This window comes from Streptomyces sp. NPDC052043 (assembly GCF_044548235.1).
Classification (GTDB): domain Bacteria; phylum Actinomycetota; class Actinomycetes; order Streptomycetales; family Streptomycetaceae; genus Streptomyces.
Map to the genome: position 1 here is coordinate 230686 of NZ_JBIUBT010000007.1, position 57671 is coordinate 288356.

The 57671-nt window shown below is 71.8% G+C and carries 45 protein-coding genes and 1 pseudogene (2 of these 46 only partly in view); 26 read left to right on the forward strand and 20 right to left on the reverse strand.

The genetic code is table 11. The features are described 5' to 3' along the window. A protein-coding gene (locus ACIHCX_RS19695; RefSeq protein WP_400031050.1) for an AAA family ATPase crosses the window boundary here: on the forward strand, positions 1 to 70 show its final stretch. The gene continues 1496 nt to the left of window position 1, outside the view; the window shows 70 of its 1566 coding nt (coding positions 1497-1566); its start codon lies beyond the left edge, outside the window; its stop codon occupies positions 68 to 70. Between the two features lie 125 nt (positions 71 to 195). Here the strand turns inward: ACIHCX_RS19695 and ACIHCX_RS19700 are convergent, their stop codons facing one another. The 6 genes from ACIHCX_RS19700 to ACIHCX_RS19725 all read right to left on the reverse strand — a co-directional run bounded on the left by ACIHCX_RS19700 (position 196) and on the right by ACIHCX_RS19725 (position 9543). Next, positions 196 to 1212, reverse strand: a complete 1017-nt coding sequence (locus tag ACIHCX_RS19700) for a LacI family DNA-binding transcriptional regulator (RefSeq protein WP_400031052.1) — start codon at positions 1210 to 1212, stop codon at positions 196 to 198. 64 nt (positions 1213 to 1276) lie between these two features. Further along, complete coding sequence (locus ACIHCX_RS19705; RefSeq protein ID WP_400031054.1) at positions 1277 to 2299, reverse strand: ABC transporter permease; 1023 nt, start codon at positions 2297 to 2299, stop codon at positions 1277 to 1279. Next, the gene (locus tag ACIHCX_RS19710; RefSeq protein WP_400031056.1) at positions 2296 to 3264 is read right to left on the reverse strand and encodes an ABC transporter permease; all 969 of its coding nucleotides are present in this window, start codon (positions 3262 to 3264) and stop codon (positions 2296 to 2298) included. The genes ACIHCX_RS19705 and ACIHCX_RS19710 overlap by 4 nt, the downstream gene beginning before the upstream one ends. Further along, complete coding sequence (locus tag ACIHCX_RS19715) at positions 3261 to 4895, reverse strand: sugar ABC transporter ATP-binding protein (RefSeq protein ID WP_400031058.1); 1635 nt, start codon at positions 4893 to 4895, stop codon at positions 3261 to 3263. The genes ACIHCX_RS19710 and ACIHCX_RS19715 overlap by 4 nt, the downstream gene beginning before the upstream one ends. A gap of 78 nt (positions 4896 to 4973) precedes the next feature. After that, positions 4974 to 6059, reverse strand: a complete 1086-nt coding sequence (locus ACIHCX_RS19720) for an ABC transporter substrate-binding protein (protein WP_400031060.1) — start codon at positions 6057 to 6059, stop codon at positions 4974 to 4976. Positions 6060 to 6234: 175 nt separating this feature from the next. Continuing rightward, positions 6235 to 9543 carry a LamG-like jellyroll fold domain-containing protein gene (locus tag ACIHCX_RS19725; protein ID WP_400031062.1) on the reverse strand — a complete coding sequence of 1103 codons (3309 nt, stop codon included), beginning with the start codon at positions 9541 to 9543 and terminating at the stop codon, positions 6235 to 6237. 726 nt (positions 9544 to 10269) lie between these two features. On the opposite strand from ACIHCX_RS19725, the gene ACIHCX_RS19730 reads away from it, so the two are divergent. The 13 genes from ACIHCX_RS19730 to ACIHCX_RS19790 all read left to right on the forward strand — a co-directional run bounded on the left by ACIHCX_RS19730 (position 10270) and on the right by ACIHCX_RS19790 (position 22118). Continuing rightward, the gene (locus ACIHCX_RS19730) at positions 10270 to 11229 is read left to right on the forward strand and encodes an urea transporter (protein WP_400031064.1); all 960 of its coding nucleotides are present in this window, start codon (positions 10270 to 10272) and stop codon (positions 11227 to 11229) included. Between the two features lie 4 nt (positions 11230 to 11233). After that, positions 11234 to 11539, forward strand: coding sequence for an urease subunit gamma (locus ACIHCX_RS19735; RefSeq protein WP_400031066.1), 306 nt, complete (start codon positions 11234 to 11236; stop codon positions 11537 to 11539). A 31-nt stretch (positions 11540 to 11570) separates the two neighbouring features. Next, positions 11571 to 11981 carry an urease subunit beta gene (locus tag ACIHCX_RS19740; protein ID WP_400031068.1) on the forward strand — a complete coding sequence of 137 codons (411 nt, stop codon included), beginning with the start codon at positions 11571 to 11573 and terminating at the stop codon, positions 11979 to 11981. Continuing rightward, entirely contained in the window at positions 11981 to 13705 is a 1725-nt protein-coding gene (gene ureC / locus ACIHCX_RS19745) for an urease subunit alpha (RefSeq protein WP_400031070.1), read from the forward strand. Before ACIHCX_RS19740 ends, ureC begins: the two co-directional genes overlap by 1 nt. Before the next feature lie 96 nt (positions 13706 to 13801). Beyond that, positions 13802 to 14500: an urease accessory protein UreF gene (locus ACIHCX_RS19750; protein ID WP_400031072.1), complete on the forward strand. Its 699-nt coding sequence runs from the start codon at positions 13802 to 13804 to the stop codon at positions 14498 to 14500. A 39-nt stretch (positions 14501 to 14539) separates the two neighbouring features. Further along, positions 14540 to 15250 (forward strand): urease accessory protein UreG, encoded by a 711-nt coding sequence (ureG, locus tag ACIHCX_RS19755; protein WP_400031074.1) that lies wholly within the window; start codon positions 14540 to 14542, stop codon positions 15248 to 15250. Further along, a complete protein-coding gene (locus ACIHCX_RS19760; RefSeq protein WP_400031076.1) occupies positions 15247 to 16188 on the forward strand; it encodes an urease accessory protein UreD in 942 nt (313 codons plus the stop codon). Before ureG ends, ACIHCX_RS19760 begins: the two co-directional genes overlap by 4 nt. A gap of 158 nt (positions 16189 to 16346) precedes the next feature. Next, positions 16347 to 17633: a flavin-containing monooxygenase gene (locus tag ACIHCX_RS19765; RefSeq protein WP_400031078.1), complete on the forward strand. Its 1287-nt coding sequence runs from the start codon at positions 16347 to 16349 to the stop codon at positions 17631 to 17633. 10 nt (positions 17634 to 17643) lie between these two features. After that, positions 17644 to 18114: a RidA family protein gene (locus tag ACIHCX_RS19770; RefSeq protein WP_400031080.1), complete on the forward strand. Its 471-nt coding sequence runs from the start codon at positions 17644 to 17646 to the stop codon at positions 18112 to 18114. Next, positions 18111 to 18785 (forward strand): DUF1028 domain-containing protein, encoded by a 675-nt coding sequence (locus tag ACIHCX_RS19775; protein ID WP_400031082.1) that lies wholly within the window; start codon positions 18111 to 18113, stop codon positions 18783 to 18785. Before ACIHCX_RS19770 ends, ACIHCX_RS19775 begins: the two co-directional genes overlap by 4 nt. Then, on the forward strand, positions 18782 to 19930 hold the full coding sequence (locus ACIHCX_RS19780; RefSeq protein ID WP_400031084.1) for a M20 family metallopeptidase: 1149 nt from the start codon (positions 18782 to 18784) through the stop codon (positions 19928 to 19930). The genes ACIHCX_RS19775 and ACIHCX_RS19780 overlap by 4 nt, the downstream gene beginning before the upstream one ends. Positions 19931 to 20044: 114 nt before the next feature. Further along, positions 20045 to 20968 (forward strand): LysR family transcriptional regulator, encoded by a 924-nt coding sequence (locus ACIHCX_RS19785; protein WP_400031086.1) that lies wholly within the window; start codon positions 20045 to 20047, stop codon positions 20966 to 20968. A gap of 208 nt (positions 20969 to 21176) precedes the next feature. Continuing rightward, positions 21177 to 22118, forward strand: coding sequence for an NAD(P)H-binding protein (locus ACIHCX_RS19790; protein ID WP_400031088.1), 942 nt, complete (start codon positions 21177 to 21179; stop codon positions 22116 to 22118). Here the strand turns inward: ACIHCX_RS19790 and ACIHCX_RS19795 are convergent. Continuing rightward, positions 22115 to 22732 carry a TetR/AcrR family transcriptional regulator gene (locus ACIHCX_RS19795; protein WP_400031090.1) on the reverse strand — a complete coding sequence of 206 codons (618 nt, stop codon included), beginning with the start codon at positions 22730 to 22732 and terminating at the stop codon, positions 22115 to 22117. The two genes, ACIHCX_RS19790 and ACIHCX_RS19795, sit on opposite strands and share 4 nt — an antisense overlap. A 243-nt stretch (positions 22733 to 22975) precedes the next feature. Here ACIHCX_RS19795 and ACIHCX_RS19800 point away from each other — a divergent pair, with 243 nt between their 5' ends. The 3 genes from ACIHCX_RS19800 to ACIHCX_RS19810 all read left to right on the forward strand — a co-directional run bounded on the left by ACIHCX_RS19800 (position 22976) and on the right by ACIHCX_RS19810 (position 27556). Beyond that, positions 22976 to 24448, forward strand: a complete 1473-nt coding sequence (locus tag ACIHCX_RS19800; protein WP_400031092.1) for an aldehyde dehydrogenase — start codon at positions 22976 to 22978, stop codon at positions 24446 to 24448. Between the two features lie 109 nt (positions 24449 to 24557). Then, positions 24558 to 25925: an aspartate aminotransferase family protein gene (locus ACIHCX_RS19805; protein WP_400031094.1), complete on the forward strand. Its 1368-nt coding sequence runs from the start codon at positions 24558 to 24560 to the stop codon at positions 25923 to 25925. A gap of 134 nt (positions 25926 to 26059) precedes the next feature. Continuing rightward, positions 26060 to 27556: an APC family permease gene (locus ACIHCX_RS19810; RefSeq protein ID WP_400031096.1), complete on the forward strand. Its 1497-nt coding sequence runs from the start codon at positions 26060 to 26062 to the stop codon at positions 27554 to 27556. Between the two features lie 137 nt (positions 27557 to 27693). Here the strand turns inward: ACIHCX_RS19810 and ACIHCX_RS19815 are convergent, their stop codons facing one another. Then, complete coding sequence (locus tag ACIHCX_RS19815) at positions 27694 to 29910, reverse strand: discoidin domain-containing protein (RefSeq protein ID WP_400031098.1); 2217 nt, start codon at positions 29908 to 29910, stop codon at positions 27694 to 27696. Between the two features lie 397 nt (positions 29911 to 30307). Between ACIHCX_RS19815 and ACIHCX_RS19820 the strand changes: the two genes are divergently transcribed. Next, positions 30308 to 30697: a hypothetical protein gene (locus tag ACIHCX_RS19820; RefSeq protein WP_400031382.1), complete on the forward strand. Its 390-nt coding sequence runs from the start codon at positions 30308 to 30310 to the stop codon at positions 30695 to 30697. On the opposite strand, the gene ACIHCX_RS19825 is transcribed toward ACIHCX_RS19820, so the two are convergent. Beyond that, complete coding sequence (locus tag ACIHCX_RS19825; protein WP_400031100.1) at positions 30612 to 30821, reverse strand: toxin-antitoxin system HicB family antitoxin; 210 nt, start codon at positions 30819 to 30821, stop codon at positions 30612 to 30614. The two genes, ACIHCX_RS19820 and ACIHCX_RS19825, sit on opposite strands and share 86 nt — an antisense overlap. Positions 30822 to 30849: 28 nt before the next feature. Between ACIHCX_RS19825 and ACIHCX_RS19830 the strand changes: the two genes are divergently transcribed. The 3 genes from ACIHCX_RS19830 to ACIHCX_RS19840 all read left to right on the forward strand — a co-directional run bounded on the left by ACIHCX_RS19830 (position 30850) and on the right by ACIHCX_RS19840 (position 34458). Further along, the gene (locus tag ACIHCX_RS19830; protein ID WP_400031102.1) at positions 30850 to 32166 is read left to right on the forward strand and encodes an RNA-guided endonuclease InsQ/TnpB family protein; all 1317 of its coding nucleotides are present in this window, start codon (positions 30850 to 30852) and stop codon (positions 32164 to 32166) included. A 372-nt stretch (positions 32167 to 32538) separates the two neighbouring features. Then, positions 32539 to 33144, forward strand: coding sequence for a class I SAM-dependent methyltransferase (locus tag ACIHCX_RS19835; protein WP_400031104.1), 606 nt, complete (start codon positions 32539 to 32541; stop codon positions 33142 to 33144). An 84-nt stretch (positions 33145 to 33228) separates the two neighbouring features. Then, the gene (locus ACIHCX_RS19840) at positions 33229 to 34458 is read left to right on the forward strand and encodes a permease (protein WP_400031106.1); all 1230 of its coding nucleotides are present in this window, start codon (positions 33229 to 33231) and stop codon (positions 34456 to 34458) included. A gap of 17 nt (positions 34459 to 34475) precedes the next feature. Here ACIHCX_RS19840 and ACIHCX_RS19845 read toward each other — a convergent pair whose 3' ends face one another. From ACIHCX_RS19845 to ACIHCX_RS19860, 4 genes are all read right to left on the reverse strand, one after another. Continuing rightward, positions 34476 to 35864 (reverse strand): NAD(P)/FAD-dependent oxidoreductase, encoded by a 1389-nt coding sequence (locus ACIHCX_RS19845; protein ID WP_400031108.1) that lies wholly within the window; start codon positions 35862 to 35864, stop codon positions 34476 to 34478. 52 nt (positions 35865 to 35916) lie between these two features. Next, positions 35917 to 37263 (reverse strand): MFS transporter, encoded by a 1347-nt coding sequence (locus ACIHCX_RS19850; protein ID WP_400031110.1) that lies wholly within the window; start codon positions 37261 to 37263, stop codon positions 35917 to 35919. 86 nt (positions 37264 to 37349) lie between these two features. Continuing rightward, on the reverse strand, positions 37350 to 38960 hold the full coding sequence (locus ACIHCX_RS19855) for a hydantoinase B/oxoprolinase family protein (protein ID WP_400031112.1): 1611 nt from the start codon (positions 38958 to 38960) through the stop codon (positions 37350 to 37352). A gap of 3 nt (positions 38961 to 38963) precedes the next feature. Beyond that, positions 38964 to 40973 (reverse strand): hydantoinase/oxoprolinase family protein, encoded by a 2010-nt coding sequence (locus ACIHCX_RS19860; RefSeq protein ID WP_400031114.1) that lies wholly within the window; start codon positions 40971 to 40973, stop codon positions 38964 to 38966. 181 nt (positions 40974 to 41154) lie between these two features. On the opposite strand from ACIHCX_RS19860, the gene ACIHCX_RS19865 reads away from it, so the two are divergent. After that, on the forward strand, positions 41155 to 42981 hold the full coding sequence (locus tag ACIHCX_RS19865; RefSeq protein WP_400031116.1) for an ABC transporter substrate-binding protein: 1827 nt from the start codon (positions 41155 to 41157) through the stop codon (positions 42979 to 42981). A gap of 99 nt (positions 42982 to 43080) precedes the next feature. On the opposite strand, the gene ACIHCX_RS19870 is transcribed toward ACIHCX_RS19865, so the two are convergent. From ACIHCX_RS19870 to ACIHCX_RS19880, 3 genes and pseudogenes are all read right to left on the reverse strand, one after another. Next, entirely contained in the window at positions 43081 to 43863 is a 783-nt protein-coding gene (locus tag ACIHCX_RS19870; protein ID WP_400031118.1) for a D-Ala-D-Ala carboxypeptidase family metallohydrolase, read from the reverse strand. 77 nt (positions 43864 to 43940) lie between these two features. Continuing rightward, complete coding sequence (locus tag ACIHCX_RS19875) at positions 43941 to 44324, reverse strand: peptidoglycan-binding protein (protein WP_400031358.1); 384 nt, start codon at positions 44322 to 44324, stop codon at positions 43941 to 43943. A 45-nt stretch (positions 44325 to 44369) separates the two neighbouring features. Beyond that, a pseudogene (locus ACIHCX_RS19880) lies at positions 44370 to 45251 on the reverse strand (lysozyme); the annotation flags it as partial. 423 nt (positions 45252 to 45674) lie between these two features. Here ACIHCX_RS19880 and ACIHCX_RS19885 point away from each other — a divergent pair. Beyond that, on the forward strand, positions 45675 to 46751 hold the full coding sequence (locus tag ACIHCX_RS19885) for a ParB-like protein (protein ID WP_400031120.1): 1077 nt from the start codon (positions 45675 to 45677) through the stop codon (positions 46749 to 46751). A 92-nt stretch (positions 46752 to 46843) separates the two neighbouring features. On the opposite strand, the gene ACIHCX_RS19890 is transcribed toward ACIHCX_RS19885, so the two are convergent. Continuing rightward, positions 46844 to 48475 carry a CehA/McbA family metallohydrolase gene (locus tag ACIHCX_RS19890; protein ID WP_400031122.1) on the reverse strand — a complete coding sequence of 544 codons (1632 nt, stop codon included), beginning with the start codon at positions 48473 to 48475 and terminating at the stop codon, positions 46844 to 46846. Between the two features lie 249 nt (positions 48476 to 48724). Further along, on the reverse strand, positions 48725 to 50617 hold the full coding sequence (locus tag ACIHCX_RS19895; RefSeq protein WP_400031124.1) for a CocE/NonD family hydrolase: 1893 nt from the start codon (positions 50615 to 50617) through the stop codon (positions 48725 to 48727). Positions 50618 to 51391: 774 nt separating this feature from the next. Here ACIHCX_RS19895 and ACIHCX_RS19900 point away from each other — a divergent pair. The 3 genes from ACIHCX_RS19900 (at position 51392) to ACIHCX_RS19910 (ending at position 56035) form a co-directional block, all read left to right on the forward strand. Beyond that, positions 51392 to 52615: an RNA-guided endonuclease InsQ/TnpB family protein gene (locus tag ACIHCX_RS19900; protein ID WP_400031360.1), complete on the forward strand. Its 1224-nt coding sequence runs from the start codon at positions 51392 to 51394 to the stop codon at positions 52613 to 52615. A gap of 315 nt (positions 52616 to 52930) precedes the next feature. After that, on the forward strand, positions 52931 to 53158 hold the full coding sequence (locus ACIHCX_RS19905; protein WP_400031126.1) for a hypothetical protein: 228 nt from the start codon (positions 52931 to 52933) through the stop codon (positions 53156 to 53158). A gap of 162 nt (positions 53159 to 53320) precedes the next feature. After that, positions 53321 to 56035: an ATP-binding protein gene (locus ACIHCX_RS19910; RefSeq protein WP_400031128.1), complete on the forward strand. Its 2715-nt coding sequence runs from the start codon at positions 53321 to 53323 to the stop codon at positions 56033 to 56035. A gap of 25 nt (positions 56036 to 56060) precedes the next feature. Here ACIHCX_RS19910 and ACIHCX_RS19915 read toward each other — a convergent pair whose 3' ends face one another. Together ACIHCX_RS19915 and ACIHCX_RS19920 are read right to left on the reverse strand one after the other, a co-directional pair. Further along, a complete protein-coding gene (locus ACIHCX_RS19915) occupies positions 56061 to 56699 on the reverse strand; it encodes a response regulator (protein WP_400031130.1) in 639 nt (212 codons plus the stop codon). Next, positions 56696 to 57671 carry the final stretch of a sensor histidine kinase gene (locus tag ACIHCX_RS19920; RefSeq protein ID WP_400031132.1) on the reverse strand. The gene runs 1067 nt beyond the window's last position, so only the last 976 of its 2043 coding nucleotides appear in the window; its start codon lies beyond the right edge, outside the window; the stop codon is at positions 56696 to 56698. Before ACIHCX_RS19920 ends, ACIHCX_RS19915 begins: the two co-directional genes overlap by 4 nt.

The following is a 57671-nucleotide window of genomic DNA, read 5'->3' on the forward strand; positions in this document are numbered from 1 at the left end:
CCGCACCGCGACGGCCACCGCCCCGGGCGGCGCCACGCCGTCGCGGCGGATCGTCTTCATGGACGAGTGATCTCCGCCCGGTCGCCGGCGCCCACCTGGAGGCCCGGTCCGGTGGTCCGGGGAAGCCCAGGTCGCCGTCGGGGCCGCGCGGAGCGGGTTGCTGCAGGGAGGTCCTCGGGAAGGGGGCGGGCCGGTTCAGCGGTGGCTGCCCAGGGTGGACTCGCGCACCACCAGGTCGTGGCCCGGCCGCAGCCGGCGCGGCTCGGCGTCGGACGTGCCGGTCAGCCGGGAGATGACGCAGCCGACGGCCTGGCGGGCGATGGCCTGCTTGTCGGGGGAGACGGTGGTCAGGGTGATCGCCCCGAAGCGGCCCTCCTCGATGTCGTCGAACCCGACCACCGCGACGTCCTGCGGGATGCGCAGCCCGCGCTCGCCGAGCACCCGCATGGCGCCGATCGCCTGGAGGTCGTTGTAGGCGAACACCGCGTCGGGCCGCACTCCGCGGTCCAGCAGGGTGGCCATGGCCTGGGCACCGTCCGCCCGGCCGTAGCCGTCGGTGGGGGCCACCAGCGAGTCGTCGTGCGGCAGCCCGGACGCGGCCAGTTCCTCCCGCCAGCCCCGGAGGCGCAGGTGGGCGGGCTGGCGGGCGCTCTCCGCCCGCGCGCCGAGAAAGGCGATCCGCTGCCGCCCCATCCCGACCAGATGGCGGACCGCGCTGCGCGCCGCGGCCACGTTGTCGATGGCGATGTGGTCGTAGGGGGCGTCGTACTCCCGTTCGCCGAGCAGCACGAGCGGCGACGTCTCGGTGCGGCCGCGCAGGTCCTGGTTCTCCAGTTCGATGGGGGAGAGGATCAGACCGTCGATCACATGGGTCCGGAAACCCTGGCAGACGAGCATCTCCTTCTCCCGCATGCCGGCGGTGTGGTCGAGCAGCACGGTGTAGTGGTGGCGGGCCGCGGCGTCGATGACCGCGCTGGCCAGTTCGGCGAAGTACGGGTTGCCCAGTTCGGGGACGGCCAGCGCGATGATCCCGGTGCGGCCCTTGCGCAGGTGGCGCGCGGTGAGATTGGGGCGGTAACCGAGCTCGTCGATCGCCTGTTGCACCCGGGCCCGCATGGCGGGGGTGACGTGCGGATAGTCGTTGACGACGTTCGAGACGGTCTTGATGGACACTCCCGCTCGCAGCGCGACGTCTTTGAGGCTGACGCCCACGGCGTTCCCTCCTTGTCGGGCCGAGCGCAGGACTGCGACGGGTCCTGCGGCACGGCGTCTGTCATCAGGTGCGGCGTGCCCGCGCCAGGTACCGCTGGGCCACGACCACCACGATGAGGAAGCCGCCGCTGACCACGGACTGGTAGGACGAATTGAGCGAGCCTATCTGGTTGATCAGGTTCTGGATGACGGCGAGCAGCAGCACCCCCCACAGGGTGCCGCTCACCGAGCCCGCGCCGCCGATGAGCAGGGTGCCGCCGATGACCACCGCGGCGATGGCGTCCAGTTCCATGCCCACGCCGACGATCGTCACGCCGGAGGAGAGCCGGGCGGCGTTCAGCGCGCCGGCGAACCCGGCGAGCAGCCCGCTGAGCATGTAGACGAGTACCCGGGTGCGGGCCACCGGCAGCCCCATCAGGGTCGCGGCGTCCGCGCTGCCGCCCACCGCGAACAGCGACTGGCCGAACGAGGTGCGCTGCAACACCACCCCGCCCGCGGCGAACAGCGCCAGCGCGACGAGCACCGGGTAGCCGAAGCCGCCCACCGTCCCCTGGCCGAGTCCGGCGAAGGCCGAGCCCCGCGGCACCAGGTAGGTGGTGGCGCCCTCGTCGGTGAGGGCGAGCAGCAGGCCGCGGGCCCCCAGCAGGGTGGCCAGGGTGACGATGAAGGGGGCCATGCCGGCCCGTGCGATCAGCAGTCCGTTCAGGGTGCCGATCGCCCCGCAGACGGCCAGCGGCAGCAGCAGCGCGGCCCACAGGCCGTACTGCGAGGCCCAGGCGGCCAGCACGCCGCCGAGCGCGAACACCGACCCGACCGAGAGGTCGATGCCGCCGGTGATGATCACCAGCGTCATGCCCAGGGCGACGACGGCGGTGAAGGACGCCTGCACGGCGACGTTCTGGGCGTTGTCGAGCGTGCCGAAGGACGGGAAGACGAACGAGGAGACCAGGACGACCGCCGCGAGGACGGCGAGGGCGCCGTGCCGTTGCAGGAGCGAGGCGATCCGCTCCCGGCCGGCGGCCGGGGAGGGGGACGCCGCCGTACGGGGCGCGGCCGGCGGATGCCGGGGGGTGGTGAGTGAGTTCATCGGGACCGACGCTCCCGGGCGACGTAGACGGCGACGAGGATGATGACGGCCTGGGCGATCTGCGCGGTGGAGTCCGGCAGGTCGTGCTTGACCAGGGTGGCCCGCAGCAGCTGCATCAGCAGCGCGCCGGTGACGGTGCCCAGCACCCGTACCGAGCCGCCGGACAGCGGCGTGCCGCCGACCACCACCGCGGTGATCGCGGACAGCTCCATGAGGTTGCCGAGCGCGGAGGGGTCGCTGGCGGTCAGCCGGGCGGTGGCCAGCACGCCGGCGAGCGCCGCCAGCACCCCGCACAGGACGTAGACGCCGATCAGGACCCGCTTGACCGGCAGCCCGGCGAGCCCCGCGGCGGACCGGTTGCCGCCCACCGCGACCAGTTGCCGGCCGAACGTGGTGCGGTGCACGAGGCCGGCCACCGCGAGCGCCAGGACGCCCGCGGTCAGCACCACCACGGGGACGCCCAGCACCTCCCCGCTGCCCAGCGCCAGCAGGTCCGGGTTGACGATCTGCTTGAGCTGACCGTCCGCCATCACCAGGGCCAGGCCCCGGCCGCCGACGAACAGGGCCAGGGTGGCCACGATGGGTTGCAGGCCCACCACCGCGACCAGGGTGCCGTTGACCGCGCCCACGACGACCCCGGCCAGCAGCGCCACGAGCAGCGCCGGGATCAGTCCGTAGCCGAGGTAGAGCGGCAGCAGCGCGGCGGCCAGCGCCATTGTGGACCCCACCGACAGGTCCACGCCCTCGGTGCCGATCACCAGCGCCATGCCGAGCGCCACGATGACGACCGGGGCGACCTGCACCAGCTGGGTGCGCAGATTGGCGGCGGTCAGGAAGTGGTCGGTGAACGCGGCGTTGAAGGCGAGCAGCACCAGCACCGCCGTGTAGACGCCGTACTTCTGGAACCAGGCGGGCGCGGCGAGCCGGACCCTGGTCCGTCCCAGGGCCGGCGACAGCTGGGTCATTCCTGCTCCTCGTCCGTGTGCGGCACCGTGTCCGGCGCTGTGCGCGGCGCCCGGGCGGCGGGCTCGGGGGTGTGTGCGGCCAGCGCGTCCAGCAGGTCGGCCTCGCTGACCAGGTCGCCGGCCAGCTCGCCCGCCACCGCGCCGCCGCGCAGCACCACCAGCCGGTCCGCGCCCTCCACCAGTTCCTCGACGTCGGAGGAGATCAGCAGCACCGCCAGCCCCTCCTGCGCCAGTTCGTCGATGAGGGCCTGCACCTCGGCCTTGGCGCCGACGTCGATCCCGCGGGTGGGCTCGTCCAGCAGCAGCACTTTCGGCTCCAGGCAGAGCCAGCGGGCCAGCAGCACCTTCTGCTGGTTGCCGCCGGAGAGCTCCTCGACCTTCTGCTCGGGTCCTGCCGCCTTGATCCGCAGCCGCTTCATGAAGATCTCGACGACGCGGTCCTGCCGCCTGCGGGAGACGACACCGGCCCGGGACAGCCGGGGCATGGCGGCCAGGACGATGTTCTCCCGCACCGACAGACCGGGCACGATGCCCTCGGCCTTGCGGTCCTCGGAGAGCAGGCTGACACCGGCCCGGATCGCCGCGGCGGGGGAGAGGCGGCGCAGTGGCCTGCCCGCCACCGAGACCGTGCCGGAGTCCAGCGGCAGCGCACCGACCAGGGCCTTGGCGGTCTCGGTGCGCCCGGAACCCAGCAGGCCGCCCAGGCCGAGCACCTCCCCGGGACGCAACTCCAGGGACACCTCGTCGAGCAGGTGACGGCGGCTCAGCTTCTCGGCGGTGAGCACCGGTTCACGGGCGGCGTCATGCTCCGCGCCGAAGCCGGTGACGCCGTGCCGGCGGACCTCGGCGACCTCCCGGCCGAGCATCAGCGAGACCAACCGCATCCGGTCCACGTCCGCGAGGTCGCCGGTGTGCACCAGACGCCCGTCGCGAAGGACGGTGACCCGGTCGCAGATGCGGTACAGCTCGTCCATCCGGTGGCTGACGTAGAGGACGGCGATGTCCCGGCTGTGCAGGTCCTCGATGACCCGGAAGAGTGTCTCCACCTCGCGCGGCTCCAGCGCGGAGGTCGGCTCGTCCATCACCACCACACTGGCCCGCACCGAGACCGCGCGGGCCAGGGCCACCATCTGCTGGGTGCCCACGCCCAGGGTGTTCAGGGGGCGGCGCACATCCGCCGTGACGCCGAAGCCGGCCAGCAGTTCGGCCGCCTCCCGGTGCATCCGGGGGAAGTCGATCAGGCGCAGGCGGTTCTTGGGCTCGCGGCCCAGGAAGATGTTCCGCGCCACGCTCATCATCGGGACGAGGTTGACCTCTTGGTAGATGGTCGACACACCGGCCTGCTGCGCCTCGTGCGGCCGGGCGAAGGACACCGGCCGTCCACCCAGGCGCAGCTCCCCGGTGTCGGGGCGGTGCACGCCGGTGAGCACCTTGATCAGGGTGGACTTGCCGGCGCCGTTCTCGCCGACCAGGGCGTGGATCTCACCGCGGCGCAGCGTCAGGGAGACGTCGTCGAGCGCCACCACTCCGGCGAAGCGCTTGCCGACGCCGACGGCCTCCAGCACCGCCGGCGGCGCGGCGCCGTCCGCGTCCGGGTGCGGTGCGGCGACTGCCGCTTCGGGTGGTGCCATGGGGTCAGGCCTTCCGTCGGTCGATCAGCGGGGAGCGGGCCGCCCGGTCCGGGGCGGCCCGGGCGGCCCGAGGGCGTCTCAGTAGGCTCCGGACAGGGAGTCCTTGGCGTTGGACGCGTCGTAGGCGCGGTCGGAGATGATCACGTTCTCCGGGATGGACTCACCGGCGAAGAACTTCTGCGCGGTGGAGAACGCCAGCGGTCCGAACCGCGGGTTGGACTCGATCACCCCGTTGTACTGGCCGTCGGCCAGGGCCTGCACGGCGTTGCGGGTGCCGTCCACAGAGATGATCTTGACGTCCTTGCCCGGCTTCTTGCCGGCCCCCTTGAGGGCGGTGACCGCGCCCAGTCCCATCTCGTCGTTCTCCGCGTACACGGCGGTGATGTCCGGCTTGGACTGGATCAGCTGCTCCATCACCTGCTGGCCCTTGTCCCGGGCGAACTCGCCGGTCTGCTGCGCCACGATCTCCAGGCCCGGGGCCTTCGCCTTGACCTGGTCGACGAAGCCCTTGGTGCGGTCGGTGGTGACGTTGTTCCCGGACGAGCCCAGCAGGATCGCGACCTTCCCCTTGCCGCCGGTCGCCTCGATCATCGCGTCCGCCGCCCGCCTGCCCTGCTCGACGAAGTCCGAGCCGAGGAAGGCCACATAGTCCTTGCAGGCGGTGGCGTTGAGCTTGCGGTCGACGGTGATCACGGGCACATGCTTGGCCGCGGCGGCCTGCAACGCCGGCTCCAGGCCGTCGGAGTTCAGCGGCGCCACGATGAGCAGCTGCGCGCCCTGGGCCAGCATGTCCTTGATGTCGCTGATCTGCTTGGACAGTTGGGACTGGGCGTTGGTGGTGAGCAGCTTCTTGACGCCCAGCCTGGCGGCCTCGTCCTTGATGGACCGGGTCTCGGCGATCCGGAACGGGTTGGCCTCCTTCTCGGACTGCGAGAAGCCGACGACCGCGTTCTTCAGGTCGATCCTGGTGGCGCCGTAGGCATCCAGGGTGCAGCCCGATCCCGAGGAGTCGGCGGACGGCGACTGCACCACCTGGGCGCCCTGGCTGGTGTCGGAGGAGGCCGCGCCGGTGCCCTCCTCCTTGGAGCAGCCCGCGGCGGTGAGGGTCGCGGCGGCGGCGAGGCAGACGGCGGCCACGAGACGGGATCGGCGAGGGGTGGTCATGGTCGGTGCACTCCTTGCGTGGTGGGGCGACTGCTCTGGCACGGCGAGGGCCGGCGACGTCGGCGAGGTCGGCGACGTCGACCGGCCGCCGAAGGGCCGCAGGGTGGGAATGCGGCGTGGTGCGTGGGGGAGGGGCGGGAGGCTCCCGGGGTGGACCGGGAGCCTCCCGCCGTCGTCACCGCTTGGCGGGTGCGGTGGGTTCGTGCGCTGCCAGCGAGGCCACCTCGGCCCCGCTCAGGGCGCGGTCGTAGGCGTGCACGTCGGCGATCGCGCCGGTCCAGTGGTCGACCGGGCCGCCGTTGTACTTGCCGCGGCCGATCACCAGGTTCCCGGAGGGCACCTCCCCGTTGCAGGCGCGGGTCGAGCCCGCCTCGGTGCCGTCCACATAGATCCGCAGCGCCTCGTCCCGGTGGCTGTAACTGCCGACCAGGTGGTACCACTTGCCGGCCTGCGGCTCACCGATGCTGTCCGCCAGCGCCCGGGCGCCGGAGAAGCTGAACGCGAACCGCTTGTCGGCCTGCGCGTACTGGAGGTAGAAGACGCTGCTGCTGTCCCCGTCGACGGACACCGCGGTGCTGAAGTGCCCCTTGTCGTCGAGGCGGACCCAGGCGGCCACCGAGTAGTCGCCCTTCTCGGTGTCCAGGACGGGCGCGCCGGCGTCGACGTAACCGGTTGTGCCGTCCAGTTGCACCGCGCCGCCGTTCGGCCCGGAGGTCCAGGTCGCGCCGCCCTTGAGGGTGCCGTCGTGTCCGCCGGCGACGTCCGTGGCGACCGTGCCGGACTGCTGGTGCAGCGGCCACCAGGACACTCCGGTCAGTCCCGGGGTGCCCGGCGGGGCGTTCACCCCGCCCGCGGCCGAGCCCGCCGCGATGACCTGCTGGTTGATCTCCCGCACCGGGCCCGGCAGCACCTTGACCACCTTGCGGTCGTAGGTGAGCAGGCCGTTGAGCTCGCCCTCCACGTCCGTGACCTGGGTGTAGACGGAGCCGGAGAGCCCGCAGGAGGCGCGCTGGATCAGCTTCCTGGTGTTCTCCACATAGGCCTTGGTCAGCTCCTCGGTGCTGGTGGCGGCGTCACCGTAGTCCTGACCGCCGGCGGTCCCCAGGATGTGGCCGGGAACGACATACGAGTAGCCGCCGTGCTCCCCGTCGACGGACGCCCGGGTCGCGTCCGGGGCGGGGTTCGCCGGGCCGTGGTAGTCGTGGAAGTCGATGATGTCACCGCGACCCGAATCACCCTTGGAGGCACAGCAGTTGACGCCGGAGTGGGCATCCACCAGACGGGACGGGTCCTGCTTCTTGACCGCGTCCGCGAGCTCACCGGTGGCGGCCTTGCTCCACTCGCCCCAACCCTCGTTCATCATCGTCCACATGACGATCGACGGGCTGCTGATGTGCTGGTCGACGATGGTGTGCACCTGGTCGATGAAGGTCTGCGTCTCCGGTGTGTCCGCCGCCGCCGTCATACGGCTCGGCATGTCCTGCCACACCATCAGACCGAGCCGGTCGGCCCAGTAGTACCAGCGGGCGGGCTCCACCTTGATGTGCTTGCGCACCGCGTTGAAGCCGAGCTGCTTGTGCTCCACCAGGTCGTACTTCAGGGCCTCGTCGGTCGGCGCGGTGTACAGGCCGTCCGGCCAGAACCCCTGGTCCAGGGTGGCCATCACGAAGGTGGGCTTCCCGTTGAGCAGGATCTTGTTGACGCCGCCGACCGGGGCGACCTCGATCGACCGCATGCCGAAGTAGGAGCCGACCTGGTCCTTTCCGGCACGCCCGCCGTCCAGGGTCACCTTGAGGTCGTAGAGGTACGGGTCGTCCGGGCTCCACAGGTGCGGCTTGCTGATCGGGAGGCGCAGCGCGGTACCGGCCCGTCCGGTGACCGAGCCCACGGCCTTGTTGCCGGCGTAGGCGGTGGCGGTGACCTTCGCCGACGATGCGGTCCCGGCGGTGGGGCGCACGGTGACGGAGAGCGAGTTGTCCGCCAGGTCCGGGGTGAGCAAGAGGGAGTCGACGCTCGCCTCGGGCACCGGCTCCATCCACACGGTCTGCCAGATGCCGGAGGTCGGCGTGTACCAGATGCCGCTCGGGTCGGTGGACTGCTTGCCGAGCGCGTACCGGTCGTCCGTGGTGTCCTTGACCTTCACCAGCAGGGTCTGCGTACCGCGCTGGGTGAGCGCGTCGGTGACGTCGGCGCCGAACTCCTCGTAGCCGCCGGTGTGGTGGGCGACCTGCCTGCCGTTGACATAGACCCAGGCCTCGTAGTCCACCGCGCCGAAGTTCAGCCGCAGCCGGTTGCCCGAACCCACCTTCCAGCCGTTCGGCACGGTGAAGGTGCGCTGGTACAGCGACCAGTCGTGGTGCTTGGCGACGCCGGACAGGGCCGACTCCATCGGATACGGCACCAGGATCTGCCCGGAGAGCTTCCCGGTGGGCAGCGCGGCGTCCTGCGCGGTGGCCTCGAACTGCCAGGTGCCGTTGAGGTTCTGCCAGTCCTTGCGGGTCAGCTGCGGCCTCGGGTACTCGGGCAGCGCGTTCTTGGCGGAGACGTCCTTGGCCCACTTGGTGGCGAAGTACCAGGTGGAGTTGTTCTGCGCCACCACGGAGAAGGGACCGAGCTCGGCGCCGCCGGCGGTGGTGATGCCGCCCTTCCCGTCGTAGCTGATCCGCACGTCGGCGTTGAGGGAGACGGGGGTGTCGTCCTTGCCGGCGGTGACCAGGAGCCGGGAGGCGTTCTTGGGATCCCTGGCCACCGCGGGAGACCAGAGCGTGCCCCCGGAGAGCACCGCGAGGTGCTTGGCCGCGTCCGCCGGGACGGCCTTCACGGTGGAGGGCAGCTCGATCGTGGCGGTCCGGCCGGTCGCGGCGACGGCGCCCTGGGCGTCGGCGGGGGCGAAGCCGGACGGCAGGTGCAGCGCCGAGTCGGGGACCGGCTGGCGGGCGAAGCCCGGACCCGACCACTCGGTGTGCAGATAGGCACCGCCGTTGCCCTGGTTGTAGTCGACGGCCAGGTCGTGCAGACCGGCCTTCAGAGTGATCGGCTCGGAGGTGGTCTGGACGTCCCAGTCGGTGGTCCAGTGGTCGATCACACCGGCCCCGTCGAGGGACATCCGGAAACCGTTGTCGCCCTTGATGTAGAAGGTGTAGACGCCGTCCGCGGGCACCTCGAGCCGGCCCGTCCAGCGCACCGCGACGTTGTCCGTGGTCCCGGCGTAGGCGCGCAGCGTGGGCAGCAGGTCGTCGACGTGGAGGGAGCTGTCGATCCGGGTGCCGGTGTACGACGCGAAGTCCAGCGCCGTGCCGCTGGACATCCGGTAGTAGTCACCCCGCAGGCCGAGGTCGGCGGCCTCGGCGGAGGGACGGGGCGCCGCGGCCGGGGCGGCGCTCACCTGGGCCGGCACCAGCAACGCGGCTCCCAGCAGCAGCGGCAGCAGCGCGACGAGTCGGCCGAGGCCGAGGAAGGGTATTCGGAGTCTGCCTGGGCTCATGCTCACCCTTTCCGTAACGGAAGTTGTCCACGCCTGAACCTGGGTGCGCCGAACGGAAGCGTTCTTGTATAACGTTGGAAAAGTCGGCGCGGCAGCATGAAAGCAGGGCCCCACGGCCCTGTCCAGACCCCTGACCCCGACCGACGTGAACGGAACCGGTCTCGCCTGGCAGTCCTCAAGTCGGAGACGGAGCACGGGAATTCAGGGTCTGGACACGGCAGCCCGCGCGTGCTGTCATTCCTGTCGGCGGCAGGCTCTTCAACGTTATAAGGGTGGTAGGGCGCGCCGGGTGTCGTGTACGCGCCGCGCCGGTGTCGTGCCCGAGTGGGACGGCTGGGAGGAACAGCGGTGGCCGCCCCCGTGGGCGAGGCCCCGGCCCCTGAGGTGACACCCCTGCGGTGGCACCCGTGAGAGGGCAACGGCGCCACCAGGATGCCCGCCCGACCGCTCTCGTCACCCGGGACGGCCGGTTTGTTCTTCGCCTGGATCGTTCCAAGAGATGCCCAACAACTCTCTCGCTCGCGGTCAAGGCGCGATGCCCGCGGCCGATGGCACACCCTCCCTACCAGTGGTTATTCCTCTGCGTGCCCGAGTGGTCACCAGCGGTTCAGGGTTTCGGTGACAGGCCCCGGGCGTAGTGTCAACGAAGTGTTGAAGGGTGCCATCTCCCCCCTGTCGACGGGGCGTTGGTGAATCCGACGTGTTCCTTACACAGGGAGAAAACGCATGCCCACAGGGGGACAGGCGGTGCTGCGGCCCGCGAGCTGGAGACCGGTCGCCGTCGGGCGGGTGCAGTTGCGCGGCATCGCGCAGGTCGCGCTCAGCGCGAGCCCGTGGACAGGGCTGCTGTTCGTCGCCGCGCTGTTCGCCGACAGCTGGTGGATCGGCGTGTTCGGTCTGCTCGGCACGGCGGCGTCCACGGGGACGGCGGCGGTCCTGGGCGCCGACCGGGACAGCCGGCTGCGCCCGGGGCTCGAGGGCTACTGCGGCTGCCTCACCGGCATCGCCCTCCTCCTCCGGTTCGGCGCTTCGTGGCGGACCGCGCTGCTCACCGTGCTCGCCGCGGCGGTCTGCTCGGTGCTGGGAGCGGCGTCCGTCCGCCTCCTGGGCCGCGTCGGGCTGCCCATGCTGACGGCTCCGTACTGTCTGGTCACCGGTGTCCTGGTGACCGCACTGCCCACGGCCTCGGCCGCGGCGGCGTCACCGGCCCCGGTCGCCGGGATCACCGGCCTGTCGGCCGCGGACATCGGCAACGCCTTCTGCGACAACATCGGTCAGGTCTTCTTCCTCGACAAGTGGTACGCGGGCCTGATCCTGCTGGCCGGACTGCTGGTCACCTCCTGGCGGGCGGCCCTCGCCGCCGCCTGCGGCAGCGCCGTCGCGATCCTGACCGCGTATGTCATGGGCCTGCCAGCCGACCACATCGGCGCGGGGCTCTACGGCTACAACGCGGTGCTCGTCGCCATCGCCCTGGGGACGACCTTCCTGACCCTCACTCCCTGGAGCGCCGGCTACGCCGTGCTCGCCGCGGTGGCCTCGGTTCCCTTCACGACCGCCTGGACGGCCTTTGTCCAGCCGTCCGGCGGATCACCTTTCACCTGGCCGTTCGTCGTGACGACCTGGCTCTTCCTGGCGGCCGTTCCCGTGTTGGACCGGCCCGGCATCTCGTTGGAGAAAGCGAAGTGACGCCATGAACCTCGCACCGCGCGAAATCGACAAACTGCACGTCTACGTGGTGGCGGACCTGGCCCGGCGCCGCAGGGCCCGAGGGACCAAGCTCAACTACAGCGAAGCCGCCGCGCTGATCACCGAGGCCGTACTCGAAGCCGCCCGCGACGGCCGCACCGTCGCCGAGTGCATGGAGCTGGGCCGCAAGGTCGTCTCCGTCGACGACGTCATGCCCGGGGTGCGCGAGATGCTCACCGTCCTCCAGGTCGAGACGGCCTTCGTGGACGGGACGAAGCTGGTCACCTGCCACGACCCGATCAGCGCCTGAACCACCGCCTGAACCACCGAGGAGATCAACGATGTCGGGTGGAGCCCACTACCTCTACGGGGACGACCCCGTGGAGATCAACTCCGGCAGGGCCAAGGTCCGCCTCACCGTCGCCAACACCGGCGACCGCGCCGTCCAGATCGGCTCGCACTACCACTTCTTCGAGGTCAACCGCGCGCTGCGGTTCGACCGCGAGGCCGCGTACGGCATGCATCTGGACATCCCGTCCGGCACCGCCGTCCGCTTCGAGCCCGGCGACACCCGCGAGGTCGAGCTGTGCGCCTTCGGCGGCACCCGGCGGCTCGTCGGCTTCGCCGGTCTCGTCAACGGCGGCCTGAACGCCGCCGACACCCGGCAGGCCGCGCTGCGCCGCGCCGAGCGACGGGGATTCGCCACCGCGGGCGGCAGCGCCCCGACCGAGAACGAGGGAGCCGACAACTGATGGCGATCATCCCGCGCAAGCAGTACACCGACCTGTTCGGACCCACCGTGGGCGACCGGTTCCACCTCGCCGACACCAACCTGGTGGTCGAGGTCGAGCACGACCACAACGCCGGCTCCTACGGGGACGAGGCCGTCTACGGCGGCGGCAAGGCCATCCGCGACGGCATGGCCCAGGACCCCGCCGCGCTGAACCGCGAGGGCGCCCTGGACCTGGTGATCACCAACGTCGTGGTCCTCGACCCGGTCGTGGGCGTCGTCAAGGGCGACATCGGGGTACGCGACGGCCTGATCGTCGGCATCGGCAAGGCCGGCAACCCCCGCCTGCAGAACGGCGTGGACCCCAAGCTGGTCATCGGGCCCGGCACCGAGGTGATCTCCGGCGAGCACCTGATCGCCACCGCGGGCGGCATCGACACCCACATCCACTTCATCGCGCCGCAGCAGGCCCAGGAGGGCCTGTCCAACGGCATCACCACCTTCTTCGGCGGCGGCACCGGTCCGACCGACGGCAGCAACGGCACCACCTGCACCCCCGGACCGTGGAACATCCACCGGATGCTGGAGGCCGCTGAGGACCTGCCGGTCAACGTCGGCCTGCTCGGCAAGGGGAACGGCAGCCTGCCCGAGGCGCTGCGCGAACAGGTCGAAGCGGGCGTGGCCGGCCTCAAGGTGCACGAGGACTGGGGCGCCACCCCCGCCTCCATCGACAACGCGCTGAGCGTGGCCGACGAGCACGACGTGCAGCTCGCCGTCCACACCGACACCCTCAACGAGGGCGGCTTCTTCGAGGACACCCTGTCCGCGATCGACGGCCGGACCATCCACACCTTCCACACCGAGGGCGCGGGCGGCGGTCACGCACCCGACATCATGCGGGTCTCCGGCGAGCCCAACGTCCTGCCGGCCTCCACCAACCCCACCCTGCCCTACACCGTCAACTCGGTGGACGAGCTGCTGGACATGGTGATGGTCTGCCACCACCTGTCCCGCAACATCCCCGAGGACGTGTCCTTCGCCGACAGCCGGGTGCGCGCCGAGACCATCGCGGCCGAGACGGTGCTGCACGACCTCGGCGTGATCAGCATCTTCTCCTCCGACTCCCAGGCCATGGGCCGGGTCGGCGAGTCCTTCGCCCGCGCCTTCCAGACCGCGCACCACTGCAAGGAACTGCGCGGTACGCTCGCCGAGGACAGCTCCCGCAACGACAACGCGCGCGTCCTGCGGTACCTGGCGAAGCTCACCATCAACCCGGCGATCGCGGTGGGCGCCGCCGACGTGATCGGCTCGCTGGAGCCCGGAAAGCTCGCCGACATCGTGCTCTGGCCGATCAACTCGTTCGCCGCCAAGCCCAAGATGGTCATCAAGGGCGGCATGGTGAACTGGGCGCTGATGGGCGACCCCAACGCCTCCCTGCCGACCCCGCAGCCGGTCTACTACCGGCCGATGTTCGGCACCCACGGCCGCGCCAGGCAGCGCACCTCGGTCACCTTCATGTCCCAGGCGTCCATCGCCGCCGGCGTCCCCGGCGAGCTGGACCTGCGGCGCCGGATCGAGCCGGTGCAGCGCTGCCGGACGGTCGGCAAGCAGCACATGGTCCGCAACGACGCGCTGCCGCGCATCGAGGTGGACCCCGAGACCTACAAGGTCACCGTGGACGGCGAGCCCGCCACGATCGAGCCGGCCGAACGCCTTCCGCTCAACCAGCTCTTCTACATCGTCTGACACCCCGGACGGTCCGCTGAGCGCCGCACGCGCTCCGCGGGCCGTCCCACGGCCGGCCCGCGGCGGACGGCCGTCCGGCAGGAACGGAGACCCGGCGTGAACGACCCGATGCCGATCCAGGCGCTGCTGACCGGGCTCCAGCTCACGGACTCGGCCTTCCCCAGCGGCTACTACACCCTCTCCCACGGGCTCGAGGGCTTCCAGCAGGCCCGTGAGGTCACCCCGCGCAGCCTGCCCGCCCTCCTCCACGACCTGCTCCGGCACAGCACGGGGCCGGCCGACGCGACCGCCCTCGCCCTCACCCACCGCGCGGTCGACGCGGACGACTGGGACCAGGTGGTGGCCGTGGAGCGGCGGTTGTACGCCACCAAACTGGGCCGCGAGGCCCGGCAGGCCGCCGTCCGCACCGGACGGCAACTGCTCGACCTGGCCGACGAGGTCTACGGCACGCCGCCGATCGCGCACTACCGGACCCTGTACCGCGAGGGCACGGTGCGCGGCTGCCAGCCGGTCGTCGCCGGCGTCGTCCACGCGGCGAACGGCCTGACCACGCGGCAGGCCGTCACCTGTGAGCTGTTCGCCTTCGCGGCCAGCCTCGTGGGAGCCGCCCTGCGACTGCGGCTCACCGACCACCGCCGGGCCCAGGTCGTCCTGCACGGTGCCGCCCGGGTGATCGAGGAGACCGTCGAGGCGGCCCTGCACCGCGAGTTGGCCGATCTGGGCGGATGCGTGCCCGTCGCGGACGTCATGGCCGGACGCCATGAGCGCGCTGAGGCCCGGCTGTTCGCGAGCTGACCACCACCCCGAAACACACCACCGAGGACAAGGATCACCATGCACGACCCCACACAGGTGCGAGGCTCCCATCACCACCACGACCACGACGATTTCGTGCGGCGCCCCGCGGACGGCGTGCTCCGCGTCGGCATCGCCGGGCCGGTCGGCTCCGGCAAGACGGCGCTGATCGAGGCGCTCGTCCCGGTGCTCATCGGGCGCGGCCGGACCCCCGCGGTGATCACCAACGACATCTACACCTCCGAGGACGCCGCCCATGTACGGCGCACCCTGGACGGGGTCCTCGACGCGGACCGCATCGTCGGCGTCGAGACCGGAGCCTGCCCGCACACGGCGGTCCGGGACGACCCGACGATGAACCAGGCCGCCGCCGACGAGATCCTGGAGCGCTTCCCGGACGTGGACACGCTGCTCTTCGAGAGCGGCGGCGACAACCTGACCCTCACCTTCAGCCCGGCACTCGTCGACCTCTTCCTGTTCGTGCTGGACACAGCCGAGGGCGACAAGATGCCGCGCAAGCGGGGCCCCGGTATCACCGAGTGCGAGCTGCTCGTCATCAACAAGATCGACATCGCCCAGTACGTCCGGTGCGACCTGGCCGTGATGGAGTCCGACGCTCGTCAGGTCCGGCAGGGCCGGCCGGTGGTGCTCACCAACTCCCTGACCGGAGAGGGCCTGGACACCATCGCCGACTTCCTCCTGTCGCACGAAGCGGCGGGGCGGACCGACCAGGAGCCGGCCTCCGCATGACCAAGGCGCCCGCGCGGCTGGAACCCGCACACTACGAACCCCGGCGGACACCGGCCCGGATGCTCGACCTCACCGGCACTCCGGACACCCTGGCCGCCGGGCGCCCCGGCAAGGTCGGCCTGCTCGAACTGCGCTACGCGCGGGTCGGCGACCGCACCGAACTCGTGGACCGCTACCAGAAGTCACCCCTGCAGATTATGCGCCCGCTGTACGTGGACCCACTGCGGCCGGACCTGCCGGTGACCTATCTGATGTCCACCGGCGGCGGCATCGTCCAGGCCGACCGCAACCGCATCGACATCGACTGCGGCCCCGGCACCGCGGTGCACCTGACGACGCAGGCCGCCACCAAACTGCACAAGATGGAGTTCGACCACGCCACCCAGGTCGTCAACCTCACCGTGGGAGCGGACAGTTACGTCGAGTACCTGCCCGACCCGCTGATCCCGTACCGGGACGCCCGCTTCTACCAGCACACCAGCGTGAGCCTCGACCCCACGGCCACGGTGCTGCTGGGCGAGACCATCGCCGCCGGCCGTCTGGCCCGGGGCGAACGGCACGCCTACCGCATGCTCTTCAGCGACCTGGAGATCACGCGGGGGGACGGCGAGTTGGTGGCCGTGGACACCGTCCGTCTGGATCCGGGCGAGCCCGGCTCGGTGACCGGCCCGGCGGTCTTCGCCGACCACGACCTGATGGCCACGCTCTACGCCGTCTCCCCGCTCGCCCCCGCGGCACGGATCGCCGACACCCTGCACGAGGCGCTGCGGACCACCGGCCTGGCCTTCGGCGTGAGCGTGCTGCCCGACGACTGCGGAGCGTGGGTGCGGATCCTCGGCAGCCACTCGCCCGCGGTGGCCCGCGCCCTGCGGACGGCCTGGGACGCCGTGCGCCGCCTGCTCATCGGTGTCCCCGCCCCCGACCTCCGGAAGACCTGACGGTTCTCTCCCCCCTCCCCGCGTGCATCCAGAAATCAGATCCCCTAAAGCGAAAACATCTGTTCGACAGTTGTCGGGCGGCGCCCGAGGATGTCTCGTGCGGTAGCACGGTCGATGCGGCACCGGGATGGGACTACCGCCTGAGGGGAGGCAAGGGAATGCCGAGTGAAGAGACCGACGTGGTCGTCGTCGGGGCAGGCCAGGCCGGCGTGGCGATGAGCGAGCACCTGGGCGCCCACGGCGTACCGCACATCGTCCTGGAGCGGCACCGTGTCGCCGAGCGGTGGCGCTCGGAGCGGTGGGACTCCCTGGTGGCGAACGGGCCCGCGTGGCACGACCGGTTCCCGGGGCTGGAGTTCTCCGGCGTCGACCCCGACGGCTTCGCCTCCAAGGAGCAGGTCGCCGACTACCTCGCCACGTACGCCGAGAAGATCGATGCCCCGATCCGCTGCGGTGTCGAGGTGACCTCGGTGCGCAGGCACACCGGCCGGCCGGGCTTCCGGGTCGAGACGTCGCAGGGCCCGATCGACGCGCGCTTCGTCGTGGCGGCGACCGGACCGTTCCAGCGGCCCGTGATCCCGCCCGTCGTCCCGGACGGCGCCGTCCCCGTGCAGATCCACTCCAGCGGGTACCGCAACCCGGAGCAGCTGCCCGAGGGCGCGGTCCTCGTGGTCGGGGCCGGCTCCTCGGGGGTGCAGATCGCCGACGAGCTGCGCCGCTCCGGTCGCCGGGTCCTCCTGTCCGTAGGGCCGCACGACCGTCCGCCCCGCTCGTACCGCGGACGGGACTTCTGCTGGTGGCTCGGCGTGCTCGGGATCTGGGACGCGCAGACGCCCCCGCGAGGCGCCGAGCACGTCACCATCGCGGTCAGCGGCGCCCGCGGCGGCCACACCGTGGACTTCCGCGCCCTGGCCGGCACGGGCATCGAACTCGTCGGCCTGACCGTGTCCCACGACGACGGCGTCCTGCGCTTCGCGCCGGACCTCGCCGCGAACATCGCGCTCGGTGACGCCAAGTACCTCGACTTCCTCCGGGCGGCCGACGAGTACGTCGAACGCAACGGGCTCGACCTCCCCGAGGAGCCGCAGGCCCACGTCCTCGGCCCGGACCCGGACTGCGTGACCGGCCCCCGCCTGGAACTCGACCTGGCCGAGGCCGGCGTCACCTCCATCGTCTGGGCGACGGGCTTCGCCACCGACTACGGCTGGCTCGAGGTCGACGCGTTCGACGAGAAGGGCCGGCCGGACCACCGACGCGGGATCTCCGCCGAGCCCGGCGTCTACTTCCTGGGCCTGCCCTGGCTGTCCCGCCGCGGATCGAGCTTCATCTGGGGTGTGTGGCACGACGCCCGGTACATCGCCGACCACATCACGACCCAGCGGGGCTACCTCGCGTACGGCACCACCGACCGGACCGGCGCCGCGCCGGCGACCCACGACAACTGAGGAGCAGACGATGACCTCCACGAGTGAGGGCCGCCGCGCGCAGGCCCCGATCGTCGCCGGCGGGCACACCCGGATCCGTCCGTTCAACACCCGCGACACCTATCCCGAGCAGAACCTCGACAACGACCTCTGCCAGGCGGTGGTCGCCGGCAACACCGTGTACGTGCGCGGCCAGATCGGTCAGGACCTCGATACCAGCGAGTCCGTGGGCATCGGCGACGCCGCCGCCCAGGCCGAGCAGGCGATGGCCAACATCGCGATGCTGCTGGAGGAGTCGGGCAGCCGCATCGAGCACCTGGTCAAGCTGACGGTCTATCTGGTCGACCCGCGCTACCGCGAGGCCGTGTACCGCACCGTGGGCCGCTGGACCAAGGGCGTGCACCCCATCTCCACCGGCCTGGTGGTCTCCGCGCTGGCCCGCCCCGAGTGGCTCTGCGAGATCGACGCGATCGCGGTGATCCCCGAGGAGACGACGGCGTGACCTTCTCCCTGCTGGTCCGCGACGGCGGACGGTTCGGCATCGCGGTCAGCTCGTCGAGCCCGGCGGTCGCCGCCCGCGTCGCCCACCTGCGGCCCGGCGTCGGCGCGGCGGCCTCGCAGAACATCACCGATCCCACGCTCGGCCCGAGCCTGCTGGAACGGCTCGCCGAGCACGGCGACGCGGAGCGCGCCCTGACCGAGGTCACCGGTGCCGAGCGCACCGCGAAGACCATCGACTACCGGCAGCTGACCGTGCTGGGCCGCTCGGGCCCCGGCTTCGTGCACAGCGGACCGCGCACACTGGGCACGTACGCGTCGGCCACCGCGGACGGCGCGGTCGCCGCGGGCAACATGCTGGCCGGGCGGCACGTCCCGGGCGTCCTGCTCGACGCCTACCTCGCGGCCGAGGGCGAACTGGAGGAGCGGCTGCTCGCCGCCCTGCGGGCCGCCGTCGCCGCCGGCGGCGAGGAGGGGCCGGTGCACTCCGCGGGCCTCGCGGTCGTCGCCGACGTGGACTGGCGGGTGACCGACCTGCGGGTGGACTGGGCCGAGGATCCCGTGGACCGGCTCGGCGAGCTCCTCGACGTCTGGCTGCCGCAGCGCGACGACTACGTGCGGCGCGGACTCGACCCCGCCTCCGCTCCCTCCTACGGCGTGCCGGGCGACCGGTGAGGGGCGCCCTGAAGGAAGCCGCCCGCACGGCGGTGGACCGTCACGCCGAGCAACTCGTCGGTCTGTCCGAGCGGTTGCACGCCGACCCGGAGACAGCCTGGGAGGAACACCGGGCCGCGGCCGCCGTACCGGAACTGCTGGACCGCGCCGGGTTCGACGTCACCTCGTCCTACCTGGGCCTGGAGACGGCGTTCCACGCCCGGTTCGGCAGCGGGCCCGTCCGGATCGCGCTGTGCGCCGAGTACGACGCGCTGCCGGGACTCGGCCACGCGTGCGGGCACAACCTCATCGCGGCGAGCTCGGTGGGCGCCGCGCTCGGCCTGGCCGCCGTCGCCGACGACGCCGGCCTCACCGTCGAGGTCTACGGCACCCCGGCCGAGGAAGGCGGCGGCGGAAAGATCGAGATGCTCGACCGGGGCGCCTTCGCCGGAGTGGACCTCGCGATGATGGTGCATCCGGCGCCGGTCGACGTCGCCGAGGCCCGCCCGTTCGCGGTCAGCCACTCCCGGATCTCCTACACCGGCAAGTCCGCGCACGCCGCGGCCTATCCGGAGGCCGGGGTCAACGCGGCCGACGCCTTCACCGTCGCCCAGGTCGCGATCGGACTGCTGCGCCAGCAGCTGCCGGCCTCGGCCCGGGTGCACGGTGTGGTGACCCACGCCGGGGACGCGCCGAACGCCATCCCGGAGCGGTCGAGTGGCCGGTGGTACGTGCGGGCGGAGACGCTCGCCGAACTGGCCGAGCTGGAGCCACGGGTCGTACGGGCCTTCGAGGCCGGAGCCCTCGCGACCGGCTGCGAACTGGAGATCGAGCCGGAGAGCAAGCCGTACGCGGAGTTCCGCACGGACGAGACCGCCCTCGGGCACTATCGCGCCAACGCCCTCGCCCTGGGCCGGGAGTTCGCGCCGCCCGGCCAGGCCGCGCGGATGAACCGCGCCTCCACCGACATGGGCAACGTCTCGCAGGTGGTCCCGGCCATCCACCCCTACATCGGCATCGGATCCCTGCCCGCCACCAACCACCAGCACGAGTTCGCCGCGTACTGCGTGGGCGCGGAGGCGCGGCGGGCCCTGCTCGACGGGGCGGTCGCGCTGGCCTGGACCGGCGTGGACCGCGGCGTGCCGGCCGGGGGAACGGCGCCGTGACGGGACCGGCCGCCGCCGTGGGCCGCGCCGACCGGCGCACCCGACCGGGCGCGGCCGCATAGAGAGGCCCTAAGGTCGGCACCGATACGGAACACCAGGGGCAAGGGTCCACGTATGACGTCACCAGTGGGTTTCACGCTCGTTCAGCTCCGCTACTTCCTCGTCGCCGCCGAACGCGGTTCGATGACGGAGGCGTCGGCGGAGCTGCACATCGCGCAGTCCGCCGTGTCCTCGGCCATCCACAACCTGGAGCGGGATCTCCAGGCGCAGCTGTTCATCCGCCGGCGCGGCCGGGGGCTGACCCTCACACCCGCCGGTGAGAGGCTCCAGCAGCAGGCGCGGGATCTGCTGGCCCGCGCCCGCGAGGTCGAACAGGAGGCCAGGGGAGAGGGCGAGACGCTCTCCGGGCCGGTGGCAGTCGGCTGTTTCGTGACCCTGGCCCCCTACTATCTGCCGCACCTGTTCAGCGAGTGCACCCGGCGCTTTCCGGACATAGAGATCGACGTGGTGGAGGCGGAGACGGACCAGCTCGTCCACGCCCTGGCGGCGGGACGCGTCGACTTCGCCCTCACCTACCACCTGGGTCTGTCGGCCGAGCCGGACCTGCACAGCGAGACGATCGCCCGCGCCCCGGCCTATGTCATCGTCCCGGCCGACCACCCGCTGGCCGGTCAGGGCAGTGTGGAGCTGGCCGAACTGTCCGCGGAACCGCTCGTCCTGCTGGACCTTCCGCACAGCCGCGACTACTTCCGCGCGCTGGTGGCCGCCGCCGGCACCGCGCCCGACGTCCGCTACCGCACCCAGAGCTACGAGACCGTGCGCTCCCTGGTGGCCCGGGGGCTCGGCTACTCCGTACTCAACCAGCGCCCGGCGACCAGCCAGACGTACGGCGGCGGCGAGATCGCGGAACTCGAGTTGCGGGACGCCTCCCCGCTGGAAGTCAGGATCGCCTCCGTGAAGGGCATGGCCCAGACCGCCCGCGCCCGCGCTGTGATGGACCTGCTGCGGGAGATCGCCGCCCGGTCCACCGAGGCCTGAGCCGGCGGCCACCCACCGGGGAAGAAGCCGGGCGAGCTCGCCTATGTGGGGGCCTCTTCCATGACCTCGGCCTGACGTCCTCGGCCTCGACCTCATGGAGATCACCGAGGAGCAGCGGGCCCCGTCGGATGAGCCGGCCGTTGTCGTATCGCCGACGGCTCGTCGGGCTCCAGTTGCGCCCTGGCCACGGGCACCGCAGGCTGCCCCTATGGACCGCACCCCGGAAGCCAGCGTGCTGCCCATCCTGGTGACGGGCGCGGCGGGCAGCGTCGGCGCCGTCGGACGATCCGTGGTCGAAGGCCTTCGGGAACGGGGCCTGCCCGTCCGGGCCATGGTGCGTCGCGACGACGAGCGGGCCCGGGCGCTGCGCGCGACGGGCGCCGAGGTCGTCCTCGGAGACCTGACGCGCGCGGGCGACGTCGCCGACGCGCTGGCCGGCTGCGGACGTATGTACTTCGGCATGGGCGTGTCGGCGCAGTATCTGGAGGCTGCCGTGACGACGGCGGCCGTCGCGCGCGCGTACGGACGCCTGGAAGCGTTCGTGAACATGTCACAGCTGACGGTCTCCGAGATGGACCTCACCAGCACCTCCGAGTCCGTTCAGCATCGCCAGCAGTGGCTGGTCGAGCAGGTCCTCGACTGGTCGGGACTGCCCGTCGTCCAGATCAGGCCCACCGTGTTCATGGAGAACCCGCTGTTCCGCGTCGGCTTCTCCTCGATCGCGAAGAACGGAAGCATCAGACTGCCCTTCGGCCGGGCCAAAACCTCCCCCGTGGTGGCCGGGGACGTCGCCGCGGTCGTGGAGGAGATCCTGGCCGACCCTGCCCCGCACATCGGCCGGATCTACGAGCTGACCGGGCCGCGCTCGGAGGACATCGCCGCCATGGCGGCGGAGGTTTCCGCGGTTCTGGGCCGGCCGGTCGAGTACACCGACGTCCCCCTTCGGGAATGGATCGACGACGATCTCAAGCCGCTCGGCCTGCCCGACCACGTCTTCCAGCACATCTCCACCATGGCTCGCCTTCACGCGGAGAATCGCTACGACCGCACGGCGGACGGGGTCGCGCAGGTCACCGGGCGGCCTCCTTCGGGGGTGGCCGACTACGTCCGTGAGAACCCCAGCCTGTTCAGCTCCGGCAGGCCGGTCTAGAGATCGGCGCAGCCCGTCACCGCCCGGGCGTGGGCCAGAATCAGCTCACGGGCCCGGTCGAGGTGCAGAGCCGCGTTGTGGCTGACGATGTGCAGACCGTAACCGTCCTCCAGGGCCACCAGCCCGTGCGCCAGGTCGTGCGCGGACGCGGCGAGGGAGAACACGCCGGTCGCGGCGCCGACTTCGAGGGCGGTCGTGTAGAGAGCGACCTCCCGGGCGAAGAGGGAGGTCATCAGCTCGGCGTGGCCCGGGCTGCGGCCGGCGCGCCGGTGCAGTTCGTACAGCAGCCCGTGCACCGGGTCGTCCGTCATGGTCGGCAGACCGCTGTGCAGCAGGGCCCGCAGCCGTGCCGCGGGATCTTCGGCGGGTGCCTCGTCGTAGGCCCGCTGCCGAGAAGCCAGGTAACCCTCCACCGCGCCTCGGTGCACCTCCAGCACGAGGTCGTCGAGCTCGGGGTAGTAGTACAGGACCGAGCCCTGGGAGACGCCCGCCGCGTCCGCGATGTCCTTGATGCGCAGGCCTTCGAGGCCGCGCTCCGCGATGGCCCGTCCCGCGGCGGAGACGAGGGCCTGCCTGCGTGCCGTCTGGTTGCGTGGTCTACCCGCTTTGCTCATGGTGGCCCATTCTCTGATGCCCGTCTCAGTTTCCGCAAGAAGGTTCGGTCCGAAGCATTGACGGCCGGTTCACCTATTGTTTGAATCTCGACTCAAAGAAGTCGGCGCAGGCACTCGCTGCCGAGCCGCTTGCCCTGTCGCGCCCGTCGTTCTCGTCCCTCACCCCCGGGGCGGCCCGGGCCGCACCTGATCCGAACGGGCACCGGTTCGCCCACGTCCCACGACGCAATCGAAGGCCACAGCATGCAGACGTACGCCCACTGGCGGCAGCGCGCCGCCGACCTCACGCCACGCACGCTCCTGTTCATCGACGGGGCGTGGACCGATCCCGACGGCGACCAGTGGATCGACACGGTGAACCCCGCGACCGGCAAGACCACCGCCCAGGTGGCGGCCGGCTCGGCATCCGACGTCGACCGGGCCGTGACCGCGGCCCGCACCTCCTTCGAGGACGGCCGCTGGTCGCGCACCGCACCCGCGGAGCGCAAGCGGGTCCTGCTCGCCCTGGCCCGCCTCATCGAGGAGAACAGCGAGGAACTCGCCCTCTGCGACACCCTCGACATGGGCAAGCCCATCGCGGAGTCCCACGGCACCGACGTGCCCGGCGCGGCCGGTGTCTTCGCCTGGTACGCGGAGGCCGTCGACAAGCTCTACGACGAGGTCGCCCCGGCCCCGCCCGGCAATCTCGCCCTCGTGCGCCGCGCCCCGCTGGGCGTCGTGGGCGCGGTGGTGCCCTGGAACTTCCCCCTCGACATCGCCAGTTGGAAGCTGGCGCCCGCCCTGGCCGCGGGCAACAGCGTCGTGCTGAAGCCGGCCGAGCAGTCCCCGCTGTCGGCGCTGCTGCTGGCCGAACTCGCCTCGCGGGCCGGCCTTCCCGACGGAGTGCTCAACGTCGTCCCCGGACCGGGGGAGACGACCGGGCGCGCCCTCGGCCTCCACCCGGACGTGGACACCCTGGCCTTCACCGGCTCCACCGCCGTGGCCCGCCGGTTCCTCGCCTACGCGGCCGAGTCGAACATGAAGCAGGTGTGGCCCGAGGCCGGCGGCAAGAGCCCCAACGTGGTCTTCGCCGACGCCGACCTGGAGGCCGCCGCGGAACGCGCCGCCTGGGGCTTCGTCTACAACTCGGGCCAGGTGTGCTCCGCCAACACGCGGCTGCTGGTCGAGGCCTCGGTCGCCGAGGAGTTCACGGCCAGGGTCGCCGCACACGCCCGCACCTGGCTGCCGGGCGACCCGCTCGACCCCGCCACCCGTCTCGGACCCCTCGTCGACGAGGCCCAGGCCGAACGCGTCCTCCGGGCCGTGCGGTCATCGGGCGGCACGCTCGTGTGCGGCGGCACGCGACCCGACCGCGACGGCGCCTACCTCGACCCCACCGTCGTCACCGGCCTCGCACCCGACGCGCCCCTCGTCCGGGAGGAACTGTTCGGGCCCGTGCTGACCGTGCTGCCCTTCCACGGCGAGGACGAGGCGGTCCGCCTCGCCAACGACTCCGCCTACGGACTGGCCGCCTCCGTGTGGACCCGGGACCTCGGCCGGGCCCACCGCGTCGCCGACGCCCTCCGGGCGGGCACCGTGTCCGTCAACACCGTCGACGCGCTCAGCCCGTTCACACCCTTCGGCGGGTTCAAGCAGTCCGGCCACGGCCGCGACCTCTCCCTGCACTCCTTCGACAAGTACACCGGCCTGAAGACGACCTGGATCGCCCACAGCTGACCGCGCCGGCGCCGGCAGGCACAGCCTCGTCCGAGCGGCCGAACCCACCGTCGGCGGGCCTGCCGGCCACCACACCCACCATCGGTACCGAGCAAAGGACGTACCCGTCATGACCCGCACCACCGCGGACCTCACCCAGCTGGACCGAGCCCACATCATCCACCCCTACCTGCCGGGCAGCGCCGCGGAGCGCGTCGTCATGACCTCCGGCTCCGGCTGCCGCCTCACCGACTCCGAGGGCCGCGGCTACCTCGACGCCACCGGCGGCCTCTGGCTCGCCCAGGTCGGCCACGGCCGCGCGGAACTGGCCGACGTCGCCCACGAGCAGATGAAGAAGCTGGAGTACTTCACCAGCTTCTGGGAGTTCTCCAACGAGCGCGCGATCGAACTCGCCGCACGCCTGGCCTCCCTCGCCCCCGACCCGCTGAACCACGTCTACTTCACCTCGGGCGGCTCCGAGGGCAACGAGGCGGCCATCAAGATGGCCCGGTACTACCACCACCGGCGCGGGGAAGGCAGCCGGACCTGGATCCTGGCGCGCAGCAAGGCCTACCACGGCATCGGCTACGGCGGCGGCTCGGCCACCGGCTTCCCCGTCTACCACGAGGGCTTCGCCCCGATGATGCCGCACGTCTCCCACCTCACGCCCCCGTGGCCGTACCGCTCCGAGCTCTACGGCGACCAGCCGCTGACCCCCGAGCAGGTCACCGACTTCCTCGTTGGCGAACTGGAGGAGCGCATCGCGGAGATCGGCCCGCAGAACATCGCCGCGATGATCGGCGAGCCCATCATGGGCGTCGGCGGCATGCTCGTCCCGCCGGCCGACTACTGGCCCCGGGTGCGCGAGGTCCTCGACCGGCACGGCATCCTGCTGATCTTCGACGAGGTGGTCACCGCCTACGGCCGCGTCGGCGAGTGGTTCGCCGCCCAGTACTTCGGCGTCACCCCGGACATCATCGTCACCGCCAAGGGCATCACCTCCGGCTACATCCCGCTCGGCGCCCTCCTGGTCGGCGACCACGTCGCCGAGGTCCTGCTGCGCGACCACGGCTTCCCCATGGGCTACACCTACAACGGCCACCCGGTCGCCACCGCCGTCGCCACCGCCAACCTCGACCTCATCGAGAAGGAGGGGCTCCTCGCCCGCGCGACGAGCCTGGGCGCCTACCTGCACGGCGAACTCGAGGCCCAGTTGGGCGAGTTGCCGATCGTCGGCGAGATCCGCTCCGTCGGCATGATGCTCGCCGTCGAACTCGTCCAGGACCGCGCCACCCGCGCACCCCTGCCCCTGAACCCCGACCGGATGCCCCACGACGTCATCCGCCGCGAGACCGGCGTGATCGTACGCGACTCCGCACACAGCCTGGTGCTGTCCCCGCCGCTGATCATGACCGAGGCGGAGGCCGGGGAAGTGGCCTCGGCGCTGCGCGGCGTCCTGGAGCGCACCGAGCCCACCGGCGAGATCCGCGCCGCCTGACGCCCTCGGGGGAGGCCCGCCCAGCGACCGGGCCTCCTCGCCCGGCCACGCCCCACCCGACACGGACCCCATGCCGTCACGGCGCCCCGCACGCGCCCCCTCGCAGTTACTCCTCTCCCTCCTAGGAACTGCCCGTGTCCTCCCACCTCTCGACGACCGGACCACGCACGTCCCCGCCCGCGACCGGCGGCCTGCAGCGCAGTCTCAAGCGCTTCGACATCACCGCCATGGCCATCGCCGCGGTCATCTCCTTCGACACCGTCGGGCAGATCGCCACCGGCGGCGGCCAGGCCGCCACCTGGACGGCGGCCATGGCTCTCCTCTTCCTCGTCCCCTACGCCCTGCTGTTCGCCGAGACCGGCGCCGCGTTCCCCCAGGAAGGCGGCCCGTACGTCTGGGTCAAGCTCGCCCTCGGCCGCCCGGCGGCCGCGCTCACGACCCTCATGTACTGGGTCACCAACCCCATCTGGCTGGGCGGCTCCCTGGTCTTCCTCGCCGCACAGACCTGGGACGGCTTCGTTTTCCACCTGGGCTCGGGCACGGTGGCCGACTACACGTTCAAGCTGCTGTTCGTCTGGATCGCCATCCTCACGGCCGTCGTCTCCCTGCGCCGCGGCAAATGGATCACCACCGCGGGCGCGGCGATGAAGGTCCTCGCCCTCACCGTGTTCACCCTCACGGCCGTGCTCTACGGGCTGCGGCACGGCTTCCACGGCCTGGCCGACACCAGCTTCACCCCGACGACCGCCGGGTTCCTCGCCGTGGTACCGATCCTGCTGTTCGCCTACGTCGGCTTCGAGGCGCCCAACGCCGCCGGTGAGGAGATGCACAACCCCCAGCGCGACGTGCCCGCCGCGCTCGGACGCTCCGCCGCCGTCGCCGCCTGCTGCTATCTGCTGCCGGTCCTCGCCCTCCTGGCCGTCGTACCCAGGCAGCAGGTCACCGGCATCGGCGGCTTCATGGAGGGCGCCCGCCTCGTCTTCGGCGTCTACGGCGGTGCGGCCGGCCCCCTGCTGAAGCTCACCGCCGTCATGTTCGTCTTCGCCCTGCTCACCCAGGGCAGCGCCTGGATGATCGTCAGCGACCGCATGCAGGCCATGGCCGCCGCCGACGGGGGCTTCTTCACCCGCGCCCTCGGCGCCTTCCACCCGCGGCTCGGCACGCCGGTGCGCACCAACCTGCTCTCCGGAGCCGTGGCCACGGTGTTCATGCTCGCCGCCATGCGGCTCGCGGGCGGCGACGCGGCCGACGTGTTCGCGGTGGTGCTCACCGTCGCGGTCACCACTCTGCTGCTGTCCTACCTGGTCGTCATCCCCGCGCTTGTCCTGCTGCGGACCCGCCGGCCGGACGTCCCGCGGCCCTACAGCGTCCCCTTCGGCGACCGCGGCTTCATGCTCTGCGCGGTACTCGTCTACGCCTGGATCCTGATCGGGTCGTGGTCGGCGCTCTTCCCCGGAGTCCTGGAACAGCTCTTCGGCATCGACTACGTCTTCCACGACGTCTGGGGCGTGTCCCGTACCTCGTTCGAGGCCTTCACCCTCGGCACCGTCGCCCTCCTGCTCGTCGTCGGCGCCGTCGGCGTCGCGGTGGCCCGCCGCGAGGACGCCGCACGGGGCATGGTCGATTCCTAGTGCCGCGACGGGGCAACCGTTGCCTGTCGCGGCACTAGCCCCCGCGCGGGTGCCGGTCCCCGTACCAGCGTGCGGCGAGCCACCGGTGGGTGACTCGCCGCACGCACGGGCCGTTCGGGCCGGTCGTCCGTTCCCGGTCAGGGGAACTGGACCACCTTGGACGGCACGGTGTCCGTTCCCGAGGTGGGCGCGCCGGTGTCGTTGACGACATGGGCGTACTGGCCCTGGCCGCCCAGGGAGATCACCAGAATGTCGTGCAGCGCGATGCCGGACCTGACCGGCACCTGGAATCCGTGGGCCTGCACGATCGTCGGGTCGGCCGTGAAGTTGCAGTAGCTGCCCAGGCCCCAGGCCTCGTGGGTGCCGACCGAGTCGGCGACCTTGTAGGCCGCGTATCCGACGATGCCGTCGTGGGTGACGGCGGCGGCGTTCGGCACGTCGTAGGCCTTCTCGTTCTGGAAGAAGATCGTCCGGCCGCGTTCTCCGTTCCAGTACACGTCGTACTTGTTGTAGTGCTCGACGAACAGGCCCGTGGCGAGGACGTCGTTGCCGTTGACCCACAGGCCGTAGTCGGCCCGGTTGGTGTCCCAGCCGACGCCGCTGCCGTGGTCCGCGCGCCACAGCCAGGTGTGGTCGATGACGACGTTGTTGCTGTTGACCACGATCGAGTTGGTCGCGAGGCCGGGGCCCGCGCCGCCGATGCGGACGAACACGTCCTGCACCGTGGTCGGGTCGGCGGCGTGGTCGGCGGAGGAGCCGGGCTGGCCGACCCGCAGGAGCGTGTCCGAGTTGACCGTGCCCGCGTCGATCAGGAACCCGGCGAGCCGGACGCCGTCGACGTCGGCGACGTGCATCGCGTCGACGCCGTTGTCGGGCACGAGCGTGGCGAGGCCCAGCCCGAGCACCACGGTGTCCGCGCGGGTGACGTCGATGGTCCGGTCGAGGTGGTAGACACCGGGCGTGAACAGGAGGTTGAGCCCCTGGGACAGCGCCTGGTTGATGGTGGCGGCGGTCGCACCCGGCTTGACCACGTAGAACTGGTCGAGCGGCAGGGAGGTGCCCGCGTTGGCCGGCCACGACACGCCGCGCGCGTTGGTGCGCTTGGCCGGCACGAAGACCTTGTAGGTGCTGCCGTCGAGGTAGAGGAACGGCTTCTCGCGCGAGACCGGCGTGGTGTCGAGCGTGGTGTACGAGCCGGTGGCGAAGTCGGTCGCCGGTGCGCCCTGCACTCCGGTGAACGTCATGTTCCACACGCCGTTGGTCCAGCCGCCCACCGAGCTGTCGCGGGTGTACCACTGCTGCTGGGAGTAGGGGCCGACGGTGCCGTCGATCTTCGAGTCGGCGATGTACCCGCCGGAGGCCCAGCCGTATCCGTTCGGGGCGAGGTTGAGGCCGCCCTGGACGTGGATGCGCCGGAACGGCGCCGCCTGCGCGACGGCCCACCGGTCGTCGCCGTTCGACGGTCTGATGGCGAGGTTCTCCGCCGAACGCCAGAAGTTCTGGGTGGCGTTGCCGTTGAACCAGCCCGCGTCGACGGTGACGTCACCGTTGATCTGGGTGTCGTCGGGGTTGAGGCCGAGCCCGGAGATCGAGGTGTAGAAGCCGATCTGGGCGTTGATCCCGTTGTAGGTGCCCGGCTTGAGCAGGAACTGGTAGCGGCCGGTGCCGAACTGGTTGGACTCCTGCTGGGCGAAGACCTGGTCGAACTTCTGCTGGAGGCCGGGGGTGGAGGGGTCGACGACGATGACGTTCGGACCCAGGTCGCCGCCGCCCTGGACCGGCGGGGTGCCGCCGTCGTCGGACGACTCGGTGTGGACGGCGACCTCCCAGAGCGAGTAGCCGTAGTCGGTCGCGCGGGCCGTGCCGTGGACGCGCAGGTAGCGGCCCGAGCCGCTGACGTCGTAGGAGGCGGTGCCGCCGGTCGCGCCGGTGACGCTCTTCAGCGTGGTCCAGCTCTGGCCGTCGGCGGACGCCTGGATCTGGAACTCCTTGGCGTAGGCGGTCTCCCAGGTCAGGTCCACCCGGCACAGGTTCTGGACCGATCCGAGGTCGACCTGCACCCACTGCGGGTCCGAGAAGGCGCTGGACCAGCGCGTGCCCGGGTCGCCGTCGAAGGCGGCGGAGGCCGGGGTGCCGGCGCTCTCGGTGGAGGAGGCCGACGCGGGCTTGCCCAGGGCGGCGTTGCCGGCGCCGCAGGCGGCGGCGACACCGGCGCTCCGGTCGGACGCCGGCGTGGCGGTGCTGCCCTGGGCCGGCGACGTCCCGGCCGCGGCGGCGACCGACGGATGGATGGCGGGAAGGGCGACGAGCGCTGCCACTGCGGCGAGCGCGACGCCCAGGGATCTGAGTCTCATACGGCTCCCTGCGGGTGCGATGGGCGAGTGTTCGCGAGAAGGGCGGGGCGGCGTACAGCGCGTCGCAAGCTCAACTTCAGTCCTGCGCGGCTTAGTTCACATCTTGATTTAACTGATGATGCCGGAGGGTGGGCAAGCCCTGGGACACGGGAATCTTTTCAAGCGTTGACGACGCGGGTGCCCGCCGCAGGTGGGGTGGTGTTCAGGAAGTGAGGCCGGCGGGACAGAGCTGATCCTTCTGTGGCAGGCCTTGACACTCACGCGTCAAGGCCTCAACACTCCCAGGGCGGGAGAGCGTCTGCCCACCGCCGTCGAGGACCGTGACACCCCGTCAGGCCGGTGCCCGCTCGCCCTTCTTCACCCCCCACCTCTCACCCCCTGTGTTCAGGAGGTCTCCATGCCACGGAGATCGAAAGCCCTGTCAGGAATGCTGATCGCCGGAGCGCTGCTGACGACGTCGCTCGGTGTGGCCGGCGTCGCCGCCGGCTCCGGGCCGCCCGCCCCCGGCAGCGCGGCGGCGGCGTCCTTCGCGGCCGGCCACTCCGGGCACGCCATGGCCGCGTCGACCGCCTCCTCACCCGAGGACCCGGACGGCGACGGCTACATCCCGGCGGACCCGCCGGTCACCGGCGTCACCCCGTCCACGGAGAACCCGCCCCACCGCCACTTCCGCCAGGCTTTCGGGCAGGGCGCCCGGTCCTTTAGGGCCGGGGGGAATGGCCGCTCCCGCGTAGCGGGGCAGGGGAAGCCGAATCGCCGCCAGGGCGATTCGGTGTCTCGGAAGTGACGGTGGTGAGGCCGACCTCAAGCAGGTGCAGCAGCTCGGAGTTGAGGGACCGCCGGTCGTTGGCGGCCTGAGTGGTAAGCCGGGCGTGGAGGTCTTCGGGGACGCGTAGCGTGAACTTGATCACGCCGTCATCGTGCCACTACTGTGACGGCATGTCACGTTTCCGGATGTATCCGACGTCTGCGCAGGCGAGCATCATGCTCGAACACTGCGCGCACGCACGGTACGTCTGGAACCTTGCCGTAGAGCAGCACGCGCACTGGCGGAAGTGCAAGGCGCACTACCGCTCCGACGGCAAGCAGTACGGGGCCCCGTCCTTCGCCGAACAGTGCCGTCAGCTCACCGAGGCCCGGCGGGCAAACGAGTGGCTGGGTTCGGGTAACGCGGACGTGCAGCAGCAGGCACTCAATGACTTCGCCAAGGCCAAGAACGCCCGCTTTACATCCGGTTTCGGGGAGCCGACCTGGCGCAAGAAGTACCGGCACGAAGGCTTCCGCGTCATCGGAACCGACCGCGTCCCCGAGTACGAGCCGGACGGCCGGCCCAGGCTGAACGCCAGGACCGGCAACCAGGTCATGGGCCGTTCCGTCGTCGTGCAGAAGCTGAACCGTCGCTGGGCGCAGGTCAAGGTGCCCGGCTGCGGCTGGGTCCGCTTCCGCCTCACCCGCGCCACCCTGCCGGACGCGAAGACGTTCCGCGTCACCTACCGGAACAACCAGTGGCATGTGGCGTTCGCGGTCATCCCTGACCCGACTACCGCGCCCGGTACCGGCGAGGTCATCGGTATCGACCGGGGTGTGACGATCACCGCCGCCCTCTCCGACGGCCGAACCCTGAACTGCCCGCAGCTCACCACCAAAGAGCGGGCCCGGATCCGCAAGCACCAGCGGCGGGCCGGCCGCGCCCCCAAGGGCAGCGGCCAGAAGACGGCCGAGTACGCCAAGGTCGCCCGGCTCAAGGCGAGGGAAGCCAACCGGCGCAAGGACTGGTGCGAGAAGACCAGCACCATGCTCGCCAGGTCGTACGACCTGGTGCGGTTCGAGAAGTTGAACATCAAGAACATGACCCGCTCGGCAAAAGGAACCGTTCAACAGCCGGGCAGAAAGGTCAGGCAGAAAGCCGGGCTGAACCGAGTCGTCCTTGCCCAGGGCTGGGGGCTGCTGCGGCAGCGCACCGAAGACAAGGCACCTGGCCGGGTCGAAGACGTACCCGCCCCCTACACCAGTCTGCGATGCAGCGCCTGCGGATGGATCGACAAGAACTCGCGCAAGAGCCAAGCCGAGTTCGTCTGCTCCGCCTGCGGCTTCACCTGCAACGCGGACACCAACGCAGCAGCCAACGTCGCGGCAGGACAGGGCGGGATTCCCCGCCCCCGGCGAACAGCCGGTGCCGGAGGGGTGACAGCGGCCACCGGCCGTTCGAGCGCCTGTGAACCTCAACTCACCTGGGTTGGAATCCCCCTCTTTTAAGAGGGGGAGGATGTCAATACGACTTCTTCAACGCCTGAGACGCGCCCACGCTGTCGGCCATGGTCGACCACTGCATCGTCGGCGGCCTCCAGTGCGACGCACGCGGCTACGACGAGACGTACCCCGAGGCGGGAGCGGCGCTGAACGAGGACTACCGGCTTCCCTGAACGCACCCAAAGTGGCACCACTTCTCGTCGCAGGGTGGCCCGGCCGGACACACCCCGCCACGGCCGGGCCGTCCGGCCTCCCCTCCTCGCCCCACGCCCGCGCGCACCGGAGACCCGCAAGCCACGAAGCCGCGGCCGGCCCCGCGCCTGAGCGCGGGGCCGGCGACCGGCCAGGGCATCCGCCGGGCGACCTATAGTGGGCCGCATGAGCCGTTGGAGGGAGCTGACCGGGGGGAGCTCCGGCGAGGACTACGCCGCGCGGTTCGCGGCGCTGGCCCGAAGTGGTGCGGACGTGCACGGTGAGGCACGGTTCTGTGCCGCTCTCGTGCCTGTCGGGGCGCGGGTGCTGGATGCCGGGTGCGGGACCGGGCGGGTCATGATCCGGCTCGCGGAGCTCGGGTACGACTGCGTCGGGGTGGACCTCGACGCGTCGATGCTGGCGGTGGCGCGGCGGCAAGCGCCCGGACTGCCCTGGTTCCAGGCCGATCTGGCCATGTTCGAGCCGGACCGCCTCGGCATCGCGGCGGACTTCGATCTCGTGGTCGCCGCGGGCAACATCTTCCCGCTGCTCGCCGCCGGCACCGAGGCCGCCGTGGTCCAGCGCCTCACCGCCGCCCTGCGTCCGGGCGGTCTGCTGGTCGCCGGCTTCGGACTGGACGAGGCCCACCTGCCCGTGCCGCCCGGTCTCACGCTCGCCGAGTACGACGACTGCTGCGCCGCGGCCGGACTCACCCTCGTCGACCGCTTCGCCACCTGGGACGCCGGCCCTTACGACGGCGGCGGCTACGCCGTCAGCGTCCACCGCCGGTGACGAGGGTCCCGTAGTCCGGTCCGGCCTCCGCCGGTGGGCGTGTCCGTCGGCCCTGCGGCGTGCCGCGCGGGAAAGGCTGCACAGATGCACGCCGTACTGCACGCACTGTCGATCACCGGGTCCATGACCTGGGAGATCACCTGGGCCCTGATCCTGGGTTTCGCCCTGTCCGCGATCGTCCAGGCCGTGGTCCGCAGGTCCACCGTCGTCACGCTGCTCGGCGACGACCGCCCCCGCACCCTCGCCGTCGCCGCCGGACTGGGCGTGGCGTCCTCGTCCTGCTCCTACGCCGCCGTGGCGCTGGCCCGCTCCCTGTTCCGCAAGGGCGCCGACTTCACCGCGGCGATGGCCTTCGAGATCGCCTCCACCAACCTCGTCGTCGAACTCGGCGTCATCCTCGCCCTGCTGATGGGCTGGCAGTTCACCGCCGCCGAGTTCGTCGGTGGCCCCGTCATGATCGTCGTGCTGGCCGTCCTCTTCCGGCTGTTCCTGCGCGAGAGGCTGCTGCGCCAGGCCCGCGAACAGGCGGAACGGGGCCTGGCCGGCTCGATGGAGGGCCACGCGGCGATGGACATGTCCGTGCGGCGGGAAGGCTCCTTCACCCGGCGTCTGTTCTCCCGCGAGGGCTTCACCGCCGTCAGTCATGTGTTCGTCATGGAGTGGGCGGCGATCCTGCGCGACCTGGTCGTCGGCCTGCTCGTCGCGGGTGCCGTCGCCGCCTGGGTCCCGGACTCTTTCTGGCGTGCCTTCTTCTTCGACGGCCACCCGCTCGCCGCCAAGCTGTGGGGACCCGTCATCGGCCCGCTCGTGGCGATCGCCTCGTTCGTGTGCTCGATCGGCAACGTGCCGCTGGCGGTGGTGCTGTGGAAGGGAGGCATCAGCTTCGGCGGGGTGGTGGCGTTCATCTTCGCCGACCTGCTGATCCTGCCGATCCTCGCCATCTACCGGAAGTACTACGGCGCCCGGACGGCCGCCTTCCTCCTGGGCACCTTCTACCTCGCGATGGTCGTCGCCGGTTATGTCGTGGAATTCGTCTTCGGAGGTCTCGGCCTGATCCCCGACCAGGCCGACGCGAGGCTCCCCATGGAAGGCGTCAGGTGGAACTACACCACCTGGCTCAACATCGCCTTCCTCCTCCTTGCCGCGCTGCTCCTGCTGCGGTTCGGGAGGTCCGGCGGTCCTGCCATGCTGCGCATGATGGGCGGCTCCCCGGACACCGGCCACGACCGTGCCGACCCCGCGCGGCACGGGGCGCACGGGCGACAGGCAAGCGACGAGGAGCACGAGGAGCCCTTCCACGACGGACATCGCTGACGGGACGCCCAGGCCTGTCAGCGGCCCGAGACCGCGTCGGCGACCCTGGCCAGAGCCGAGGTGCGCCGCCGGTGGCTGTGCGCCTCCCGGCGGTCCGCGGCGCGGTAGGCCGCGTACATTCCGTGCACGCCGATCCAGCGGGCCGGTTCCGGTTCCCAGCGGCGTGAACGGCGGCCGGTCCAGGGCAGCCGGGTCCGCTCGGACTCCTCACCGAGCACCAGGTCGGTGAGGGTACGGGCCGCGAGGTGCGACGCCGTCACCCCCTGACCGACGTACCCGCCCGCCCAGCCGATGCCGGTGGACGGGTCGAGGCGGACCGTGGGGCACCAGTCGCGGGGTACCGCGAGCACACCGGACCAGGCGTGCGCGACGGGGACGCCGGCCGCCGCCGGGAACAGCGCGACCAGGGTCGCCGCCAGCGAGTCGATCGTCCCGGTGCTGGTCGCGCCGTTCGCGTCGACCCGGGATCCGAACCGGTAGGGCACTCCCCGGCCGCCCAGGGCGATACGGCCGTCGGCGGTGCGCTGCCCGTACAGGTAGGCGTGGGTCTGGTCGCTGAACAGTTCCTGGCCCGCCCAGCCGATCCGCTGCCAGGCGGCCTCCGGCAGCGGCTCGGTGACGAGCATCGAGGAGTTCATCGGCAGCCAGGTGCGCCTCTCACCGAACAGTTCGGAGGTGAAGCCCTCCGTGCAGCGCAGTACGTGCCGGGCGCGCACCGTGCCGAACGGGGTGGTCGCCGCGCCCGGCGCGATCGCCGTGACCGGCGTGGACTCGTACAGGCGTACCCCGAGCCGGACGACGGTCTCGGCCAGGCCCGTCACCAGCCGGGCGGGGTGGATGCGGGCGCAGTGCGGGTTGAAGGCGGCGCCGAGGCCGCCGGCGACCTCGACCCGCTCGCTCAGCTCCGCGGCCGACAGCAGCACTTCGTCGGTGTTCCCCCATTTCCTGTCGTACGCGACGGAGGCCCGCAGCCGGTCCAGTTGGGCCGGTGCGTGGGCGACCCGCAGATAGCCGCTCTTCACCGCGTCCGCCTCGATGCCCTCGCGTTCCAGCGTCGCGAGGACGACGTCGACCTCCCGGTTCATCAGGGCCTGGAAGCGCAGCACGGAGTCCTTGCCGCGCTCCTTGGCGAACCGGGCGGGCGAGCCGGGGATCTTGCCGGACAGCCAGCCGCCGTTGCGCCCGGAGGCGCCGAAGCCCGCGAACTCCCGCTCCAGGACGACCACGTCCCAGTCGGGCCTGGCCTTCTTGAGGTGGTAGGCGGTCCACAGTCCGGTGTATCCGGCGCCGATGACGCAGACGTCGGCGCCGGTCGGGCCGGGGAGCGGGGTGCGGCGTGCGGGGAAGCCGGTCTGGCGGAACCAGAACGACACCTGGCCGTTGGCGGGGGCGGGTGGGGTGGGCATGAGGGGGCTCCGGGTGGGTGGCGATCGCGGAAGCGGTGAGTTCAGGACGGGGTCAGGGGACGGAGACGGATGCCCCGGTTTGTGGCACCCCGTGCGGGGGGCCGTCCTCGGGGCGGCGCGGCAGCGCCAGGCACGACGCGGTCATTCCCAGGGCGACGACCGCGGTGAGGACGGCCACCGGCGTCGTGGAGCCGCTGCGGTCGAGCAGGTAGGTGGAGACGCTGGGGGCGATGCCGCCGATGGAGCCGGCGATGCCGTAGGTGAGGGAGGCGCCCGTGTAGCGGACCTCGGGGCGGAACAGCAGGGAGATCTCGGCGGCGAGGACGCCGTAGCCCGCTCCGACGAAGGCCATGCTCACCGCGACCCCGAGGTACAGCAGCGTCGCGTCCCGGGTGCCCACGAGGGCGAAGGCGGGCCATGCCCAGACCAGCAGACCCGCGGCGGAGGCGGCCGCGATCTTCCGTGCGCTGAAGCGGGGTGCCAGGAAGGCGCCGACGAGGACGAAGGCTCCCTCGCTGATCGCCGCCACCAGGTTGGCGGGCAGGGTGATGGAGGTGCTCATCCCGAGCGTTCCGGTGGCGTAGACGAGCGTGAACGTGGTGAGCAGGTAGTAGGTGACGAAGACGCCGGCGAACGCGCCGACACCGACGAGGACCCGCTTCCAGTCCTGGCGCAGCACCGCGACCACGGGGATGCGCCGCGCGGGCTCCGGGGACGTGTGGGCCGCCGTGAAGTCCGGCGACTCGTGGATCTTCGTGCGGATGACCAGGCCGACGGGGATGAGCAGGACGGAGGCGAGGAAGGGCACGCGCCAGCCCCAGCTGTGCAGCCAGGCGTCGGAGCCCGCGGTGACGGCCAGGAAGACGAGGGTGGCGAGGATCAGGCCCAGCGGGGAGCCGAGTTGGGCGAAGGCGCCGAAGAGGGTCTTGCGGCGGGGTGCGGCGTGCTCGATGCCGATCAGGGCGGCGCCGCCCCATTCGCCGCCGACGGCCATGCCCTGCACGATGCGCAGGAGCAGCAGCAGGAGGGGAGCGGTGACACCGGCGGTCTCGTACGACGGCAGCAGACCGACCGCGACGGTCGCGCCGCCCATCAGCAGCAGCGTGAGGACGAGGGTGCGCTTGCGTCCCGCGCGGTCGCCGAGGTGACCGAAGAGAACGGCGCCGAGGGGACGGGCGAGGAAGCCGGCTCCGAAGGTGGCCAGCGAGAGCAACGTTCCTACCAGCGGCGGGAGTTCGGGGAAGAACACGTGGTTGAAGACGAGTGCGGACGCGGTTCCGTAGATGAAGAAGTCGTACCACTCGATCGTGGTGCCGATGATCTGGGCGGACGCGAGCCGTGTCGTGGAGAGGGCGGGCGCGGATCTGAGGGCGGGGACCGGGGTGGTGCCTTGACGCATGGAGTGCTCCTGACGGGGAGGAGGGGCAGGCAGCGGAGGTGAAGGCAGGGGTGCGGGGCCGCGGCCGGGTCGTCGCCGCGGGGGTTTCAGCCGGAGGGACGCTCGGCCGCGTCCGACGGCGCTCCGTGGCCGCCTCCGCCACCGGTGACGACGCTGACGCGGTCGCCGGCCCGGAGCCTGTCGTGGAAGACCACGGGGAGGCGTTCGACGGAGCCGTCGGCGCGGGTGACGGTGAAGGAGCCCGGCCGGCCGCCGCCCCCGCCGTCCAGGCCGGGCGCGCCGGCGCGGTGCCGGTCGGCGTACCCGGCGATGTCGACGCCGTCGGCGACGGCCTCGTAGGTGCGCCGGATGCCCAGGCCGCCGCGGTGCTCGCCGGTGCCGCCGGAGTCGTCGTGGAGCGCGTACTCGACGACCCGGAAGTGCGAGTAGTCGGACTCCAGGGCCTCCACGGGCGCGTTCGCGCAGTTGGAGATCGGGTTGTCGAGGGCGTCGGCGCCCTCGTGCGCGGCGCAGGCGCCCCAGCCGCCGCCGAGGATCTCCAGGACGACCTGGTAGGTGCCGGTGCCGCGGTCGAGATGGCTGACGGTGAAGGCCGTCGTGGTGTCGAAACCGGTCGCGGCGGATCGTTCGGGGACCTGCCGTCCCAGGGCCTGGACGACCGCGTTGAAGACGCGGCTGGCGGGGGTGAGGCGGCTGCGGACGGCGGCGGGCGGGCGCGGGTTCAGGATGCTGCCGAACGGCGCGTGCACGGTGATGGGCCGGTTGCAGCCCTCGTTGAAGGGGATGTCCGGCTCGTCGAGCAGGCAGCGCACGGCGCTGATGGCCGAGGAGACCGTGGAGGCGAGGGGACAGTTGACGTTGCCCTCCACTTGGTCGCCGGTGCCCGTGAAATCGAGGTGGAGTTCGTCGCCGGCCACGGTGATCCGGACGCGGATCTCCACCGTCGCGGCGTCCCACGGTGTGGCATCGAGGGTCTGCACGGACTCGTAGACGCCGTCGGGGATGCGGCCGAGCGCGGCCCGGGTGCGTCGCTCCGCGTAGTCCTTGAGGTCGTCCATGGCCGCGAGGCAGTCGGTGGTGCCGAACCGGGCGGCGGCCTCCTTGAGGCGGTGGGCGGCGGTGCGGTTGGCGGCGAACTGCGCGTTGAGGTCGCCGACGACGAGGTCGGGCACGCGGACGTTGGCCCGCACCATCTCCTCGACGAAGCCGCCGCGGCCCCAGTCGCGGGAGACGGAGAAGCGGCTGAGGGGCAGCCGCAGGCCCTCCTGGTAGACCTCGGTCGCGGTGGCGTTGAGGCCGGGGCTGCCGCCGCCGATGTCGACGTGGTGTGCGACGCTCGCGGCGAACGCCACCAGCCGCCCGTCGGTGAAGACGGGGGTGAACAGGTAGATGTCCTGGAGGTGCTGGCCGCCGTTGAACGGGTCGTTCATCAGCAGCGCGTCGTCCTCGGTGAGCGTGGTCAGGTCGACGGCGTCGGCCAGGCCCCGGATCGCGAACGAGATGCCCGCGGTCATGATCGGGATGCACTCGGCCTGGTCGATGACCTCGCCGCGGGCGTCGGTGAGCGCCACCGAGTAGTCGCGGGCCTCCCGGACGATCGACGAGAACGCCGCCCGGCGCAGGTCGGTGGCCATCTCACGGGTGATGGAGGAGAACGCGGCCTGGATCAGACCGAGACGGGACGCGTCGAGGGGCATGGGTCAGCTCCTGGTGAGGACGAGGTTGGTGGCCGGGTCGACGGTGGCGGTCCAGCCGCTGGGCACGTACGTCGTGGAGGACTCGTCGGTGATCACGGCGGGTCCGGCCAGTTCGGTGCCGGCGGGCAGCGCGGTCCGCGGCACGGTCACGGCGGTGCGGGGCCTGCCGTTCTCCAGGACGACGCCCTCGTGGCGCGGGCCGTCGGGGCGGTGCTCGACGGTGGGCAGTGCCATCGTGGGGCGCGGCCGGCTGACGCTCAGCCGGAGGGTCACGACCTGGACGGGGGCGGTGGGGTCCGCGTGTCCGAAGCGCTGGGCGTGCAGCGCGTGGAAGGCCGCGACGAGCCGCTCGGCGAGGCCCGCCTCCGCCGGGGCGGGCAGCGGCACCGACAGTTCGAAGCCCTGTCCCGCGTAGCGCATGTCCACGGTCCAGGTGTCGAGCGCGGTGCCGGCGTCGACACCCTGACCGGCCAGTTCGCGGTGGGCCTCGCCGGTGACGGAGGACATCGCCTCCCGCAGGCGGGTGTCGTCCAGGGTGTCCGCGGCGACGAGGACGGTGCGGGCGAACTCGCGGCGGAATCCGGACGCCAGGAGCCCATAGGCGGAGGCGAGTCCCGAGTGCGGGGCGATCACCACGCGCCGCATGCCCAGTTCGTCGGCGACGCCCGCCGCGTGCACCGGGCCGGCGCCCCCGTAGGCGAGCAGTGTCAGCCCGCGCGGATCCTGACCGCGTTCCACGGAGGCGACCCGGATGGCTCCGGCCATGGCGACGTTGGCCAGTTGGTGGGCCGACCAGGCGGCCTCGCCGACCGTGCCGCCGAGCCTGTCGGCGAGCGGTTCGAACACGGCCTCGGCGGCGGCCAGGTCGAGCGGGAAGCGGCCGGCCAGCCGCGGACGGGGGCCGAGCAGCCCGAGGACGGCGTTGGCGTCGGTGACCGTGGGCGCCTGCCCGCCGCGTCCGTAGCAGGCGGGTCCCGGGCTGGCTCCCGCGCTGCGCGGGCCGACGGTGAGCAGGCCACCGCTGTCGACGCCGACGATGCTGCCGCCGCCGGCGCCGACGGTCGTGATGTCGACCATGGGCACGCGCACCGGCAGCCCGTCCACGGAGACCTCCGGGGTGAGCTGCGGGCTGCCGCCCACGACGAGGGCGACGTCCGTGCTGGTGCCGCCCATGTCCATGGTGACGACGTCGCCGAGTCCGGCGGACTCGGCGACGGCGACGGCGGCGCTGACCCCGGCGGCGGGCCCGGACAGGAGCATCGTCACGGGCCGGGCGGTGACCACGGGCACCGGCACGGCGCCGCCGTTGGACTGCATCACCTGAAGCCCCGCGATACCGCGTCGGGCGGCCTCGTCGGCCAGCCGGGACAGGTACCCGGCGACCGCGGGCCGGACGAAGGCGTCGATCACGGTGGTGCTGGTGCGCTCGTACTCGCGGAACTCGCGGGCCACTTCGCAGGACAGGGACACCGGGAGGTCGGGCGCGAGCGAGGCGATCAGCTCGGCCACCCGCCGCTCGTGCGCGGGGTTGCCGTACGAGTGCAGCAGGCACACCGCGACCGCGGTGACGTCCCGGGCGAGCAGCTCCTTCACCGAGCGCAGCACGCTCTCCTCGTCCAGCGCGCGGGAGACCGCTCCCGACGCCGTGACCCGCTCGTCGACCTCCTGGACCAGCTCGCGCGGCACCAGCGGCGCGGGCTTGACGTAGCGCAGGTCGTACATCCGGTCGCGGTCCTGGCGCTGGAGCGTGAGCAGGTCTCGGAAGCCCCGGGTGACGAGGAGCCCCAGTCGCGGGCCGCGGCGTTCGAGGAGGGCGTTGGTCGCCACCGTGCTGCCGTGCAACAGTGTCGCGCCCTCGCGCAGCCCGGCCGGCAGCCCGTCGATCGCCTCGATCACCGCGCGCGACGGGTCCTGCGGTGTGGAGAAGACCTTCGAGGTCGCCCGCAGCGCACCGTCGTCGTCGAGGACGACAAGGTCGGTGAAGGTGCCACCACATTCGACACCGATACGCATGAGACCCCTTTCGCTGACTCCCTGTGACGGCCCGATATCGAATCCGGCCTTGAAATGTGACGTTGCCATGGCCGACGATGCGCCGTAATACGTCGTTCTCCCCATGGACGTGCAGGCATGTCGGTGCTGGTCAGCCCTGGTGGGGAAGGGGCGGATCCATGGGGGAGAGGGAGGTGCGGGCATGGTGTTCGACCGGGCGGGGCAGCCCGGTGGCGTGGCCGAAAGCGGGCAGTGTGCGGGTCCCGGGGTGGCGCGCTTCGACGTGTCCGGCGGCTATGAACGCCTCGATGTGCACGGGTGCGACCTCGTGACGCATCCACGGGTGAGGCGCTGGGCGGAGCTGATGCCCGCCCTGCGCCGGCCCGCCGTCTCCTTCGTGTGGATCACCGAGGACGGCGTGTGGGCCCATGTCGATCTGGCGGTGCCGCCGACCGCCGAAGGACAGCAGGTCACCGTGACGGCGGCGGTACGCACCGGCGAGCCGCCCTACGGCCTGACCGCCCGGGAACTCGACGTGCTCACGCTGCTCGCGGGCGGACTCACGAACACCTCCGTCGGGCACTACCTGGGCACCAGCCCGCGCACGGTCGGCAAGCAGGTGGAGGCGCTCCTGGACAAACTGGGCCAGCCGAGCCGCAGCGCGGCGGCCGCGTTCGCCGTGGACAGCGGGCTCGTCCGGCTTCCGGTGCCCGGCGGCTGCGCGGAACTGTCCGCGTTGGGGGTGGGCATGCTCGACGCACTCGCGCGCGGCGGTACCAGGCCGCCCCGGTTCGCGGGCTCTCCGCGCCGCGGTTCCCGGCTCTTCGCCCCCCGCCCCCTGACCGTGGGCCTCATGGCCCCGCTGCTCGGTGCCTACGGCGCCGACGGGGAGGAACTGCGCAGGGGCGCCGAACTGGCCGTCACCGAACTGAACGTGCGCGGAGGGGTGGCGGGACGGCCCCTGGAGCTGGCCACGTTCCCCCTGGACAACCAGGACGCCGCCTCGGTCGACGCGGCCTTCCGGGCGGCGGGCGCCGCTGAACCGGCCGCGCTGGTCGGCTCGTACCTCCTGGTCGACGAGCGCCACAGCTACGAGCGCGCCGCCGAGTACGGCATCCCCTACCTCAACGTCGGCAGCAGCGATCTCCAGGCGTCCTGGGTGCACACCGAGCCGTCCGTCTTCGGCAACGTCTTCCAGGCCGGTCCCCGGCGCAGCAACTACGTGCGCGGCTTCCTGCGGTTCGCCTCGCACGCCCGTGCGCGCGGGTTGTGGCGGCCGCCGCACCGCACCATCGGGGTGGTCGAACCGGAGGACGCGGACAGCGAGATCCTGCCGGCCCAGGGCGCCGATCTGGTCGAGGCGGCGGGCTGGCGCGTGGAGTTCCGCATCAGGACCAGGCCACCGTACGACGACTGGTCCGAGGTCCTGCGTCAGCTGCGCCGCGTCTGCCCGGCGGCCCTGCTGCTCGGCAACCATCCGCCGACCGCGACGGCCGCGTTCCAGCGCGCCTTCGTCAGGGACCCCTCGCCCACCCTTGTCTACAACGTGTACACGCCGTCCGTGCCCGCCTACGTCAGCGCGGCGGGCGAAGCCGCCGAGGGCGTCGTCTGGGCCAGCGTCACCGGACGGTACGGGGACGCCCGGGGAGCCGCCTTCGCCCGGAACTACGCGCGGCTGCACGGGAGCGCGCCGGGCCACGGCCTGGCGGGCGCGGGCTACGACCAAGTGCAGGTCCTGGCCAGGGCCTGGAGCACGGTGACGCGTCCGGGCAGCTCGGCCGAGACGGTCGCCGCACTGCGCAGCGTCGTGCACCGCGGAGTCAACGGCGCCTACTTCCTCGGGGCGCCGGGCCAGACGAACGCGGCCTACCCGGACGAGAACCCGGATCCGTCGCTGGCCCAGGCGCCGCTGGTCTACCAGGTGCAGGACGGCATCAGCCGAGCGGTCCATCCGGCCCCGTACGCGGAGGCGGTGTTCCGGCTGCCGCCGTGGCTGGCCGGGGATCCGTGCGGTCGGACCGTCCGCTGACCGGCTTCGGCGACCATCACGCCGTGCGGGGCGGGGGACGGGGCGGGCCCGTCCGTGCCCTGACGGCGCGGACGGGCCCGGTGTTCCGGAGCGGGCGGGTTACGCCACGCCGCTCTCCCACCACCAGGCGGTGGAGCCGTACGAGGGGTACTGGACGCGGCTGTCGCAGTGCTGCCACGAGTTCGTGTACGCCTCGAGGCCGGAGAAGCCGCAGGTCTCGGCGATCCGGTAGGTCTGCAGGGTGCTGTGTCCTGAGACGACGATGTCGGCGGCGACACCGTAGACGTGCATGCTGTTGGACGCGCCGCCCGACGCCGCGTTGTGCGAGATGCTGCGGAAGCCGGAGTTGATGGTGATCGGGCTGTTGCCGGACTTTGTGCGCACCGCCTCCAGCTTGTACATCAGCCGGCGGACGTTCTCCTTGACGGTCGCGGCGGCGACCTTGCCGTTGTTGAACTGGGCGCCGTCCTTGGAGTAGAACTCGCTCCAGTTGAAGTGGGCGGTCGATCCGTCGGCCTTCTCCAGGGCGTTGAGGGCGGCCTGGGTCGCCGGGCCGGCGACGCCGTCGGCGGCCAGCCCGTGGGCGGACTGGAAGCGCTGGACGGCGCCGGCCGTGGCCGGGCCGAAGGCACCGTCCCAGGCGATGTACGTCTTCGAGGCACTGGAGGCGGCGAAGCCTCCGACGCGGATCTGCAGTTCCACCACGTCGTTGCCGGAAGCGCCCTGCTGGAGGGTACGGGTCCAGCCGTAGGCGGAGGCCGTCCCCGCCGAGGCCAGGTTGGTGACGGAGGCCAGGCCGAGCGCGGCCGTCACGCCGGCCGCGCCGCGGAACAGGGTGCGGCGGTCGATGCCGCGCTGAGGGTGCTGCTGTGAGGGGGTCACGGAAGTCTCCTCTTGTCGGTGTGTGAGCGTGCTGCGGGAGAGGGGAGAAGCGAGAGTGGCCGGCGTCCTGGTGAAGGTCAGGCGACCAGGGCCTGCCAGGTGGCGGGTCCGACGATGCCGTCCACGGAGAGCTTGTGCGAGGACTGGAAGGTGCGCACCGCCGTGTCGGTGGCCGGGCCGAAGGACCCGTCCACGGTCAGCGCCGAACCGTGCGCGTTGAGCTGACTCTGCAGCGCCTTGACCGCGTCGCCGGACGCTCCCGACTGGACGGTGACGATCAGGGCCTGCCAGGTGGCGGGGCCGACGACGCCGTCCACGGCGAGGCCCTTCGAGGACTGGAAGTTGCGCACCGCGGTGTTGGTGCCCGCTCCGAAGGCCCCGTCCACGGCCAGCCCCGCACCGCGCGAGTTCAGCAGGTACTGGATGGTCTTCACCCGTTCACCGCTGGCACCCTGCTGCACGGTGGGCCAGTCGGTCGCCGGCGGCGGGTTGTAGCCCGCGTTCTTGGCGAAGTTCTGGAGGTCGGTGAGCGTGCCGTTGAAGGTGTCCTGGTCGCCGGGGAAGGTTCCGGAGTCGGCGTACTGCCAGATCGTCTGGGACGACCAGCCGGCGGGCAGCGTGCCCGGGCTGCTGGAATAGCGGGCGATCCACAGGGGGTTGGTGGCACCGAAGCTGCTGTTGTTGCCGGTGCAGGTGGTCCACCAGTCGGTGGTGGTGTAGATCGTCGGGTAGCGCCCGACCTTGGCGCGCACCTCGTTGCTGAAGTCCCGGATCCAGGTGACCATCGCGCTCTGGCTCAGCCCGTAGCAGGTGGCCCCGTAGGGGTTGTACTCGATGTCCAGGGCGGGCGGCAGCGTCTTGCCGTCGGCGCTCCAGCCGCCGCCGTGGCTCACGAAGAAGTCAGCCTGCGCGGCACCGCTCGAGTTGCCGGGCAGCGCGAAGTGGTAGGCGCCACGGATCAGCCCGACGTTGTACGCGCCGCTGTACTGCTGGGAGAAGGAGGGGCTGGTGTAGGTGGTGCCCTCGGTGGCCTTGACGTAGGCGAAGGCGGCGCCCTTGTTCTTGACGGACGTCCAGTCGACGTTGCCCTGGTAGCCGCTGACGTCGAGTCCGGCCGGGCCCGTGCTGACGGCGAGCGCGGCGGCGGCCGACAGCGATCCCGTGCCCAGGCGCTGGAGTCCGGATCCGGCGTGGTCCTGTTCCGGGTGCGTCATGCGCACCGGGGTCCCGGTGGCGGTGCCGGGGTCGCCGGCGGCCGTCGCCGAGGTGGTGCCGGGCAGGATCAGCAGGGTCAGGGCGGCCAGCAGCCCGGTCGCACGGGCGAGGGTCCGACGGGGGCCGGTACCGGTGGTGCCGGATCTGAACCGCGAGGGGGTGGCGGAAGGCATGGTGCTCCCAGAGGTGTGGAGGGACACTGCGATGCGCTGGTGCCGGGTGGCCGTGGTGGGGCCACCGACGGTCGGGGAGTGGTGCGTCGAAGCGGTGAGCGGCGGATGAGCGCCGGTCGCGGTGGGGGGCGGCGGATATGGCACGCCGTCAGATCCACGGCGCACAGCTTGGGTTGACGCGCGTAAACGTAAGGGATGTGTTGACATGCCCGCAACATCTTCGTGGTTGCGAAAAATTGAATCAGGTACGGCGGTTCCTGAGCGGCGTGCGCGGAAACCGGGCGGGACGCGCCGCGCGGACGCTCGTTGGCGGTGAATTGTTCACCTGCGGCTCGGCCGGACGTCACCGGGACGATCCAGTGCATTGGGTGATCGGCCACACGCTGACCGTCGACATTCCCGATACCGCAAGGAGCAGTTGTGATGCGCTCTGGATCTCCCTCCCGGCGGGCCTCGGCCCTCGGGGTGGCCCTCGCCGTCATCGGGGTCGGTGCCGCCGCACTGGCGCCGGCCGCCGCCGCTGCCCCCGGTGCTCCGGGCACCCGGCCGTTCTTCTGCGGCCACGACAACCGCAGCACGCCGTTCTCGCCGTACCTCTGCGCCCAGGCCGGCGACCTGCTCGACGTCCGCATCGGCGACGTGCACCCCACTCAGCCGTCGCTCGGCTACGACGAGGTGTACTACAAGCTCGGCCGCTACACCCTCGGCAAGGACGCGATCAACAAGAAGTTCGACGACTGGTGCGAGGCCGACGGCCGGACGGCCGCCGCAACCGTGTCCCCCGGCGCGGGACTCGACGACCCGTCGTCGTTCACGTGCGAACTCCCGGTCGGGGCGGAGACGGCGGACAGTGTCGCCGCCATGAAGACCGTCGTCATCGGCCCCGGTGGCGAACCGTTCCTCACCGACGGGCACCACACGCTCACCTCCTTCTACGAGACCCCCGACGGCGGCGCCGACCTGCACGTCCGGCTGCGGGTGCAGGCCAACTTGAGCAACCTGCCCCGCCAGGCCTTCTGGGACGAGATGAAGGCGCACAAGTGGGTGTACCTGCGCGACCCCGAGGGCAGGCAGGTCGCCGTGAACAAGCTGCCGACCAGTGTCGGTCTGGCCAACTTCACCGACGACAAGTACCGCAGCCTGCTCTACTTCGGCCGTGACATCGGCTACGCGCAGAACGGTCTGCCGTTCCAGGAGTTCTACTGGGGCAGCTGGGTCCGCGACACCGAGCCGATCGACCTGGCCGACTGGAACCCGAACGACCTCGCCAATTACCTGACGACCGTCAAGTCCCTGACCGAGACGATGACGGCACTGCCCGAGGACACCGTCGTCGACAGCGGCTTCACCGCGGCCGAACTCGGCGCGCTGGACCGGTGGAACGACGGCAGCGCCGTCGACAAGGGCGAGTTCGGCAAGCTGAGCAAGCCGTACTCCGACGCCAAGCCCGGCAAGCTCGCCTACACGCTGGAGTACAAGCGGCTGCACGGCCTGGGCTGAGACCGTCCGCCGGCCCACCGGCGTCCTGGGTCACCCGACCTGGTGGCGCCGGTCGGGGGCGGTCTCGCGCAGGCCGCCCCCGACCGCGGACGTCACCGGCCCTTCGGCTCCAGGAAGACCGGGTTGGTCAGGGCCGCCATCGGTCCGAACAGCAGGGCGTCGCCCATGGTGTTGCCCTGGCCGGGGGAGCCGTCGGGCATCGGGTGGCGGATCTCGGCGCGCACATAGGCGGCGAGTGAGGCGGTGGTTCGCCACACCACGGTGCCGCCGCCGGAGGCCCCGACCGACTCCTGGTGCATCTGGCCCTCGTCGGTGATGAACCGGACGGTGCCGTGGGGCACGCCTTGGACGTCGAGGCGGACGTCCACCGGGGCGTCGGCGGGCACGGTGAGCCTCTCGCCGATCCCGGCCTGCCTGCCGCCGCCGGTGGCGGTGAACGACAGCTCGATGGAGGAGGACTCGGCGATCCAGCTGCGGCCCGCGCGGATGCCGTTCATCAGCGAGTCGGTGGCGAGGTCGTCCGCGTGGACGACGTTGTGCGGCAGGCCGATCACCTGCGGCTCGCTGTGCGCGTCGCTGTTGCCCATGGCCGGGAGCCAGCGCTTTCCGGTACGGACGGCCTCACCCAGCTTCTGGTCCCAGGTGCTGACCGCGTGCTCGTCGTCGTACGTCCACGGGCCGGTCCACACCTCGGTGGCGTCGGCGTTCTCGAAACCGAACTTCCACTGGCAGGCCACGTACGCGCAGTACATGTGCGCGGGCACCACGAGGCCGTCGTTGCGGTGGACCTGACGCGCGAACCGGTCGAACGCGTCGTCGCGCGAGCGGTAGCGCCAGTCGACCCACTCACCGGCCGGAAGGCCCAGCGCGAGCCAGTGGCCGTTGCGCGTGGTGACCTCCTCGCCCGGGATGATCAGCAGGTCGGGACCGGCGTACTCGCCCCAGACCGCGTGCGAGGAGGACGTGTTGTGGTCGGTGGAGACGATGAAGTCCAGTCCGGCGGCGCGCGCGCCGGCCGCGACCTCCGCCGGCAGGCGCCGGCCGTCGGAGTGGACCGTGTGCAGATGGCAGTCCCCGCGGTACCAGGCGTGGCCGCGGCCCTTCGCCCGCCGCGGAGGGTGGTGCGGAACGAAGGCGGGACCGCGCTTGCCGTACGTGATCGTCACCTCCACCCGGTAGTTCATGCCCTGGGGCGCCACCTGGTAGGGGCCGAGGACGATGTTCCAGGTGCCCGCGTTGACCGGACCGGGCAGGTAGCCCGGCGTGGCCTCGCTGTCGCCGATCTCGAACGAGGTGCGGAAACCGCCGGACCAGCCGCGGAAGCCGCGCCCGCCGAGCGCGGTCCCGCGCTCGTCGAAGATCCCGATGTCGCACGAGTTGCCCGGGACACCCGACGGTACGGACGGACTGTCGTAGGAGTAGGAGACGGCGATCTTCCGCACCCCTCTGGGGACTTCCACCGGCAGGTGGACGAAGTCCGCGACGCCGGTCTCCAGGAAGCCGGTGAGGGTGCGGGTCTCCTCGGTGCCGTCCGCCGGTGTGCCGCCGGCCGGACCCGCGGCCGCCTGGGCGAAGGTGACCGGGGTGAGGGTGAGGGCGACCGCGCCGGCGGCTCCGGCCAGCAGCAGTCGCCGGCGTCCGAGTCCCGCACCGGCGTCGCCGGCGTCCGCGGTGTCGGGTTCCAGGGGCTTCACGTGGTGCTCGCAGTGTCCGTCAAGGCACATGTTCCGTCCTCGGCAAGCTCGATGATGGATGCGCGGAGAGCCTCTGGAGCCTCATGGGGTTCCGTGAACGACGGATGAGCCGGGCATGGCCCGTTCGGCAAGAGCCCGTGGCCGGTGTGCGCAGACGGTGTGCTGCCGCGCCCTCACCCCCTCGCGCACGTCGCGTGACGCGCGTACCCGACCCGCCGAAACGCCAACGGGGGCCCCAACCATGGTGGTTGGGGCCCCCGCCGGGTGCTGCGGTTCGGCTCAGAGGTGATTGCCAGGGGTCACCGTGAACGACGCCGGACCGGCGGGCAGGTTCACCGTGTACTGGCGCAGGTAGGTGTCCAGGAACGGGGAACGAGCGCCGGCGGTGGCGGTGTCGCGGGCCGGGTCGTCCAGGGCCAGCCTGAGCTGCGCGCCCTTGACCGCGACCGTCTGGCCGGACGGCGTGGCACGCCAGGAACCGGTCTGGATCGAGCCGATCTCCACGGCCAGGACGTGACCCGCGGCCATGGTCCAGTCGGTCGCCTTCAGATCGACGGTCATCCGGCCCGAACGCAGCAGGGAGACCTGCTCGTCGAACATGACGGCGGTGCCGTTCGGGGCGACGTCGTACAGCTTGAGCATGACGTTGCCCTCACCCTTGGCGGTCAGGGAGAGCTGCGGGGTGCCGGTGACGCGCACGGCCTGTCCGACCGGCTTCGACCACACGAAGAAGCTCGAGGTGACCTTGCCGTCCTTCTGGAGCTTCGCCAGCCCCCTGGCCAGGCCCTTCGGGGCGGTCTGCTCGGTCGCCGGCGCGTTCTCCATGTCCCACCGGCCGGACGGCTTCCCGAGCGTCTGCGGCGTCGACTCGCCGGAGGCGGCCAGGGCCGCGCGGCCCGAGGCGCCGCCGTCGTCCAGGTAGGAGCCGTTGCCGAGCGGGAGGGTGACGGACCGCTTCGCGACCGGCCAGGTGTTCTGGGAGCGCCATGCGCCGGTGGAGTCCTCGACGACGTAGGCCGGGTACTTCACCTTCGGCTTCACGCCCTTGAGGTACTCGTCGTAGAAGGACAGGGTCTCGTCGTACCAGCCCTCGCGGCCCATGGCCAGGCGCCCGTCGCCGACTCGGTCGCCGCCGCGCACGTGGTCCCACTGGCCGAGCCAGCCGCGCTCGGGGCCCACATGGTTGTCCAGGTACTCCTGCATCTCCTCGGGCTTGGTGTTGTTCTCGATGAAGCCCTGGGTGACGAACAGGGGGGTCTTGGTGCCCTTGGCCATCTTCGCCAGGTCGCGGTCGGTCCAGTGCTTGTCCCACTGGTCCGCGATCTTGTACCCGGCCGAGTTCTGCGTGAGGCACTCCGGGTGGGCCTTCTCCCACTGGGCGTTGGCCAGGTAGTGCGGGTCGTCGTCCGGCAACTGGGGAAGCGTGGCGATGTCGTTGTAGGCGTTGGCGGTGCCGGTGACGTTCGGGCGGGGCACACCGTTGGAGTAGATGTACTGGTACATGTCCCACACCGGCTCCTGGGCCACGACGGCCTTGAGGGCCTTCTGGCTCAGGTTGTTGCCGATCAGGCCCGTGACGGCGTCGTACGACTTGCCGTACATGCCGACCGCACCCGTGCTCCACGGCTGCTTCGCCGCCCAGTCGACCGCCGCCTTGACGTCGGCCTGCTCACCGGGACCGGCCCAGTCGAGGCAGCCGGTGGAGCCGCCGAAGCCGCGCAGGTCCACCATGACGAAGGCGTAACCCCGGGCGAACAGATCGGTGCCCTCGACGAAGTCCTGGAAGCGGGAGGAGGGCCCGGTGTGCGTCCAGCCCTCGGGATCGGTCTGCCCGGAGTGCCCGAAGTAGGGGCCGATCGACAGGATGACGGGCACCTTCTTGCCCGGGGCCAGTCCCTCGGGCAGCAGGACGTCGGCGTGCAGCTCGGTGTCGGATCCGTCCGAGGACGGGAAGTAGTGCTGCGTCCAGAGCGAGCCCTTCGGGACGCGGTCGTTCTCCTCATGGCTGACGGAGTCGGTCGCGGTGGCGACCGCCCCCGTCCGGGTCTGCTCGGCGGCCGGCTGGGCCGCGGCGCCGGGCACCGCGGTGGCGGGGCCGGCGAGCGCTGCGGTCAGCGCGAAGGTGGTGACGAGTGCCGAAGCGGCCGTGGCGGCCGTGCGACGTCTGTTCACTTGCTCCTCCCGGAGTGTCAGGTACGGGGCGGTGCAGGTGGTGCGGTCGAGCACGGCCCCTGACCCACCGTCAGAGCGACGAAGTGCGGTCGCGCATACGGAAAGCCGGATCGCGGGCGCGGGGCGGAGCCGTCGGCGACGGAGCCTATGATCATCATTGAATCGAGTCAACGGGGCTGCGTGTTCTGTGTGTTGCGGATGTGGCTCCGGCCGGTTCGGTCCCCGTGGGCGCGCGAAGCCGCCCGTCGACGTCGCGGCGCGCCGCCACCCGCGCGTCAGGAAGCGGAGCGCCGACGGTGACAACGAGGGGTTCGCCAGCGCCCTGCGGGCCCACCTGGACGCACACCGCGGAGTGACCGGCGGCTGGCTGGACGGATCCCCGTCTACCTGGGCTGCTTCCTCGGCGGACTGGCCGCGGCATTGCGATGGCGGTCGGTCGGCATCAGCTGGGTCAGCCGTTTGCGCGGGCGATGCGGCCGTTCGCTCGCCCTGGCTCGATCTCGGCGGGGCCGTCCTGCCGGGGGCCGCCTACGGTATCGGGGTCGTCTCCGGCCTGTTGGAGATCCAGCGGATCACCGGCCCGACGACATGGCCGGCATCACCAGCGTCTACTACGCCCTGTGCTACCGGGCTCCATTCGCAGTGCACCGGCGTTCACGCCGATGGTGCGGCGAATCCTGCGGTGGCGGCGCGGAGCGTTGCCGGATCGTTCCGGCGGAGCCGGATTCGGCTGATCCGCCTCGAGCACCGGGGGCCGGTGTTAGTGTCCGGATCGTGTGGCTTCGGTATGCCTTCCGCCTCGACCCGACACCCGGTCAGCGCATCGCGCTGGCCCGGGCGTTCGGGTGCGCGCGGGTGGTGTACAACGATGCGGTCGCGACGCGGGAACGGGCCCGGGTTGCAGGTGAACCCTTTCCCACCGCGGCGGTGCTGTCGAGAACGCTGCTCACCGAGGCGAAGAAGACCCGTGAGCGGCACTGGCTGGGCGAGGTGTCCGCGGTGGTGCTGCAGCAGGCGCTGCGGGACGTCGAGGCCGCCTACCGCATCTTCTTCGCCTCCCTCAAGGGGCAGCGCAAGGGCTCGAAGGTGGGCGCGCCTCGTTTCAAGTCGCGTAAAGACACCAGGCAGTCGATCCGACTCACAGCGAACGCCCGCTGGTCGATCACCGCCGCGGGGCGGCTGAACCTGCCGAAGATCGGCGAGGTACGGGTGAAATGGTCGCGACCTCTTCCTGCCGTCCCATCCTCGGTGACCGTGATCAAGGATGCGGTGGGCCGGTACTTCGCCTCCTTCGTCATCGACACCGACCCGGCCGCCGACGCGGCGCGCATGCCCGCAAGTGACCAGGCCGTGGGTATCGATCTGGGGCTGACCCATTTCGCGGTCCTGTCCGACGGCACGAAGATCGACTCCCCACGGTTCCTGCGCCGGGCGGAGAAGAAGCTCAAAAGGGCCCAGCGGGAGCTGTCCCGCAAGCAGAAGGGCTCGAAGAACCGGGCCAAGGCCCGCGTGAAGGTGGCCCGCGCGCACGCGCGGGTGGCCGACGCGCGCCGCGAATTCCACCACCAACTCTCCACCCAGCTGATTCGCGAAAACCAAGCGGTCGCCGTGGAGGACCTGGCGGTCAAGGCGCTGGCGCGCACCCGGCTGGCCAAGAGCGTCCACGATGCGGGCTGGTCCCAGTTCGTGGACATGCTCGCCTACAAGGCCCAGCGGTACGGGCGCACCTTCGTCAAGGTCGGCCGGTTCGAGCCCACCAGCCAGGTGTGCTCCATTTGCGGTCACCGAGATGGTCCCAAACCCCTGCACGTGCGGGAATGGACCTGCGCGGCCTGCGGCACAGTCCACGACCGGGACCACAACGCCGCAGTGAACGTCAAACAGGCCGCCGGACTGGCGGTGACAGCCTGTGGAGCGCCGGTAAGACCGGAACATGTTCCGGCACAGCGCGACGAAGCAGGAAGCCACGGAATCCGCACTGGAACCCGCGCCGCATAGCGGCACAGGCACCGGAGCGGAAGGCCAGAATCCTCGGGCTTCAGGCCGAGGAGCAAGTCAATCGGGGTTCCTGCTGCGCCCTGACCAGCCTCGCGATGATCGCCACCTCCTCCGGGCGGCCCGCCGGCGCCCTCGCCGCGCCCCCATCGCGTCCCGCCTGCACAGGCGGCGCGCCCGCCCCCGACGCGGCGCGGCCCGGCGAGGCGGTCGGCAGCCGACCGCCTCGCCGGGCCGGGACAAGGAGATGCGGGACCGCAGCGCCGCCAGGTCGAGGGGACCAGCCGCGGCGAGCGAGCCAGGCGGCAGCTCAGCGTCATGGTCCGCCGGTCCTGGAACACCACCCAGCACTACCGCAGGGCCTACGCCAGGCTCATCGACGCCTCCGGCCGCAGGCTCATCAACTACGAGCACCGGCTGATCCCGGACGCCGTCCGGCGCGCCGACACCACCGACGCTGAACGCTTTCCGGCCGGTCACATCCGGCGCACCCGGCTGGCCCTGGCGCAGCATCCCGAGCTGTCTCCGGCCGACCCGGAGACCTGACGGTACGTCAGTTCTGGGCGTGAGTACCCTCGCGCGGCCGTCCGCAACCAATTCGCATGCAACTGTGCAGTACTCGTGTGCGTTTCGCTAGGCTTCCCGCCATACCGGCAGATCAGGGGTAACGGAGTGTCGGAACGGCAGCGCACCGAGAGGACCACCATCGTGGACGGACGCGATCGGCTGGGGAAACCCCTGTACGAGCGCGAGAACGAGGTGACCGCCGCCGAGAAAGCGGTGGAGGGGATCTGCGCGGGCGAGGGGAAGGACGAAGGCAGGCGGGGCGGGCTGCTGTTCTACAGCGCTGCCGCCGGTCTGGGCAAGACGACCGTGCTGACCGAGGTCCGGCGCATGGCCGCCGCACGTGGTTGCACCGTGCTGTCCGCCCGGGGCAGCGAGCAGGAGCACACCGTTCCCTTCCACGTCGTACGCCAGTTGCTCCAGCCCGTCCTCGCCTCCTGCACTGAGGCCGAGCGGCGCGAGATCTTCGGCGGGTGGTACGAGATTGCCGGACCGGCCGTCGGCCTGTTCGCCCAGCAGACCGGCACCGCGGGACCGGACCCGCAGGGCGTGCGGGACGGCCTGGACTGGGTCGTCACCCAGGTGGCCGTGCGCCGCGCACCCGTCGTGATCGTCCTCGACGACGCCCACTGGGGCGATCTGGAGTCGCTCGCCTGGCTCGCCGCCTTCGCGGTCCGGGCGCGGGAACTCCCCGTGCTGGTCGTCGTCGGCTACCGCCCGGACGAAGTGCCCGCCGAGGCGCAGACGTTCCGCGAACTGGTCGACGGACGCGGCGCACGCCCGATCCCGCTGCATGCCCTCAGCCCGGAGGCGGTCGCCGAACTGGTGCGGGGCTCGCTCGGGGCGGGGGCCGACGACGTCTTCTGCCGCGAGTGCTGGGTGGTCACCGGCGGCAACCCCTACGAAGCCGTCGAGCTCATGGCCAGGGTTCAGGACCGCGGCCTCGCCCCGGACGCGGAGTCGGCCTCCCTGCTGGGTGAACTCGCCGCCAGCGCACGGGGTACCGGCCTGGTCAAGCGCCTGGAGAGGCTCGGCCACGCCGCGGTCCGGCTCGCCTGGGCCGCCGCGGTGCTCGGCACCGAGATCTCCGCGGAACTGGTCGCGACCGTGGCCGGACTGCCCCCGGCCGAGGCCCAGGCCGCCGTGGACCGGCTGCGCGTCGCCCGCATTCTCTCCGGCACCCGCACCCTCGAGTTCGTCCACCCGCTCATCGCCACCGCCGTGTACCAGGCCATCCCGCCGGCCACCCGCACCGCGTTGCACGGTCAGGCCGCCTGGGCGGTCGCCGACGCGGGCCTGGGCATCACCGCCGCTGCCCGTCACCTGCTCGAGACCCACCCCGAGGGCGACCCGAACACCGTCCGCCAACTGCGCGCCGCCGCACGCGAGAACCTCCGTCTGGGCGCGCCCGACGCCGCCCGGCGCTGTCTGGAACGCGCGCTGCGCGAACCCCCCGCGCCCGAGGACCGGGCGGGCGTGCTCTACGAACTCGGCTGCTCCGCCCTGCTCACCGCTCCCGCCACCACGGGCAACCACCTCACCGCTGCCCTGGATCAGCCCTTCCTGGACCCCGAGATCAGGGAGAACGCCACCTTTCGGCTGGCCCAGGTGTTCGCCCACAACGACGAACTCGCCAAGGCGGCCGCCGTCGCGGGCGCCGAGGTCGACCGGGCCCAGTCCCCCAGGGCACGACTGCGCATGCAGGTGGCGCACTACCTGTGGCTGGTCTTCGACGCGCACGAGGAGCAGGCCTCCGACCGCTCCCAGCGGCTCGCACGGCTCGCCGAGCACCTGCCCGGACAGACCGTCGAGGAGCGGGCCCTGTTGTGCATCCGCACCTGGGACGCGATGCTGCGCGGAGAGCCGGCCGCGGACACGCTGGACGTCGCCCAACGCGCCATGGGCCTGAGCTACACCGACCCGGACTGGGGCTTCGAACTGCCGAGCGTGGCCGCGCTCAGCTACATGTACGCCGACGAATGCGACCGTGCCGAGGAACTGTTCAGCTCGGCCATCGCCGAGTGCGAGCAGGTCGGCTGGAGCGGCGCCCACCTCTCCTTCGGCTTCACCCTGCTCGGCCTGGTGTGGTTCCGGCGCGGGATGCTCGTCAAGGCGGAGGAGTGCGCACGCGAGGGCGTGCGCCTGGCCGAGCGGGTGGGCGACCGGGTGCCCGCGCGGTGGTATGCCGTGGGGCTGCTGGTGGACGTCCTGCTGTCCCGGGGCCGCGTGGAGGAGGCGCTGCACGTCGCCAGGACGTACCACTTCGCGCCCCCATACCTGAACGCGGTGGTCTTCCCGGACTCCCAGACGGTCTACGGGCGGCTGCTGCTCGCCCGTGGCCTGCGCAAGGAGGCCGAAGCCCAACTCACGGCCGCCGGGGCACGGTTGGAGGCCAAGGGCATCGTCAACCCGACCTGGTGCCCCTGGGCGGGCCACCTCGCCCTCGCCGTTGCCGAGGAGGATCCGGCGCGCGCCCGCGCCCTCACGGCGAAGATGCTGCGGCGGGCGGAGCGCTACGGCACGCCCACCGCCGTCGGCGAGGCGCTGGGCTTCGGCGCGGCGGTGGCCGAGGAAGGGCAGGTGCTGCCCCTGCGGGAGCGCGCGGTGGAGATACTGCGCCGCTCGCCCAGCCGGCACGCCTACGCCGAGGCCCTGATCGACCTCGGTGTGGAGGTCGCGCGCGGCGGCGGCACGGACCGGGCGGCCGGACTTCTGGCCGAGGGGGTCGAGCTGGCGGAGGAGTGCGGTGCCGACCGGCTCGCCGAGCGGGGCCGCGCCGAGCAGGCCGGGCTGGGACTGCGGGTCAACGGGACACGTCCGCTGGCGCGGCGCGGAGCGTGCACCACGGAGCAGAGCTGAACCGGAGGGGCCAAGAGGGGAGTTCTCAGCGCAGCCGGCCCAGACCGGCGTCGCGGGCCCGGACGATGGCCTGGCTGCGCTGGGTCAGGTGCAGCTTGGCCAGGATCGTCGAGACGTTGTTCGCCACGGTCTTGCCGGACAGGTGCAGACGCCGGCCGATGTCCGCGTTGGACAGCCCGGCCGCGAGCTGGTCGAGGATGTCCCGTTCGCGGGCGGTGAGTTCGGGGAACGGGCCGTCCTGCGGCGGCGACACGAACCAGGTCCGCAGCCGGCCGGCCAGTGCCGCGCCGAAGACCGGCTGTCCGGCCGCGGCGGCGTGGATGGCGGCGACGATGTCCGCTCCGTCGGCCCCCTTGACGAGGTAGCCGAGCGCGCCGGCCTGGACGGCGGCGAAGACCGTCGCGTCGTCCTCGAACATCGTCAGGACCAGCACGGCCGCGTCCGGCACCCGGGTCCGGATCTGCCGGGTGGCCTCGATGCCGTGCAGCCCGGGCAGTTGCAGGTCCATCACGATGACGTCGGGCAGCAACTCGACGGCTCGGCGGACGGCTTCGTGGCCGTCCCCGGCCTCGCCGGCCACCTCGATGTCGCCGACGGTGTCGAGGACCGCTCGCATTCCCTGGCGTACGAGAGGGTGGTCGTCGGCGAGCAGGACTCGGATCATGGCGTCTCCGGGAGCGGGAACCAGGCGGTGACGGCTCCGCCGTCGGGACTGGGGCCGATCTGACAGCGTCCGCCCAGTTCCCCGGCGCGTTCGCGCATCGCGGTCACGCCGACGCCGGGCAGCCACGGGCCGGGGGACGTACCGTCGTCGCCCACCCGCAAGACCAACTCCCGGACGGAGGCGTCCAGGCGTACGTGGCACTGCCGACCGTCGCTGTGGCGCACCGCGTTCGTGATCGCCTCGACGGCGGTGCGGTAGGCGGCGACCTCGACCGCGGCCGGCAGGTCGGGCAGATCGCCCGCCTCGACGGTGACCCGCAGCGGCGAGCCCGCTGTGAGCCGGTCGGCCTGCGAGCGCAGGGCTCCGGCGAGCCCGAGGTCGTCCAGGCTGGGCGGGCGCAACCCGTGCACGACCTTGCGCAGGTCCGCCAGCGCCTGAGCGGCGGCCTCGCGGGCGTCGGCGATGTGGTTGTCGGCCGCGGGCGGGTCGGTCTCCAGCCGCGCGCGGGCCGCGTCCAGGGTGAGGCCGATGGCGGTGAGCACCGGACCGAGGCCGTCGTGCAGTTCACGGCGCAGCCGCCGCCGCTCCTCCTCCCGTGCGGCGACCAGGCGCTGCTGCGACCGCAGCAACTCGGCGGTGAGGGTCCGGGTGTGCAGCGCCAGACCGAGCTGACCGGCGATGTCGGACAGCAGGCCGCGGTCGCGGTCGTCGAAGTCCTCCTCGCCGCGCCGGGCCGACGCGACCAGGTAGCCCTCGATCTGGCCTTCGTACAGCAGAGGCCGCCGTTCCAGCGGTTCCACCGGCGTGCCGTGGGACGCGACGGGGGTTCCGTCGGCGCGCTCGACGGCCACGTACGGCAGCCGCAGCGCGGACGCCACCGCGTGGCCGAACGAGTCGAGCGCGTCGCCGCCCGGGACAGCGTTGAGCCGCTGCCCGAGGTCCCGCAGCGTGCGGTACGGATCCTGACGGCCG

Coding starts and splice junctions, on each gene's coding strand:
- ACIHCX_RS19705 (WP_400031054.1), bottom strand. CDS start 2,299: ATGAACTCACTCACCACCCCCCGGCATCCGCCGGCCGCGCCCCGTACG.
- ACIHCX_RS19710 (WP_400031056.1), bottom strand. CDS start 3,264: ATGACCCAGCTGTCGCCGGCCCTGGGACGGACCAGGGTCCGGCTCGCC.
- ACIHCX_RS19715 (WP_400031058.1), bottom strand. CDS start 4,895: ATGGCACCACCCGAAGCGGCAGTCGCCGCACCGCACCCGGACGCGGAC.
- ACIHCX_RS19720 (WP_400031060.1), bottom strand. CDS start 6,059: ATGACCACCCCTCGCCGATCCCGTCTCGTGGCCGCCGTCTGCCTCGCC.
- ACIHCX_RS19725 (WP_400031062.1), bottom strand. CDS start 9,543: ATGAGCCCAGGCAGACTCCGAATACCCTTCCTCGGCCTCGGCCGACTC.
- ACIHCX_RS19730 (WP_400031064.1), top strand. CDS start 10,270: ATGCCCACAGGGGGACAGGCGGTGCTGCGGCCCGCGAGCTGGAGACCG.
- ACIHCX_RS19735 (WP_400031066.1), top strand. CDS start 11,234: ATGAACCTCGCACCGCGCGAAATCGACAAACTGCACGTCTACGTGGTG.
- ACIHCX_RS19740 (WP_400031068.1), top strand. CDS start 11,571: ATGTCGGGTGGAGCCCACTACCTCTACGGGGACGACCCCGTGGAGATC.
- ureC (WP_400031070.1), top strand. CDS start 11,981: ATGGCGATCATCCCGCGCAAGCAGTACACCGACCTGTTCGGACCCACC.
- ureG (WP_400031074.1), top strand. CDS start 14,540: ATGCACGACCCCACACAGGTGCGAGGCTCCCATCACCACCACGACCAC.
- ACIHCX_RS19760 (WP_400031076.1), top strand. CDS start 15,247: ATGACCAAGGCGCCCGCGCGGCTGGAACCCGCACACTACGAACCCCGG.
- ACIHCX_RS19765 (WP_400031078.1), top strand. CDS start 16,347: ATGCCGAGTGAAGAGACCGACGTGGTCGTCGTCGGGGCAGGCCAGGCC.
- ACIHCX_RS19770 (WP_400031080.1), top strand. CDS start 17,644: ATGACCTCCACGAGTGAGGGCCGCCGCGCGCAGGCCCCGATCGTCGCC.
- ACIHCX_RS19785 (WP_400031086.1), top strand. CDS start 20,045: ATGACGTCACCAGTGGGTTTCACGCTCGTTCAGCTCCGCTACTTCCTC.
- ACIHCX_RS19790 (WP_400031088.1), top strand. CDS start 21,177: ATGGACCGCACCCCGGAAGCCAGCGTGCTGCCCATCCTGGTGACGGGC.
- ACIHCX_RS19795 (WP_400031090.1), bottom strand. CDS start 22,732: ATGAGCAAAGCGGGTAGACCACGCAACCAGACGGCACGCAGGCAGGCC.
- ACIHCX_RS19800 (WP_400031092.1), top strand. CDS start 22,976: ATGCAGACGTACGCCCACTGGCGGCAGCGCGCCGCCGACCTCACGCCA.
- ACIHCX_RS19805 (WP_400031094.1), top strand. CDS start 24,558: ATGACCCGCACCACCGCGGACCTCACCCAGCTGGACCGAGCCCACATC.
- ACIHCX_RS19815 (WP_400031098.1), bottom strand. CDS start 29,910: ATGAGACTCAGATCCCTGGGCGTCGCGCTCGCCGCAGTGGCAGCGCTC.
- ACIHCX_RS19820 (WP_400031382.1), top strand. CDS start 30,308: ATGCCACGGAGATCGAAAGCCCTGTCAGGAATGCTGATCGCCGGAGCG.
- ACIHCX_RS19830 (WP_400031102.1), top strand. CDS start 30,850: ATGTCACGTTTCCGGATGTATCCGACGTCTGCGCAGGCGAGCATCATG.
- ACIHCX_RS19835 (WP_400031104.1), top strand. CDS start 32,539: ATGAGCCGTTGGAGGGAGCTGACCGGGGGGAGCTCCGGCGAGGACTAC.
- ACIHCX_RS19840 (WP_400031106.1), top strand. CDS start 33,229: ATGCACGCCGTACTGCACGCACTGTCGATCACCGGGTCCATGACCTGG.
- ACIHCX_RS19845 (WP_400031108.1), bottom strand. CDS start 35,864: ATGCCCACCCCACCCGCCCCCGCCAACGGCCAGGTGTCGTTCTGGTTC.
- ACIHCX_RS19850 (WP_400031110.1), bottom strand. CDS start 37,263: ATGCGTCAAGGCACCACCCCGGTCCCCGCCCTCAGATCCGCGCCCGCC.
- ACIHCX_RS19855 (WP_400031112.1), bottom strand. CDS start 38,960: ATGCCCCTCGACGCGTCCCGTCTCGGTCTGATCCAGGCCGCGTTCTCC.
- ACIHCX_RS19860 (WP_400031114.1), bottom strand. CDS start 40,973: ATGCGTATCGGTGTCGAATGTGGTGGCACCTTCACCGACCTTGTCGTC.
- ACIHCX_RS19865 (WP_400031116.1), top strand. CDS start 41,155: ATGGTGTTCGACCGGGCGGGGCAGCCCGGTGGCGTGGCCGAAAGCGGG.
- ACIHCX_RS19885 (WP_400031120.1), top strand. CDS start 45,675: ATGCGCTCTGGATCTCCCTCCCGGCGGGCCTCGGCCCTCGGGGTGGCC.
- ACIHCX_RS19890 (WP_400031122.1), bottom strand. CDS start 48,475: ATGTGCCTTGACGGACACTGCGAGCACCACGTGAAGCCCCTGGAACCC.
- ACIHCX_RS19905 (WP_400031126.1), top strand. CDS start 52,931: ATGGTCCGCCGGTCCTGGAACACCACCCAGCACTACCGCAGGGCCTAC.
- ACIHCX_RS19915 (WP_400031130.1), bottom strand. CDS start 56,699: ATGATCCGAGTCCTGCTCGCCGACGACCACCCTCTCGTACGCCAGGGA.